Origin of the sequence: Paenibacillus sp. MZ04-78.2 (genome assembly GCF_024213375.1) — a bacterium.
Classification (GTDB): domain Bacteria; phylum Bacillota; class Bacilli; order Paenibacillales; family NBRC-103111; genus Paenibacillus_G.
In genome coordinates, this window is record NZ_JANAVJ010000044.1 from 1 (window position 1) to 40,374 (window position 40,374).

Consider the following 40,374-nt stretch of genomic DNA (forward strand, 5'->3'; position numbering starts at 1 on the left):
TAAGGCTTATTGATATTTTGGCTTCCTGGCAACAGGGCATAGCCGCGTTCCTTGGAAGTGATGAATTGTTGGGTTGCTGTATCCTGCTTGATCGCTTCGAACTGATCTTTGTTGACGTTTTTGTACAGGACATGCCATTCTCCATAGTCTTGAATCGTTTGCTTTTGCATTAACACCAAGTAAGAGGAACCAAGCGTTATAACCGCCGTCACCATGGCCACAGAAATTATAACTCCGATCACGGTCACAAGCGTTTGCTTCTTATTTTTCATTAAATGCCGGAGCGTTAGCTTATGGATAATGTTCATGGCCGAATGACCTCGTCTTTGGCAATCTTTCCATCTTCGATGGCGATAATTCTGTCGGCTTGCAAAGCAATTCGTTCATCATGGGTAATCATAATCAGCGTCTGATGCAAGCTTTTGTTGAACATTTTTAATAAGTCAATGATTTCGCTGCCGTTTTTACTGTCTAAATTACCGGTTGGTTCGTCTGCCAGGATGATAGCGGGCTGATTCATCAACGCTCTGCCGATCGAGACCCGCTGCTGTTGGCCGCCGGAAAGCTGATTGGGCAGATGATTCAAGCGGTTTTGTAAATTTAACGTCTTCACAATATCCTCAAACTGTTTCCGATCCACCTTATGCTGATCGAGCAAAAGCGGCAGCTGGATATTTTCTTCAACCGTCAAAATCGGAATAAGATTGTAGAACTGATAAATCAAACCGATCTGTCTCCGTCTAAAAATCGCCAGCTGCGTTTCATCCAGACTGTACATGTCCGTACGGTCCACAAACACTTTTCCGCTTGTCGGTCTATCTACGCCGCCTAGCATATGTAGAAGCGTTGATTTCCCCGAACCGGACGGACCGACGATGGCGACAAACTCCCCTTTGTCCACCGAGAAGGATACGTCATCAAGCGCTTTTACCGCCGTATCACCTTTTCCATACACTTTAGACAGATGTTCGATCCTTAGAATTTCCATGCTGAACCCTCCAACCGTTTGTCGATAGATTTAGTATATCTGCCCGAAGTGACTTTACCATGACTTGAATTGTGACAGTCTGGTCACTTGGCCCTTGTTAGACGAATTGCTTGTAGAAGCGAATCTGAAATTGGGTTCCCTTATCGAGTTCACTCTGCACCTCTATAGCTCCATTCTGCTTCGTTATAATGCTATGAGCCAGCGACAGACCGATGCCGCTGCTGCCCTCGCCGGCACTCTTTCCTTTATAAAAACGTTTAAAAATATGAGGGATCTCTTCCTTGGGGATGCCTTTGCCATTATCTTCAATCCGAATCTCTGTAAATAGCGGGTTCTCTGAAAAGGAAATCGCGATGGTTCCGCCTGCTTGCGTATGTTCCACGCCGTTTTTTAAAATATTGATGACGGCTTCGGTTGTCCAGTTCAGATCGCCCAGAAAGGAGACGCTATCATCGCCCGTTACCGAAACCGTCTGTTCTTTGATGTCGATCGGAATGAGAACGGGCTGTAACGCTTTTTCAATAAGCTTGGTCACCCTGACTTGATCTTTCTTGAACTGTACGGTGCCTGCGTCGATTTTCGATAGCTTTAATAACGAAGAAACAAGCCAATCCAACCGCTCGAGCTGGATACGAATATTGCGCGTAAATTCCGTTCTTTTCGCTTCAGGCAGTTTGGCGTCGTCTAATAAGTCCGCCATGACCATCATGGAGGTTAGAGGCGCTTTGAGCTGATGGGATATATCCGAAATCGCGTCGGTAAGATGGACTTTGTCTTTATGCAAAAGGGCGCTCTGCTCCGACAGCATGACGGTTACTTTATACATCGTATTTTTCAGAATGCTGAATTCCCCTTCCCGATTATCCCGGACGTCAAGGGAATAGTCGCCGCCGCTAATACGCCGCAAATAGCCGGACAACTTCTCAATCTCGCGATATCTCAATCTCGTAAACAGGAAGGTGCTGCCAATGAGCAAAATGGAAGTCATTAGAACAAGGACCACGGCAGCGAGCGAAAACAAAGCCGCGGCTGCAAGCATAACCAGACTTATCGTGAACATCAACAAAAGGACGAGGCGGATCTCGCGATTACGCAGCATGCTACTCACCGACCTTATATCCTAAACCGCGTACGGTTTTAATGAACGTTGGATCTTTCGGATCATCCTCTAGTTTTTCCCTCAGTCTTTTAATGTACACCGTTAGCGTATTGTCGTTGACGAAATCCCCGGCCACATCCCAAATTTGTTCCAAAAGCTGATTTCTGGAGAGGATCTGCCCGATATGGTTCGCGAAAATCAGCAATAAGCGGTACTCCAAAGCCGTCAGTGGAATTTCATCGCCATATTTATATACCTTGCCTTCCAGTGTATTGATCTGGATAGCATCTACTTCGATGATGGCTTTGGTCTGCGGCTGCTTCTGATATCTTCGCAGAACCGATTTTATCCGTGAGAGCAGCTCGCGAATTCGAAACGGCTTGGTAATATAATCGTCCGCTCCCATATCAAGCCCCATCACGACATTGACTTCATCATCAACGGCTGTCAGGAAAATAACAGGAATATCGCTTTGCTCCTTCACCATTTTACACAATTCGTACCCGCTTCCATCCGGCAGCGTCAAATCGAACAGACATAAAGCGAACTGATCCAACTGCTCGGCTATAACCTTTTTCGCAGATGCGACGTCATGGCACAGAACCGTAGAAAACTGGTCTTGCTGTAGAGAATACTCAAGGCCGGACGCGATAGTTTTATCATCTTCCACAAGCAAAATGTTCATTGGATCATCATCCTAGTTTGAATTTTAATAAAAGGACTATTAGCTTATTATTGTATCATACAAAAGAGGATGATTAGCAAAGAAACAGCCCCCCGCGCTGCAATCCTAGGAGCATCGAAATCTCGGCAAATATCGACATATAAACCAATTTAATTTAATACAGGTGGCCTATGAGAAAAAAATTATAAATCTTCATATCGTCTATGTATATATCCTCATTCTCGGAGGAATCTATGGAACAATGCTTCCCGATGAATCCAAGAGTTATACGCATTGGGAATATGATTATGCCGGAGAACTAGGTAAACCAAGAATTCGCTCTTGTTTTAACCGATGACAAAAGCCATACGACTTTGTAGTAATAGAAGACTATCAGAAGTACCAAGAGTTTAAGCAATCCACATTGAAAAAAGCCCCCATATTTCACATTGAAGAAGAATGGTACAAAAGTTATTGGAAGAGAATACTAAATTAAATGCTGAGTTAGAGAAATATAAAAGAGGTTCCAATCGACTAGTACCTTGACCGAAATAAATTTAAGGCTTTGCGTGAACTTCCTAACGCTACCTTACATCGTCTAACAGAAAAAGCAGTCCTCAGATTTGGCGGTCAAGGTACTAGTACGCCGTCAATACTAAAATAGTGGTCAGCCGCGGCTTCGATGTATGGAAATGCGTCGTTCACAACTCACAGATTAAGCGTTGAAGGCGTACTAGTACACCATCAATCCTTAATATTGTGGGTAAAGACGTTTTAATTTGATTCTTGCTTCGTCGGTGATAAACTGCCAGTCGATACCCTTTTGGTATCGCGATAACGAAGAATGCCATCCATAATCAAGAATTCTAGTATTTTTTTATGTAACTACTTGTAATTTATTTCTATAACATAGTATAATATAATTGTATTATCAATATTACCACAGGAGGGATTTTTTTGAAAAAGAAACTTGCATCGACTGTTGTAGCTATTGCTCTGGTTTGTTCCTTCTCTACTTCTGTTTTTGCCCATGATACAGCGGCTTCTAGCAAAGAAACGTCTAGTATTCAAGCTCAAACTGGTGCCAACAAATCTCCCAACATTATAATTGGTGCCGGTGTTAAGGGGAACATAAGCCAATCTTATTTAGAACAACTGAAAAAAGACTTCCCGGATGCTAAACAGATTACAATTCAGAGAATGGATTCTAATAATTCTCGTTTAAATCCCCACGAAATAACACCATATTTTGGTTTTGACTTGTGGACAAAAGATAAACTAGACCACTTTACACTAATCCAAAATGATAGCAAAAGGGATCCGTATATTCTCTACGCATCAGCAGCAAAGGGACAAACAATAAAAACTACAGAATCCATGGAAAGAACAACGCAAACCACTTTTACGACTGAAGTCTCGGGAGAGATTAAAAAACTCCTCAATGTAAAAGGAACTGGCTCATATCAGGGCACTGTTAAATCTACGGTTACTAATGAAACTACTTTAGTCGGGCCTCCTGAATCAAGCAAATCAAACAGTCGGTTTTTTTATATGCAAGCTTCCTATACTCTTTATGGATGGGGAGTCAAAACTTATGGTGTTCCGAGCGGCAATGAGGTAAGTGCAAAATTAGGCGGAATATACGTTCCCGTTTGGCTATACTTTTCTGTTGATAACTAATTGATATTTTTTTCTTTTTTGTTGACAATTAACTATTCTCCCTTACATAATGCATCATGAATACAATTACTGGGAGGAAGAATGAAAAAAGAAAATTATGCAGTCCTGTTATCTTTGTTAAGTTTGATTATAAGTAGCTGGTTAGTGGTTTCCAACATAACCCACGAGAAGAAAAATGAAACTCCTCCAGTTCCAGCTTCAACTTTGCGGGGGGACTTCTCTTTGAATCAAGGTGGAGTCTATACATCAGTGACACAAAATGGTGAAATGTGGATTTATATTTCCTATCAAGATAAGTTCTATTTTATCTCTAAGCCAGATGCCAATGGAAAGTTTAATGTTACTTCAGGTAATCTGCCACGCTAGACTGCGAAAAGGCCCGTATCTTCAGAGGAGGATACGGGCCTTTTCTCTATTTCTTTTGCTCAACACAATAATCAGTGCTTGACAGCTCGTATCAACGAGATTCAGCCCCCGAGCGTCCCATAAAACCCTGCTTTTTCATGAAAAGCAGGGCATAGCTTGAGTAGTAGTTTAAGTCAAGCACTGATTTCGATTTTGAGCCTTTCTTTTAAGAAAAAACAAAATTATCGCGATCTTACGGTTCCCCCTCTCAATCCAAAGAATCGTCCAGCATAGCGTTGATGACTTTTAATATCCTCTTTTGTTCATTTACACTTCTGCTTCGGAGCTTGTTCACAATTTCTTCGAGCGTGGACTCGCTTCCCTTTCCACTCACAGGCTGGATATAACTGAAGAACTCAACCATCGAGAGGTCGAGCGCACTCGTAATTTTATCCAGCACTTCAACGGAACAGACTTTTTCGGAACGCTCCAGCTTACCAATGTAAGTTTCGTGTACCTCAGCCTTATTTGCAAGTTCTTCTTGACTTAGTCCACGTAATTTTCGAAAGTGCCGGATGCCTTCCCCTACCCTTTTCATCAAATCGCTCACGGTAATCACCCTAAGCAAACCATAGACCAGCCAGTCAGTTACTCCAAGAGACTATAGAGCTTATTTCATTTAAAATATACCCCAAAGGGATATTTTTTAGTATAATAAGACTGATCCTTTTTTCCAAAGGGAGGCCATCGGTATTAATTCGCTTGAATCTAAACAAGCATTTTCTAAAAGAAAGGACTGAACACCATTAGAGTATTATGCATATACCCCGACGACACAGTGGCAGATATTTACGTTACCGACATTGGAGAATTTCTTCGTCTGACAAAACTGGTGAACGGAATCACCATGGAAGGAATTAATTACGCTGTAGTCCATACCGAGCTGATTGTAGAAAAAGATACCTTCTACATTTCAATGATATTGAAGCATAAGCATGCACGATAAACTCTTTTAAGTGGTAAATTTGAAACCATGTTCTCTTTCTATAACGCTGACATATAGCTGTCAGCTATTAACCTGTAAAATAGTATCTGGAAATAAAAAAACAATGAAGGAGTCTAAAAGCATGAAAAAAGAAATACTTGTGTTTATTTCGGAAAACTATGCAGACTGGGAAAGTGCTTTCGTTTGTTCAGAGCTGAATAAACCAGAAACCGGATTCATCATTAAAACATTGGCAGTTAATAAAAATCCAATAAAATCAATGGGTGGTTTCACGGTTGTTCCAGACTATTCAATTGCAGAAGTTCCAAAACATTTTCATATGCTTATCTTGGTGGGTGGAACTTCATGGCAGAAAAGTGAGAATGAAGCTGTTAAGCATGTTGTTGATTTATGCATTACAAAAGGTATTCCGATTGCAGCGATATGTGATGCGTGTACATTTTTGGCAGATAAAGGATATTTGGATGATAAAGAGCATACAGGCAATTCAGTAGCCTATTTAGAGAAGTTTGCACCAAGCTATAAAGGCTCGAAGCATTTTATTGAAAAGCAAGTTGTTTCAAAAGACGGATTGATTACAGCTAACGGCACATCAGCGGTTGAATTTGCTAAAGAAATTTTGAAATATTTGCAGGTAATGCCAGAAAACAAACTGGAAGATTGGTATCAAATGTTTAAAGTCGGCTTTTATAAGGAATAAGACAGCAAAAAAGCAGGGGAGCGTATGTCCCCTGCTTTTTCGTTATTCGTCCGCTCTATCGCCATGTTTATTTGTCGATCAGATTGGTGGTCTTGAGTAATCTTGCGATTAATGCCGTCACTTCGGCGCGTGTCATATTCGACTGTGGGCTCAGAAGCTGTGGCCCGTTGCCTTGCACGATTCCCGCCTCAATCATCAGAGCGATATCCTCTCTCGCCCAAGCAGATACCTTTTTCGCATCTTCATACTTCGCCAGCAGAGAATCGGTCTGCTCCTGACTCAGCGCGGCTTTTGGCTCGATCAGTTTGTAAGCCCGGGCAATCATCGCCATGCCCTGTTCTCTCGTGATTTGTCGATCACCGTAGAAGTTACCGTCCTCGTAGCCGCGGACGATATCGAATTCGTTCGCAATCGCTACGGCGCTGCGGTACCAAGCGGAATCCGAAACGTCAGGGAACTTGTTTTGCGGTGCATTTTGACGTTTCAAACCGAGACCGGCCACGACAATCTCCGAGAACTCGGAGCGCGTTACGTTGCGATCCGGCGAAAATGTATTGTTCCCGGTTCCAGCAAGGTCGAGTCTCGCCGCAATATTGTTCACGTCCGTTTTGCCCCAATGGCTCTTCACGTCATCGAAATCCTGCGGATTCCAGATGACCGAATAGGAACCTTGGCTGCGCAAGTCTTTAATTAATGCATAATAACGGCTGTTGATCTTCGTTACTACCGTTGGCACATGGAACACGCTGCCGTCCGGATTGACGATGACGCCTGTCGTAATGCGGTTCGGATCGATGCCTTCCGGTAGCGCGATGTATTTCTCCGCGTATCCGTTCAATTGCCCCACTCTTACCATCTTGCCGTCATGCGAGAAAGTCATATCCAGATCGACCGGAGTTACCAACAGTTCGTAGCCTTCCGCTGTCGCTTTGTTCTTGGCGTTATTAATCAACGTGTCCGAAGAACGGGCGATATCGATATGAACGGCAATATTGCCGAGCGCCGCGTTGCCCAACTGCTTCGACACCGCGCTCAAATCCATTTTTCCGCCCGGAACCGGATAGATGGCCAACGGGTTGCTGATTTCGAGGCTGGTTCCTTTGTCGGCAAGCTGCTTCACAGCTCCTGCCGTCAATCCGTCTACCTTCATATCTCCGTCTTTCGAAGAACGAATCGCAAGCTTCTGTCCGTTACCTTGCGACAAAGCTTTGTTCAGCTTGTCCAAATCCACCTGAACCGAAGTCACCTTGCGATCTCCCGAGGCGGATTCTTTCCCCGTTGCAAACGTATCGTCTTTGCCGTTCACCGAGGTTTCGATTCCCGAGCCATTCGGTGTTGTCGAAGCTCCGGACGAAGACGAACCTGTAGAGGTTGAAGTCGTTGTGGTGCTTCCGCCGCTGCTGCTATCCGAGTCTCCGCTGTCGCTAGATTCCCTTGTAATAGTCAACGTATATTCCGTTACATGGCCTTTGGCGTCCGTAACCTTTACAACAATCGTGTTCATTCCTACATTCAAAGGCAGATTACCGCTTGCCGCCCCGTTAGCAACTTGCTGCCAAGGGCCATTATTGACCGAGACTTCAATCTTAGCGCCCGGATCAAGCGCCGCCGGGTTTACCGTCACGCTGTAGACGTTATTCGTTACGGAAGCCGTATACTTGGTCGTGCTTCCATTGAAGGCCGGCGATAATCCGATCGGCGTTCCGTACCAGCTTTTGAGCTGCAGTCCCGTTAAGGAGGAATGATCTGCGGTGTTAACCGTCAGTCCTTTGCTTACGGTGCTGGACTTCCCGTCCTTCGTAGCCGTTACTTTCACCGTGTAGTTGCCATCGGCCAAATTGACTTCCGGTGTGTAGCTCCAGTTGCCATAGGTGTCGGCCGTAACCGTACCTGTAATCCCATCCGCAATGTTGACCGTCACCTTGGAGCCTGGCGTTGCTGTTCCCTTGAATGCAGGCTTAGATACCGTTACTGTCCCGCTGGCCGGCTCCGTGATTTCCAATGCCTGCTCTCCGACCGTAGTCCGAATCGTAGTGGCTTGGCTAACGGCAGATGCCATCTGCGTCGCTGTCGCTTTCACCCGGGTCACAAACGTATAGTCGGTGCTTGGTGTCAGTCCGTTAAAGGTTGGACTATCCTGCCAAGTTAACCCGCCGTCCATACTGTATTCTTGACCGCTGGCTGGTTGCAGTGTAATGCTCGTAGGCGTCACACTGCTTGTTACTGGCGCACTCGGTGCGGCCGGTCCATTCCCTTTCGTGACCACTGCCGTTGCCGGACTCGTTACACTGCCTACCGCATGCGTACCATCGGCGGTGACCGTCAGGGTGATGGTCGCGCCCAAGTCGTCTGCGGTTAACGTGTAGTTTGAACCCATCGCATTCGTGATGGCGACTCCGTTTCGGTACCACTGGTAGGTCGGTACGTTACCTGTCGTGTCCGGCGCATACGTGATTCCCGTTACGTTCGCCGTCAACGTTTGACCCGCCTTGGCAATGCCATCGATCGTTACGCTGCCTCCCATCACCGGAAGATCGATATCTTTTGTGGCAGTGATGATGTTGCTAATGACACCGGAATTATACTCGACAATAACTCCTGGATCTTTATGTGGGCTAGTGCCACCGTGTGTATTATTTACGCCTAAGTAGCCTACTGTAGTATTACTGGTGTTTAACAGTAGTGTAAGATGGTCGTAGGGTCCATTATCCACATAATTACCCGTTGACTCAAGACCTGTTGGCAGACCGTTTAATACATAATTTGTCACGATGGAACTAGAAGCGCTCCAGCTAGGTGCTGTAGTTCGAGTAGCGCCTATAAAGCTTAAAAAGTTCCAGTTTCCTGAGTAGGGACTCTTAAATTCTTTAAACAAACTCGCAATCGCAAGCATTTCTACAGCACCAGCATCACCTGCTGCTGGCTCTACAAGATGTCCGCTATTGTTCGTTGCAATAGTCACAGCATCGTAAAAAGTCATGGTACTCTGTCTTGCCACATATACGAAATGCCGTCCATTGTAGGTACGCACAGAGGTTTTTCCATCGGCCAATGGTGCCCCTGGCGTTACATTTACTATAACAGTTTGGGTTTGCCCCGAAACTTGTGTAAATGTCATATTTCGAATAACAGCTTGAATTTCTTCATACTTATTGCCACTTGAAAAATTGAACACTCTATTAGTAGGTGTAGATTTATCAGTCACAACGCCACTAATGTTTATGCCATTCGTTAACTCGGTAATACCGCTTGAAAGAGCTCCAACATCAATTGAGCCACTATTTACCGCCACAGTAAAGTATCCGCCATTTGCATCAACGACGCCTGTGCTTCCAAATGCGACATTTGGCAGCTGATAGGTTACCTCGGTTACTTTCACAGGATAACCAAGATCAAGTGTTGGTGTTGCCGCTGCTCTTGCTTCTAATGGATGAAAAGGGATCATCGTCAATACCATGATGATTGCCATTAGCAAAGATAACATTCTTCGATTTTTTAATTTCATCTTTTGTTCATTCCTGCTAACGAAAGCATATAGAAATTCTATATTCGCAGATTTCTTTCTGCTCAGCAGGCTTTCTCCCTTCCTTTTAAATAATTTGTGGACTACTTCTAATTCAAGCGCCTCTGCTTTCGCTTGAATTATTTTATTTCTTCATCGGCAATATGGAACGGATGTTGTTCCGTGCATGCATTTCAACAAGAAAAGCCATTTGCTGAATCTGCCTTTCGACTATAGTCTATTAATTACTCACCTCCAAACATGGTGCGGTGCATCTTGTCATTGCAAGTCACCTCATTGATTACTGGCGATCCTCGCCATTCGAGTACAATTTATCCTGACGTCTGCATCTAAAGGGTAATTAAACATGTAAGCGTTATTTCAAGAGCTATCTACTAGTTTACCAACCCGACCTAAACAAACCCTAGGCAACTCATCATAGGTCTGTTCAATATATTGGCATGAAAACCGATATAAGAATTACGAAAGCAACAACAAGAACCGACAGTCAAGGAGGATGCTCCTGTGAAAGCCATATTGGTTGACGATGAACATTTGGCATTAATAAGACTTAAAAAAGCGATTGAGCGTGAAGCAAGCGAAGTCGAGATCGTTGCTGCATATTCCGATTCGACCGAGGTACTGGCAGGCGTATTGGCTCATCGCCCCGATGTGGTGTTCCTTGAAATCCATATGCCGGATATTAACGGTCTAAATCTTGGGAAGCAGATCAAGGCGGTCGTTCCTGGTACCGAACTTGTATTTGTGACCAGTTACGACAAATATGCTGTGCAAGCTTTCGAGCTTTACGCCTTAGATTATATTGTGAAGCCGCTGCAAAAGGGGCGTCTGCGCCAAACGATTCCGCGGTTAGAAGAGAAATTGGCTATCAGAGGCATCAAGAACACACAGGACGCGAACTTCCCCATGATCTGCTGTTTTAATCAGATTCAGTTTAAGCTGCCCGGCATGGACGCCCAGAACGTGAAATGGCGTACAAACAAAGCGCAAGAGTTATTTGCCTATTTGCTCTATCATCGGGACCGGACCATCAATCGAAGCGTTTTGCTTGAACTGCTATGGCCGGAGCTGGAAGAGGCTAAGGCAGTGCAGCATCTCTATACAACGATTTATTATATACGTCGAACCTTGAAAAACTCCGGAATGGACACAATTCGCATAAATAGCGGCGATTTGGGGGCGGGGTACAAGCTTGACATCGGGGAGGCTCGGGTAGACACCGTGGAATGGGAATACGCCATGAGGCAATTGGGTGTCTTGGATGCAGGTACAGTTGACGCCTATGAGCATGTGTTGAATTTGTACATGGGGGACTATCTGGGAAAATACGATTACCTATGGGCCGAACATGAACGGGAACGGTTTCGATTGTTGTGGTTGTACCATATGCGAAAATTATGTGCATTCTACGAGCAGCAAGAAAACCCGAAAAAAGTCATTCAAGTCTATCTCCGTATTCAACAATTGCTTCCGGACGGGGAGGAAAGCTATTTCTCGCTGATGAAGCTCTACGATGCGATTGGTGAAAGGATCGGTGTAGAAGAACAATATTACCTCTTGAGAACGAAAATGGAACGGGATTTGGAGACGCCGATTAGCCCTGACATTTCGGATTGGTATGCATGTTGGAAGTCCGTTGGCCTTAGTTCCTAAATCAGCCACTTCGAAGTTCGTAAGAAAGCCCCCGGCACCGCGCAGGTTTCGGTCCGGTGGGCTTTGAATTTTAAGTCGCAGGAGCGAATGCCCCCAGCTTTTCCAGCAATTGCTCTATTGCCGTATCTGTGAATGCAAGGGCATCGTTGGTTCCGACAATCATGCCTTGCCGTATTCGATCGTCCATCCAGTCCGAGATAAAGCCGGGAGCATACCCACCCGTGCTAAACGACCCGCCAAAAGCAATGATTTTCTCATACGCCGTCAGATACTGTCCACGGCCTGTATGAGGGTAAGACTTGGTATACAGCCAAAATTGCAGGTCATACATCAACGTAGAAAGTTCGTCCGCATGGAAAGCAAAGTACCCTTTTTCCTCTACAATTCGGGTACAAATCGCACGGATGATCTCCTCCATGTTATCGACCTCGGTGACGCGGGCACACAGCTCCGAAAGCAGCGGGGAAAATTCCTCATGGGCTACTTTCCGCAAGTCCTCCTGCATATCCTCCTCGGAGGTGTCATAGAAATCCGCATGCACCAATCCCCGAATAAAGGCCTCGAAGTTTTCAGCCAAATACGTTATTTCGTAATCGCGTTCCTGATCAACATGGATTACCTCGGGCTCCCCATTCCTGCCGCATTTCCGATAATCCAGCATCACAACATCGTGACCGGCCGAAGGGCAATCGCAAATGACCACGCCAATGTCGGGATACCCCCATTCTTCAATCATAAACCGGCTGCCAAATTCTGCGCAGAGCGAATAAGGCTTTTCGCGCCCGATCCCCATGATTCCCTCAATCGCAATATGGTCTTCCGCCCAAGACGTTGCTTCCCCTGTAGGGAAGCGAGTGTTGATCGGCAAACCGCCGTTATGTAACTTCATCATCGCAATGTAAGAGGCCGGCAATGTATAACCCAGTTCCAGTTCGATTGAAGCAATAAGCTCGTCCGTAGGCGGCTCGCTGACGTAATTTTTTAAAGCGTAATCGCTATCTTTCCAAAAGTTCGTCAAGTCAAACCCTTCAAAGGGGACTTTTCCCGCTCCGTTCTTGCTGCTCTGCTCATTCCGCGCCTGCATGGCCATCGACCACTTGCGTTTACGATTCATTGCGATCAGCTCTTGACGGCTCCATGATAAAAACGACAACGTCGTCTCATCCTTAGGGTCCAGTTGATCCGCAGTTTCAAATTCTCTTACAGCATCCTCGTATTGTTCCAGATAGTAGTAGGCATAGCCCGCGCGGATATGCCACAGAGGGTCGTTCTCGCCTTGCTTCTCAATCGTCAAAAGCTGCTGCAGCGCTTCCTCATAACGTTCCAGATTGTTCATGGCTCTCGCCAAATGACTGATTACATCATAATCTCGGTCCTGTTCGGGAATTTCCAAAATCCGATCGATGATTTGTTTAAATTCATCTTCTTCATGCCAGAGGTTTAGCTGCTCCAATAGGTTTTTCTCCATACTCTGCCTCTTTTCGTTAGTAGTAAGGTACATGCTTCACTGGCGTCGATTAGAACACACTCACAGAAACGCGCCGAAGTAAAATTCCAGCGCTTCCCGAGAATACCCGTCACTTCCCTGCCAACCGGCTACGGAGTTAAAATCATTACCCCCTCCCCGGAGCTTGCGGGGCGTATCGCGCTGCACCAGCAATCCGGCATATCCCCATATTTCCATCGTCACATCCCGCTCCTGCTTGCTGGAAGGAAACGCGTCCTTCCAGCGCTTCTCCAACTGCCGGGCGCTTTCATGTTCAGCACAGTCCTGAATCGCTTCGGTCATCCTGTTGAGCATAGCAGCATCCTCACCGGTAACCTCGAATTCTTCTTCTTCCTCGCTGAACAATTCGAGATCCAACCAGCAGTAGAGAAGCCAGTTCAAGCGAACGCCTCCCCATTTGACCCGCTCGAAATTCAGCACGTTTAAATCCTCATTCACATCATCCCGCTTCGACATTAGACCAAGGAAATTGCAATCCCCGCAGCTGCTGTAATTCGGCCGCACGACACTCCGCTGTCCGTAGGTATGAAGAGGCAACTGGGAAGTCAGAGCCCAGCTCGAAAGGGCGCTCCGCAGATGAACTTTTCTCGTTGACAGACTGTGCAGGAACGCAGCGGCTACCCGTTCTTTGGTGATCGTTTGATGCAATTCATGCAGCCGTTCGACCAGTTAATCATGCGTAATCGTGATGGGATCGAACATTAGCCCTTTGCTTTTGGCATAAAGGAAATCCTCGCCGGCAAAGATATACGGTCTACCCTTCCAACCGCTGGAGGACCAGAAGGTGTTCATGAGTATTTTTTTCGCTTTTTTATCCACGTTTTTTCTCCAAAAAATTTCTCGTTGTAATACAAACAAGGGAAGTCCCCATGAGCTCTCCCATATCATAACACATTTTGGAAAGGCGTTAGCTACTCTTGCTTCAGGTTCAACCAGATGACCGAAACGACGATCATCACACTGCCTGCGATAAACTTAGCCGTAATCTCAATCGGGAAAAAGGGATAGGAGTATGCAAAAACAATGACAGGATTCAACGACCGGATCAGATTGGCGATCGAAAATTTGATATATTTTATGCTTTCGTAGAACAGGATAATCCCCAGGAAACCGCTGCAAAATGCCGCAATCATAATAAAAAACAAGCTTTCTCCAGCGAAAAAAACCGTGAAATCTCCCCGAGAGAACCAAATAAACGCGCCGATCAATAAGGTAGAAATGAGCTGGTTGTAAAATAAGATAATGGAGGAATCGATCCGATCCACCAGTTTCTTCGCCAGCAAATTGGTTAACGCAAACAAAAAGGTATACAGCAGCCCCAACAGAACCCCCATCATACTGTTGTTCGACGATCCCGTGTTCACGACCAGAAAGGAACCTAAGATACAAATAACGATCGGAAAATAACTCGACGATTTAATTTTTTCACGGAGGATGAATACGGCCAAGGCCAGCGAAAAAATAATATAAAACCGGCCGATTAAGCCAAACGCGATCGGTCCCAGCATAAATAAGCTGAAATATTGGCACACCACGCCAATGGAATTGGTAACCCCCAGCAGATAGATGCTTTTGTCATTGACGAGCACCAGGCTTTTTTTCCTGACCCATAAAAATAACAAACAGAATACGGCTGAAAATAAGCTGCTGTAAAAGCTGGCCACCATCGGATCGATCATGGATAGGGAGAACATATTGGTCAGCGGCGAGAGGCTCATCACCAGAACGGAAGCAACGCTGAGCAGAATGCCTTTAGCTTTCATAACCATGTCCCTTGATATGGCTAAAGATCGATTTGTAAATTCCATCTGTAAACGATAATTCCTCTTCGCTTGGTAGCGTTGTCGACAATCTGACCTCCGTCGTTTCGGAGAATGCGGGAATATCCTCAAAATACAAGACTTCCGCGGCAGAAATAATCACATTCTCACGGTTGACTAATGTATAGTAGCCTACAACCTGTATATTTTCGATGACGGCTCCGGCTTCTTCCCAAGCTTCTCTCTTGGCAACCTCCAGAATCGTTTCGCCGTCCTCCTTTTTCCCCCCTGTAAATTCCCACTTTCTTTTTTTATTTTTCACGAAGACAAATTGATCTTGATAATATAAAACAACCAAAACATACTGATAGCTCTCAGGACATTGATTGTAATGAATCTCCATATCGTCGATCATCATGACCTTCACCTTCTTATCGTTTTTAAGCGCGCGTTAGCCATTTCCTATTGCTTTTTCTTCAGGTGAAGAAACAGATATCTGCCGCTCTGCTTATTGAATTTGTGGATCACGTTATCCAGCAAGGTCCAGACGCCCTTATCTCCGACGCATGGAACGACTTTGCAGCACAACACATCAAATTTGCCGTCCAGGAATTTGTAGATTTCCTTTTGCGACATTTCTTTCTGAAAGCCATAGTTCCAGAGATTTAGCTTCTCATACAATTGACGCTGACACTTAAAAATAGAATTCGCATGAGACCACACCATGATAGCTTCCCCGGAGCTCTCCAAACGGTCGAACAACGTCTGTAAGCCTGTCTCATAATCTTGAACATGCTCCAACACGCTAAACGCCATAATAAAATCATGTTGTTCGGCATGATCTGTCATCGGAACGTTCAAGTCGTGCTGCTTAAAGCTGACATGGCTGTAATTCGCCAGATTTTCTTTGGACTTGAGCAACGCATCCTCCGAATAATCGTATAATTTTACGCTTTCAATACTGGGGTATCGGTGGATTAATTCCAGCGTCATATAGCCCCCGCCCGCCCCAAAATCTCCGACTTTTTTATATTTATGAAAGTTGACTCCCAAGCTCTCGTATATATTAAATTTTTGCAGCGCTTTGTTATTCCTTACTTTCTCCAACGCATAGTTATCTTTTTTCCATACGACATTCCACACCTTTTCCATCCTTGGAACACACCTCCAATTTTTTCCTATTTGCATTATATCTTTAGCAACAGGAGGTGTATATAGCAAATGAAGTTGATTTATGTCGTTTTATGTAATTTTATACTTATTTTAATTCAATAGTTAAAATATAGTTTATTTAGGTGAATTATTTTTAATAAAGCTCGATCTCAGAAAAAGAAAAAAGATGCCCCCTATGGGAAGCACCCCCGATCCAAACTCATATATTCACATCGTCTCATAATCAATCCAGCGTTCATCGTTAAAACCGCAATGAGAACAAGTGAGACTTATCGTAATCCATCCAAAGGCTTCAACCCAGTCATCCTCGCTGAATTCTTTACCGTCTCCGATATCATCGCCTAGATTGTCAACGTATTCCTCTTTACCCTCGGAAATGATAGTCAGCCGGATACGGTGAACATCCGAGCTGCATTTTTTGCAGGACCAAGGAAAAAGTTCATCATCGGGCACGGTAACTCCGTCATGACAGACAAATCCGTTCCAACCGTGCTTTGACAGATCGAATATAAGATGAGTTTTACGGCATTCCGTACATTCTGCTTTAATCATCAACGCAGAGTCATTGTTATACTCGCCTACATAAATGTCTTGGCCTTCTTTATCGCCGTAAACCGAAACCGAAAAGGTTTCGCATCCGCATAGGCATCGAACAACCCCATCTACACGATTCTCGTCATTGTCCGTACCCGTCGGTATGAGAATGTCTTTCAAGTGTTTTGGAATCGGATAACCCGCCTCTGGTTTATTTTTATCGCTTTCTTCAATAAGGACCGCTTTGTTTCTTGGGAAAAGATATAATTGGGCATATCTTTCTTCAAGCACTATGATTTCATCCTTTTTTCCAAGCGAATCATTCTTCAACATTTTTACTTTTATGAATTTAGCCATGGTACCCTCCATATTCGTACTTCAATCTCCATATCGTAGCATAAGCATACTCTTAAAGTCTTTTCTGCTACTGTAAAAATTGCCCTTCAACTTTCAAAGTACCTATCTTAGCTATATAATAAGCTTATTACATGCATTGGTCACACATTGCGGAGGAGGGAGAACGATGTATCATTTTATTGCCCCGCCAGTAGTACCTCAACAGTAGAATCTACTGTCAAGGTACTTCCATGAGGTTTGTGGTCCTTTCCGTAGATTCTACTGTATGCATGCGTAGACGACACCTTGGTCGCCCCATCATATGAGTAGAAAGCGGGAAAAGAAAGTGAGAGAAAAAATTTATTTCATTTTGTCGATGGTCATCTTCGGTGCTGTCGGCGTTTTTGCCAAGTATATTGATCTGGCTGCAAGCGAAATCGCTTTATTCATGAGCTTGATCGGCAGCTTGTTTTTGTTCATCATCTGCATCTCTACCAAGCGGAGCATTTCGTGGAAAAACATAAAAAAGAATGCTCCTGTCCTACTGCTCTCCAGCATCGCCTTGAGTGGCAATTGGATCTTTCTTTTTCAGTCCTATAAGGAAACCACCATCGCGAATGCGGCTTTAAGCTATTATTTTGCTCCCGTCTTGGTCATTGTCATGTCGCCTATTGTACTGAAAGAAAAGCTCTCGCTCAAAAAAATGATATGCGTCGGCGCGGCCCTTCTCGGACTGCTCTTCATTGTGCAGAGCGGCGGAAATGAAGGAACCGGGCATCATCTGCTCGGGATCGTCTATGGCCTAATCGCGGCAGCTTTCTATGCCATCCTGACGTTGACCAACAAATTTATCCGCAGCATGGACGGACTGGAGAGCACGCTCTCCCAGCTTTTATTATCGGCGGTATTGCTTATCCCTTACGTTCTGATGACAGAGGGATTCGATCTATTTCGGATATCGGGGAATTCCTTGATCCTCATTTTTATATTGGGGGTACTGCATACAGGGGTGGGATTTTACCTGTTTTTTTCCGGAATGAGAGGGCTGGAAGGCCAAAGTATCGCGGTATTAAGCTATATAGATCCTCTTGCTTCCTTAGTGATATCCGCATTTGTTATCGGCGAAAAGATGACCTTATTTCAAATGCTGGGCGCTGTCCTGTTACTGGGGTCGACATTTATAAGCGAAGCAGGCAGGAAGAAAAAGCCTGTCTAGAGCAGACAGAGGAAATTGCCCCTTATAGCGCATAAATCCGTAAAGGAGAACGACTTTAAGATCGTTCTCCTTGTTTTGTCGTTCATTAAAATACGGGCCTTATCAAGTCTTTATCCAATCTTGTATTAATTCCGGGAGCAAGCTTTCCTGATAACACTTGTATCCCCGGTCGGCCACATGCTGTCCGAGCAGTGGCTCCCAAGCGGGCTGCAGTTGCCTTAATCTTGCTTTTTCCTTTTCGCTGAAGGACGCCTTCGGGCGGACATACTGGTCATACGTCCCCCGGTCCATGCGCCAAGGCGAGAATCGTCCCGCATACCTCGCCGCTATGCCGTGCGCAATGGCAAGGCCGTTGACGTCATAATCCCCAGAATAATAAAATCGACACGCCGGAGCCAACCTTTTATGAAGGCGATCCAGAAGCAGCACGGCCGCTGCGCTCGGCTGGCCGCTCAAGCAAACCAGCAGCCGCATAGTACGCATGGAATTTCTGTGTTCCTCCTTGCACTTCAAAGCCGATGAAACATCAATCAAACTGCTGAAGACGGAAGGATTCTCGACCAGATATACCGATGCAGCCATCGGCCAGACCGTCCATGCCTCCACTTGCTGAAGCGTCAAGGAAGCTGCCCGCTCCTCCGCGAACGGCGCTCCCCATACCAGCGCTTGTGACGAGACATCATCATCCCGTATGCCGGCTCTGCGGTAAACGGAGCGAATATCCAATGTATGCCGGTCCTGCCATTCGATCTCTTCCGGCTGGCGGTCGGAGGTTTGTCCGGCCGCAGGTTCTATCGCGTCGCCGGAGATGGCTGCGAGCCATTCCAGCTCCTGCTCCAGGGCTGTCCGTTTCATGGTGTCGTCAATATCCGGACCGCTTTCACGCTCCTTCAACCCTTCGGACGGTTCACTTCCTCCGCCCCAAATCTCCAGAAGTCCATAATAGAGAAGCCGACCTCTTCTTTCTTTCCAGTCAAAGCCATGAGGATCGCCGGTATATTCATTCGCCAGAACAGGCAGCCGAATTCCGGCGTCGCTGTAACCCATGCTTGCTGCACCCGCTTGCTCCGCATCCAACGCAGCCAGCGCGTCCGCGCATTCCTTCAACGCCGTGCGAGCGATGTCAGGCTTTGTTCGCAGCATATCTTTCAGTGTGCGATAACCCGCCGCCTGCCCATCCCGCAGACGAATCAGCCATGCGCGAACGGCTTCCGGATAAAACAATTGATCCCCCGCCGTCTCCGGCGTAACTCTGTCCGACGCGTTCCTCACGAATGAGAACAGTTCTTCCCATGTCCGGTCCGCCTGTTCCTCCTGTTCCCTTCGTGTCAACAACGGTTCGCCATCCAGCAGCCGGAACCATTCCCGGAAGCTCGGAATGTAATAAGGATGCTTGGCCAGTTCCTGCTCCAGTTCCAGAAGCAACACATTGAGCTGGCCCCCGGGTTTGATCTGCCTGTAATGCTCCGGCAGCAGCGTGAGCAGCTTCTCGCATTCCTCCTTGCGAAGCTTTTCCAGCTTGACGGTTACTCTTTTGCCAACGCCGCCTGCGCTTTGGTACTTCCTGCGCGCTTCCTTCCACAAGCGATCGTAAGCCGGGTCCGCCAATTCACGAAGCTCCTCCGGCAGATGGCGCTGTTGACTCATAGCGGATTCGCCTCATTGCTTGCGGAAGAGCCGCTTCCTTCCTGCGTTCCATCCTGTTCTTCCATCCCGGCAGCAGCCTCAAGCTCCGGCTCTCCCAGCTTCAAATCCTTGCCGTCCCAGCGATAGTGGAAGGCTGTCACATAGTCGGCGTCTTTGGGGCGATAGATCTCGTAGATGGCCAATCTGGGCACTGTGTTGTAACAGCCCCACAGCACTTGGGAGGTCATCATATAGTCGAACTCCATATCCGTCAACAGTTGGAACATATCCTTCATGTTCTCCTCGTCTACGCCCGCGAAGGCTTCGTCAAGAGAAATCAGCCGCGGCGCATCGTCGGCGGCATCCGAATAACGGGAGTAGGTAGCAGCCAGCAGCGGAATGTACATGGCCATCGCCTTCTCCCCGCCGCTCAGCACGTTGAAGCGGGAGTCCGTCAGCTCTTTGTAGCCGGTCTGGCCGCCTTTTTGGTAATAGAGCTTAAATGCGAACCACTCCCGATAATCCAGCAATTTCTGAATATGCTTGCGCAGCGACTCCTTTTCTTCCTGAGCATTTGCCTTGGCCTGAACAATATGACTGCGGAAATGACGAATAATGCTCTCCATGTCCTCGTCGTCCAGACGGTGAGCTTCCCGCATAAGGAGCCTGACCAACTTCTCCGTATCCAGCTGCTGATCGTTCGAGGCAGGGCTCGGCTCCCACTCAAGGGACAAACGAAGACCGCTCGATGTATTGCGCTCACCCATTAGCTGCCGCATCCGCTCGACCCATTCCGTCGCGCGGACAATTTTTTGACGGATGGACTTGCCGACGCTTCGTAAAATGATTTCCTCATATAATTCCCGGTCCTTCTGCGTCAGCATATGGCGCTGTTCTTCCTCGTGCGCCTTGATCTCTTCCGCTACCATCCATAGCGGCTGCGGATTCAGCTTGTCGCGCATCGATACGATCAGAAGACGCCCGCCCGCCTCCGAGACGCCTTCCAAATTCAACACATACTCGCTTAGCGTATGCCGCACATCATTGAACGTCGCGATCAACTTGTCGGACATGGGGTCCCGTTCCTTGTTTTCATAAGCGGTTTTATATCTTTTATCTATTTCCCGGGCCAGACGAATCAGGTCTTTCTCATCTCGATCTGCGCGCTTGCCAACGTCTTTATACTCTTGCCAGTCTTCCAGCAGTCCGAACGCAAGTTCGAGCTTCCATGCGCCGTATGCGCTCAGCCAGCGCTGCGAGACCTCGGCCAATACCGTTTCCGTCTGCTGCAATTCAGCCCTCAAGCTGGCGAAAACATCATAGGTCTCTCGGCGCTTCTGCTCGCCAAGCTCCATTTCGCGGCGAAGCCCGGCCTGCTCCTCCTTCAACTGTCGGATCTGCTCGTAAATATCGGCCACGCCCAGCTCCTCAATCATCTGCCGCAGACGGGAGATCTGGGCCTTCAGCTTCCGCTGCGTATCGATATGCTCCGCTTCCGTCAGCTCGTCCTGTTCGATCAGCTCCTCCGTCTCGCGCCCTTCCTGCTCTGCGCGCGAGCGGGCTGCTTCCGTCTCTATCCAGGAGCGCCAGGCGGCGTGCAGCTCTAACAATTGACCTTCATAAACGGCGCAATCTTTTACAGCCTCGGCAAGATCGGACTCCCGCTTGAGCCGCGACCACGCGGCGGTCAGGGAAGCAAGCCGCCCCTGAAGCTCCCGCAGCGCGCCCATTTGCTCCGCCAAACGATTCAGCAGCCGCTGCTCCAGCTTGACGGCAGCCTCTAGCTGATGCCTGCTTTCCGCCAGCTGCCGGAAAGTCGCCTGAAGCCCGTCATGCCCCGGCAAGCTGGCCAGCTCTTCCCTGAGACCGGCTGCCTCGGCCGCCAGATTCGCCAACGCCTCTTCCGTTTGTTCCATCTCCCGCTCACATACTTCCAATTGCTCTTGCAGTTGCCGAATCATCAGCTCCCGGGTGCGTCTGCGCGTCTCCTTGCCGATATACTCCGCGCGGGGCTTGGTAGCCGCGACGCCGGCGAGCGGTCCCAGCCGATAGCCGCCGGACGAGGTCAACGCCGCGCCGGACGACTCGCTTCCATGGTCCATATCCCCCCATACGAAGCTGCGCAGCACATCTTCTATTACAGCATAGGAGAGGCCGCTGGACTCCGATGGCACTGGCTCCAGCAGCTCTGCCAGCGTATAGCCGAACGAGAGAGGATTGGGCACCAGCCAGCTGTCCTCCTGCCCCTCGTCCAACTGAAGCTGACCGTCCGGGGCGATCCAGGCATCCAGTAGTCCCGCGCGCTCCAACTGCTCCTCCAACAGCGCGCGCTCGCCATCGCCGATACCGCCGCGAAACTCACAAACCTCGAAGAACGGCGCTCCCGTTCCGGTCGCCCGCACCGCTCGCGCCTCTTTTCTCGCGGCTGTGCGCGGCGGTTCCGGCTCTCGACTGCGCTGCCATTCCGTCTTCTCCTGTTCCAGCTGACGCTTCTTCTCCCGCAACAGCTCCAAACGCTGACGCAGCTCCGCTTGGTTGGCAAGCAGCATTTCCTGCCGCTCTGCAAAAGCGGCGGCCGCGGGCTCCCGCAGCTTGTCATACGCAGGACTGTCCGCATCCAGCGCCGTCACTGCCCGCAACATCTCGCTCAGCCGCCCCTCGCTGAGAGGAAGCAGCTTCAAGCCACGGCTCCATGCAAGATATGCCTCCTTGAGCTTTTCACGCTGTTCTTCTGTCTCCCGCTCAGCCGTCTGTCGGTTCATTTCCGCCTCATCCCGCTCCCTGCGGGCGTCTCCGACCTGACGTTCCAGCTCCTCGGCCAACTGGCGCGCGGCCCGTTCCTCACGGGCTGTGCCAAGCGCTTCCTCCAGCGAACGCCGATGCTCGGAAAGATCGCGCCTCCACGGCTGCCGCCAACTATCCTGTTCCGGAATGTGCCGGGACCACTGCAAAGAATAGGCATCATGCTGCGCAAATTCGATTACCCGGGCCACGCTTTCCAGATCCTCCAGCAAATCCCGCTGCTCACGCTCCAGCCTCGCCAGAGAAGCTTCGGCTTCGGCGGCAGACCGCTTCTGGCGCTCCAGCCGTTCCCGCTGCAGTTGCAGTCTTTTGCCCGTGGCCTCCAGATGCTGATTCGTCTCCTTGAGATGACTTTCGGAGGTTTCCAGCTCTCTCTGCACACTTAGCGCTTCGTGATTCTCCAGCACATCCAGCTCCGCCTGCGATTCCTGCAGACGATCGCGAGCCTCTTCCATCCGCCGCTCGATCTCCTTCAGCAGAAGCTCCTGCTCTTCCCGACGCTTACTCAACTGATCGGCATGCTGATGGTGCTTGTCCCGCAGCGACCGGCTGTGCAGCATTTCCTGGGAACGACGAAGCAACACAAATTCATTGTACGAGCGGTAGTCGTCCATCAAGCGTTGGATTTCCTTCAGATGCTGTTGCAGCTCCTCCAGCCGGTCGCCGATTTCGTCCATATCCTCCAGAACCTCGGACAGTGGACTTAGCTCATCCTCCAGCAGCGGAGGGAGAGCCGCTTGCAAAATGTCATAAATCGCGGTCGGCTTAAAATCCTTGGACAGCTTCGGGCTCCGCAACTGGACCAGCAATTGGAGCAAATCCTGATATGAATCGGCATCCGGAAAGCGGAACAACGCTTTATTGACCATATCCCGATACGAGGACTGATCCTGCACAACCTCGCCACCTTCGCCGATCGCTTCCTCCAATTGCTTGCGCGTCAGCGGGATGAGACTGCCGCTCTCGCTCTTCTGGCGTTCATCGAACAACCAGAAATCCCGGTTGATCCGGCGTCCGTCCTCCAGCAGAAATCCCCAAAACGCAACCTGAGAACCGCCGCGTTTGGCTTTCAGCCCAATGCCAACGGTCCGGAATCTGCCTGTAGACGGATTGGCAAACTCCATCCACAAATAACCGGTCCGCTCCGGATAGCCGCTGTCCGTATCCAGCAGCAGATAATAGTCAATGCGCCGGTCGCGCGAGCCGAACGGGTCAAGCCGGTGCGGGCGCTTGTCCCCGTCCAGCACGAGCGGCAGAAAACTTTGCATGGTGACCGACTTGCCCGAGCCGTTAGCCCCCCGCAGAATAAGCCGGCCCTGCTCCAACTCAAACTCCTGATTATCGTAATACCAGAAGTTGACCAGCCCGGCCCTGTTCATTTGCCAGCGTTCGGCGATACGTTCCCTTTCATCAGCGGCTTCCGTCAGAACCGACTCCGTGAACGCCGTTTCCGTCATTCTTCTTCCCCCTTGCCTTTATCTAATTCATGACATCCGTCATATATTTGCCTCTCCATCGGCCCAGCACCGGGCAAATGCCGATTCTGGCACTGCCAGGCTCTGTCTTTGCCAACCCCCAATGGAGCAAGAAGCTCGTAACCATCTCGGCCAGCTTGCCGACAGGCCCTGAGCGAAGCTCCTGCGCCCACTTCGACTTATGCTCTTCGCTAATTTCCAGCAGCAGATGCTCCAGCCCGCTTCGCTCCAGCCAGACGATGCCGTCCGTATCCAGGTACAAAGCCGCATCTCCGGCATCGAGGCGATCCCGGACAATGCCGCCAAGAAGCAGCGCGATATCCGATAAGCCCGACTGGGTCGGGAACAGCTCCTCCTCGCCGGTGAGTTCCGGGTAGAAGAAGAGCAACCCTTCCTTATAGCGCCTCCCGACAAAACCGAACATACGATCCATATTGTCGATAATCGTATGACGCTGCGTCCCTACATAATACCTATCCTCATCGCTCCAGTCGCAATCGGCGACAGCCGGCTCCAGCAGCAAGCGGCGATAGACGCGATGGCGGCGGCGAACCGATTCTCCCGCTTCCGTCTCGGGGTACAACATCGGATCGGACAGACTCTCCAACGTATCGTACGCGAACAACTCCCGCGGCAGCTGGCGCAGGATATAACGTGCATACGGGGAGCTTTCATACAAAATATTGTAGTTGTCCGCTCCCTCCTTGTAGCGAGCCGCCCAGCTGTCCTCCTCGCCGTCCAGCGACCGCAGCACGCCCAGTTCCTTCAGCTTTTTCAACGCCCGAGCAAGCGATAACCGATTTCGATATTCGGTCCAGTCGACCGCAATGTCATTCGCCTTCAACTGCTCCGTCATCTCGTCGATCAGATTGGTCAACAGAAACTGGTCATGCTCCGTCTTGCTTTCCAGGAACCATAGCCCGTAAGTAAAAAACATATAGTCCCGCGGCTCGCCAAACTCGCGAAATCCCATCCAGCTCTGGGGAATAACCGGCGTCTTGTCCAGCTTGGCCATTGTCCGCGTGACGATCAGCGGGAAGCCAGTAAAGTCGAGAAACCAGATGCGCAGCTCCTCCTGCATATCCTTGATCCAATAATACAGCTCGGGGTCCTTTTCCTTCTCAACCCAAGGCCGATTTAGCAGCGCGTGCGAGCAAGCATGCCGCTTCTCCCTTAATTGCTCTTCATTTGCAGAATCCGCCCGACGGCGTCTTCTGGTTGCAAATCCTCGATTTCTCAACGGCCTCCTCCTCTCCGCGAAGCGGCTTCGCCGCGATCGACCCCCGTCCAGCTTACCCTGAGCTGATAATCCGGCATTTCCAGTTGGCCGTCTGTACATTGCAGAACTACCCGGTTGCGAACCCCGGGGTTTATCAGTTTGACCTCGATGCCTTCCGGAGTGCGGAAAGCATGTCCCCGCCCCGCCTGGAGACAACGTCCGATCCAGTACAGCAGCCGGAGACGGGTCGTTCCGTTGACAATGCCCAGTTCGCTCATCTTCACAACAGGCCGGTCCGTCAACCGCATCAACAGTTCCAGCTCTTCCTGCCGCTGCCTGAACAGCTTGAGCTTGGCTTCTTTTTTCTGCCGGTCATGGTTGACAATCTCGGTCGGCGCGTCATCCCGCTCCAGACGCTGCCGGCTTCTGGAACGAAGCGGCCGAACCGTAGGCTGCTCCTGCCACATCGATTGAGTGGTACTTTCGGTTGTCCGTTCATCCTGCCCTTGCAACTTGCGAGCCGGGAATAGGCCGAACACCGCTGCAGCTAACCGGTGCGCCTCTTCCGGCGTCTGACAGCGATAAAACCAGCGGGCCAGATAATCCAGCTCGCGGCGGCGGCTCAAGCCGGAGCGGCGGCGCTCCTGAATGCGCAACACGCTGCGAACCACGCGGGCAATCGTCTCCTTGGTCGATATTTCCAGCAGCATCAATTCACTCTCGCCGTAAGCTTCCCCTACAAACCAGCGGTGCAAGCCGTCCCAGCTTTCCTGCATATCGGCGAGCAACTGTTCGCCCGTGAATTCCTCCTCCAACGTGGGTCGAGCCAGCTCCTCGGCAACAACCTTTTCCCAAAACTGCTGCAGCAATCCGGGCCTCATCTGCTGCAGCTGCGCTTCGATCCGATAAGCTTTGCGCTGCAGCGCTTGTACGAAGTTACGCAAATATTCCGTCAACGTCTCCTTGTAGGCCAGGAAAGCCTCCGTCGCCATCAATTCCTCGGCTCTCGAAGTTTGCAGGCTGGCAATATAGTCGACGGAGGTTTTCTGCAAACGGGTAAAGGCAGCGATTAACTCGCTCCAGAGCTGGTGAGCCTCCGCAGCCGTCAACGTATCATCCGAACCTTCGCTTGTACCCAAGCGGATCTTATTCAGACACTCCGCAATCGTATCGAAGAGAGTGGGCTCCAGTGAACCGCCGTATCCGCGAATTTTCTCCAATCCTTCCAGCATGCGTTCAATTTCGATGGAATAAGGGGTAAGGAAATATTGAAACTTTTTGCGCAGATACTCCTCCACCGTGGCCACCCGCCCGCCGTCATGCCTAGGAGAAAGATTCTTCCATTGAACGAGTTGTTCCAAGTCACTCTGACACATGTCAAGCGTATAGTTCTCCAGAAGGTTCCACTCTTGCACGCCCGCATATATCTCTTCCGGCTTCAACCAGTATCGCATTCGCTGGTATTCCTGATAAATATAACGCATAATAACCCGGTACCGCAGGGAATTGTGGTCGGCATTAACGTACTTTAATTCAGATATGTTTTGAAAAGTATGGGGGACTGGCTTTTTGGACATGATTTATCTCTCCTTCGGCTTATACACCGGCTTCATTGCGAACGAGGGCCAGTCCGTTTAACCATTGGCGAAGCTGAATGCGCGCCTGATACGGTCGGTCCAGATTGCAAGTTATAACGCCCCTTAGGTCTGTAGCTGCTTTTACGTTGCCGGACACAGCAATTACCGTACGCTCCGGACCGATTTGCCCGGCAAAAATGCCAAATTCAATAAATACATTGTCCCGTGGCTGATAAACCATATCGTTCCGATACCACACTTTATCGTCCTCTCCAAATACGAACAGTGCGCCGTCCACTGTCCTGCTAATTTTGATTAACTGCTCCAAAGTATATCCACCAAGCGGAAACAGACCCGGCTTATCCCAAGGGACCGGTTCTTCGCCTTCCGCCTCTATGATTCTCGCGAGCTCCATGACCCTTTCTCCCGATTCCAGCGAGCCGCCGATAAAGATTTTCCGCATCGCGCACTTCCCCCATTCTCCTAAATTGACAATTAAGAAAATCGTACCCTATTTCTATTACATTGACCAGTCCAAAGCTATTTTGCTATCATAATTTACATGATCAATAGCCGACTCCCGTTTGGATGCTTCTCCATTGGCATCCTTATAATAGAAGAAAGGGTGATAATATATGACTGAAACTTGCCCGCGTTGTGACTCCAAACAAACTGTAAAAGACGGCAAAAGGTACTCAAGAGTATGGGACTTCGCACAAGAAACCTCAAAAAAGACCCCTATTATTCAACAACACTTCTGCCATCATTGCAAAAAGCACTTTAATAAGCCTATCGGAGTCCGGTTTCGCAGCCAAAAGTCGATGGAACTCCAACTTAAATTTTTTCAGCTTCACTTTATTGAAAAATCAAGTGCCCGCCAATGCGCTTCAATTCTTGGGATCGGTAAAGCTACCGCACAACGCTGGAGAAAGCAGTGGCTGGCTGAATTAAAGGCGCTGGAATCATATCCGAACCCTCATTTAATCGTTATTTCGACATCTTTCAGCAAAACCGCCTCTCCTTCGCCGTCGAAAAACTAAATTTTTAGTAAAAAAGTGAAAAAGATGCTTATCATGCTCTTTATGATATAGAATATTTTGTGGGGACATCCCCTTGTCTGAGGAGAACGTTCCCTTTTTTAACTTCCTCGACGATTTCTTCAGGCGATTGCCTGTTCGTTCCTTTCCTCTCATCATATCCGAATCTATACGCAAAAAAGCCCCTAAAATAGGGGCCTTTCTGGGTATACGCAAAATGTATTAATTTCGAATGAGATAATCGAATGCGCCTAAGGCTGCATTTGCACCTGATCCCATGGAAATAATAATCTGCTTGTAGGGACTATTGGTGCAATCGCCTGCAGCAAACACACCGGGGACATTCGTAGCACCATGACGGTCTACGGCAATCTCGCCGAAGCGCGTGCGTTCAACCGTGTCGGCTAACCAATCCGTATTAGGAACAAGTCCGATCTGAACAAACACGCCCTGCAATTCGACATGATGCTCCGCTCCCGAATCACGATCGATGTAGGATATCCCGTTGACTTTGTCCGTGCCGGTAATCTCTTTCGTTTGAACGTTCTTGAAGACCGTCACGTTCGGGAGACTGTAAAGCCGCTTTTGCAGGACAGCATCGGCTTTCAGCTCGGGCATGAACTCCAGCACCGTCACGTGCTTCACGATGCCTGCAAGATCAATCGCCGCCTCGATGCCGGAATTGCCGCCGCCGATCACGGCTACGTGTTTCCCTGTAAACAAGGGACCGTCACAGTGAGGGCAGTAGGCTACGCCTTTGTTCTTGAATTCCGCTTCGCCGGGAACGCCAACATTACGCCAACGCGCACCGGTGGAGACAATAACGGTCTTGCTTCGTAACACAGCCCCGTTTTCAAGCTCGACTTCGACGAGGTCTTTCTTTTCCAAGCGCTTGGCGCGCTGGAGCTTCATCACGTCAATGCCGTATTCTTTGACATGCTCCTCAAGGCTTGCCACGAGCTTGGGGCCTTCGGTATATTTGACGCTGATGAAGTTTTCGATGCCCAGAGTATCCATGACCTGACCGCCGAAGCGTTCGGCGACAATCCCGGTACGAATGCCTTTGCGTGCCGCATAGATCGCGGCGCTGGCGCCGGCGGGGCCTCCCCCGACGACAAGTACGTCGTACGGCTCCTTGTTCGCAAATTCAGATGCGTCGGGAGCCGTCCCCAGCTTGGCGAGAATCTCTTCAATCGACATTCGACCGCCGCCGAAGAATTCGCCATTGAGGTACACGGAAGGCACGGCCATGACGTTTTTGCTCTCGACCTCAGCTTTGTATGCCGCACCGTCGATCATCGTATGCGAGATGCCAGGGTTCAGGACGCTCATGACGTTCAGCGCCTGTACGACGTCGGGACAATTGTGACAGCTCAAGCTAACGTAGGTCTCGAAGCGATATTCGCCGCGGATGTTCTTGATCTGATCGATGAGATGCTGTTCCACCTTGGGTGGCCTTCCGCTTGCTTGCAGCAGTGCAAGCACCAAGGAAGTGAACTCATGTCCTAAAGGAATACCGGCAAAAACAACTCCCGTATCTATCCCCGCACGGTTCACACCGAAACTCGGCGTTCGGGACAATTCGGTTCTCTCCACCGTGATTTTGGAGGAAAAGCTGGCGATTTCATCCACCAGCTCCAGCATTTCATGCGATACGGCATCGGACCCTGCACTCACTTGAATCTGCACATCGCCTTCCATGAGCTGCAGGTATTGACTTAGTTGTGCTCTAATATCTGCGTCCAGTGCCATAAGTTTTCACTCCTTAGATCTTTCCGACAAGATCGAGGCTCGGCTTCAGCGTTGCGGAACCTTCTTGCCACTTCGCAGGGCACACTTCGCCCGGATTGTTCCGAACATATTGGGCAGCTTTGATCTTGTTCACCAGAATGCTTGCATCGCGGCCGATGCCGCCTGCATTGATCTCAACAGCTTGAATCACGCCGTCCGGATCGATAATGAACGTACCACGATCCGCCAGACCGTCGGCTTCGATCAATACGTCGAAATTGCGGGAGATCGTATGCGAAGGATCGCCGATCATGATATACGTGATTTTGCCGATCGTCTCGGAGCTGTCGTGCCATGCTTTATGCGTAAAGTGAGTATCCGTAGAAACGGAATATACTTCAACGCCGAGGCCTTTCAACGTTTCATATTGGTTTTGCAGATCCTCAAGCTCCGTCGGGCATACGAACGTGAAGTCCGCCGGGTAGAAGCAAACGACGCTCCATTTCCCTTTGAAGTCAGCTTCCGTAACATCGATAAACTTGCCGTTGTGATAAGCCGATGCTTTGAATGGTTTTACTTCTGTTCCGATAAGAGACATACTGATTTTCCTCCTTAGATATGGGGTTTAGATTTTGCATATGTATAATAATAAGGCAGACTGGCGTTTGGATCATGAAGCTATGATGAGGATATTATGAAGGTATGATGAAGATGGTGGAGCTAGTCCAAATTCCTTTGGTAATGTCACCCAGTCCAACCCAAGCGTAGCACTTTTTTAAACCCGCTGCAAGTTTTCCCGCAATAACCTGCCGTTATTCATGGCAATTCAGTTACGAAAAGATTGCAGGCAAAGCAAGAGGCCTTATCCCATGGAAATCAGGACGAAGGCCGCTTAATTCATTTTTATTTTTGTGTGCCGTCTACATGGCAGGTTGCAGTTCTTTGCTTAGACCAAGCGTCCGCGCGGTCGAAGTATGAATTTCCTGGATCAGCTCCGGGTTTTTCAATAACGACTCGCCATAAGAAGGGATCATTTCTTTAAATTTCGGCTCCCACGCTTTTAATTGCTGCGGAAAGCATTTTTTTATTAACTCAAGCATCACGGAAACGGCGGTCGAAGCTCCCGGAGAAGCGCCGAGCAATGCGGCGATCGAGCCATCGGCGGCACTAATGACTTCCGTACCGAATTGAAGCGTTCCTTTGCCGGCAGCCGTATCCTTGATCACTTGCACACGCTGGCCCGCTACCACGATATCCCAATCCTCGTTTTTGGCGTTCGGGATAAACTCGCGCAGCTCTTCCATACGCTGTTCTTTCGATAACATCACTTGCTGGATCAGGTATTTTGTCAATGGGACGTTTTTGGCGCCCGCCGCCAACATCGTTAAGACGTTATTCGGTTTTACGGAACCTAACAAATCAAACATGGAACCGGTTTTTAAAAATTTGGGCGAGAAGCCGGCAAACGGTCCAAAGAGCAGCGATTTTTTGTTGTCGATAAATCTTGTGTCCAGATGCGGAACCGACATGGGAGGAGCGCCGACTTTAGCTTTACCGTATACTTTGGCATGATGCTGCTCGACAACATCCTGATTATTACACACCATAAATAGTCCGCTTACCGGGAATCCACCAATATTATTTCCTTCGGGAATACCGGATTTTTGCAATAAAGGCAGGCTTCCTCCGCCACCGCCGATAAAGACGAATTTTGCCGTATGGTGTTCGACTGTACCGTTATCGACATTCCGCACTTTCAATTCCCACGAGCCGTCGCTAGCACGTTTAATATCATCCACACTATGCTTGAATCTGATATCGACATTCTTATTCTTTAAGTGGTCAAACAACATACGCGTTAAAGCGCCAAAGTTGACATCCGTTCCGGATTCGATTCTCGTGGCCGCCATAGGTCCATTTAAGGTCCGGCCTTTCATAATCAGCGGAATCCATTCCATCAGTTTTTCCGGGTCATCGGAAAATTCCATCCCTTCAAACAAAGGATTGTCACACAGCGCTTCAAAACGTTTTTTTAGAAACGCTACATTTTGCTCCCCTTCTACCAAGCTCAAATGAGGCAATGGCATGATAAAGTCCTGCGGATTACGTATCAGATTGTTGTTGACAAGATAAGACCAAAACTGTCTTGAAACCTGATACTCTTCATTAATTTTTATAGCTTTGCTAATATCTATGGACCCGTCCGGTTTTTCGACGGTGTAGTTCAGCTCGCACAGTGCAGCATGCCCCGTTCCCGCATTATTCCATTCGTTAGAGCTTTCCTCTCCTGCGGTTGCGAGCTTCTCAAAGACTGTAATTTTCCAGTCCGGTACCAATTCCTTCAGCAGCGTTCCCAGAGTCGCACTCATGATTCCGGCACCAATTAAGATAACGTCTGTTGTGGTTTGTCTGTTACTCATTTTTACCGTCCTTACGCGCTATTATTTGAAGAAAAGTTGTGGGCTCTCTTGCTTTGAGCTCCATAGCAAGTCAGGGTGCGACCTGCTAGTCACACCCTTCGTCGGGATCAATATTAACTTGTCAGTCTTAAATCTAGATTCATATATCTACTATTATATGATAGTTGTCTGCTATTTAAAAGCCGGAAAATTTCAGTGATTGCAGTTAAGAAGTGAGAAATCCCCCATGAAACCCTAATACACAAAAAAACAAGGCCTTGACCCCGCCGCTTACTGGGGTTGTGGCTTTGGTTTGGTTTTGTCTGAAAAGCTTGCCGTCCCTTAGAGCTATTTCTTAGCGGTCTTTCAGAGCTTGCTCGATTCGCTTATCCGGCACGAACCAGATGACGGCAACGAGTACGAAAAAGAAGCAGGAGATCCAAGGACTGACATAGGCGGTCAAGACCGCGATCAAGTAGAGAAAAGGCGATAATTTCACCTTCCAGTCTCTGCCCATCGCTACGACGAAGGAGGAATCGCCGGAATGCTGTTTAATAATCGCGCGCTGAAGCATCCGGTACGAGAACGCAGATAGCAGTAGAATAATGCCGTACAGCGCCGTTGGAGTAGGTGCGAAATGGCTTTCCCCCATCCAAGCTGTCGTGAACGGTACAAGGGATAGCCAGAAGAGAAGCAGCAAGTTCAGCCACATCAACCGCCCGTGCACCGTTCGAACCATGTGCAGCAGATGATGATGATTGTTCCAGTAAATGCCGATATATACGAAACTGAAGATGTAGCTAACAATTTTCGGGCCAAGTTCGATTAGCGCATACCAGTCATAGCCTTTCGGCACTTTAAATTCCAGCACCATGATCGTAATGATAATCGCCAGCACGCCATCGCTGAACGCTTCCATCCGATTTGCTTTCATCGTGTCTCACCTTTTCTCGCTTCTCGCGCTCTTTTAGCCTTTTCGACACCAGTAACTTTGCATAACCCCCTTCATCTTGTCAAGCTAAACTTTCACACTTTCAATCCGCTCCAAGCTTATATTTGACAGGTCAGTACAAAATTATTACTATGGTTTTATTAGAGCGTGCAGGAAGGGAGTTGAATAAGGTGAGTAAGAGCGGAAGACCACGAGAGTTTAAAGATACCGCCGTGATTGATGCGGCGATGGAATTGTTCTGGGAAAATGGCTACGAAGCTTGCTCGACGGAGGATCTGTGCAAGCAAACGGGGCTTGGAAGAGGAAGCTTATACAATGCATACGGCAGTAAGCACGAGCTTTATGAACAAGCCCTCTTGCGTTACCATGAAACCGGCATCCAAGCCCAGATTGAGATTCTCCACCGGCAAGGACCGATAAAAGACCGGCTTCGTGCTTTGTTGGATTGGGCTATAGAAGAGGACTTTTCAAACAAGAATCGAAGAGGCTGCCTGTTGATCAATGCTGCAATGGAGCGCGCACAAAGAGATCCGGCGGTCGAACGCCTATTCAAACAACACGTCGATTTGCTGGAGCAGGCTCTGCAACAGACGATTGAGACGGGGCAGATATCAGGAGAGATCTCGCGGACACATCCGGCCTCGGATTTAGCCCGCCTTTTTCTAAGTAATTATTATGGACTCCGAGTGCTCAATGCCGCTGCTCAGAATCGTGAAAGGGCCGTTCAAATGGCCAACGCAACGTTGGAAGTCTTGTTCTAGCGTTGCGCTTTTTTTACGTCTGAACGGAGCCCAATTCATCTCGTCACGCCTAATTTTGTACTATTCATTACAATTTATTCGGGACCTGGAGGTCATTACTATGCCGTTTGCTATTTATGTACTGGGAATGATGATTTTTTCTATGACCACTGCCGAATTCACGGTCGCCGGAATCATGACTTCGTTATCGAAGGAATTTGACGTATCCATTGCTTCCGTCGGCTACCTTATATCCGCTTATGCTGCGGGGATGATTGTGGGGGGTCCTTTGTTAGCGATTGGTTTGTCCAATGTGTCGAAGAAAAGGGCTTTCTTATTGATTTCGGCCGTATTCCTCTTCGGTCAGACGCTTGGCGCGCTAGCCATCGGATATGAGATGATGATGGTTGCTCGGATCATTACCGGCGTTTCCTCCGCCGCTTGCTTCGGCGTTTCGCTTGGCATTTGCTTTGACCTCGTCAGTCCTCAGGCTCGCGGTCGTGCCGCTTCCATCGTTCTTGGCGGTTTAATGGTTGCTACCGCGCTCGGATTGCCTGTGGCGATACTCTTCAACCAATACTTCGGCTGGCGCTCCAGCTTTTGGGTGGTTGTCGTACTCGTTTTGCTGTCTGGACTTTTGAGTATGAAAGCGATCCCCGCCGCATCCAAGTCGGAGTCCGTTAGTTTGCGTAGTGAACTGGCGAGTTTCAAAAACCGAAATCTATGGGCCGCCTATGCGACCAGCCTTCTCATTATCGGCGCAACGTTTGCCGCATTCAGTTATTTCGCGCCTATCCTGACCGACCTCTCCGGCTTCGACACAACGACGGTTCCGCTTCTATTAGGGGTCTACGGCATGGCGACCGTCGCAGGAAATCTTGTTACCGGCCGACTTGCCGATCGATATATGATGCCAATCCTAACCATAGGATTGATGCTCTTGACTGCGTCGCTGATGATGTTCGGAATCTATGCCCACAGTCCGTACGTCGCTGTCATTGCCGTCATTATGATTGGACTAACGGGAGTGACCCTGAATCCCGCGATGTCGACCCGCATCACCCGCGTTGCAGGGACTGGCACGCTGGTTGCGACCGTTCACGCATCCGTTATTAGCCTTGGCATCGTCATAGGCTCTTCCATCGGAGGGCTGACCATCGACGCTGGATACGGGCTCCGTTCTCCGCTATGGGTCGGTTTTATTTTGGCGATGCTGGGCTTGGTTTCATTGCTGCCTTACTTCAAGAAAGCTGGAGCGCTAAACATCACAGTGAAGAGCAAGTCTTAATTTCTAAACTTCGCCTTATTGTTGATACGATTCAGCTTAACGGGTCTATCGGCAAAAAGTAAGAAGGAGCTTGTCGCGGCGCGACAGCTCCTGCAGCTCTATATTGTAAATGTGCTAAGTAAAGACGGCCATACAGACATTCTCTCTCGGCAGGACGGACATAAGGTCTCCCCCGCTAAATAAGGCAGATGCCCGGCCAATGTTTGCTCTCCGATCGCTTCTACCCGCTTCGCTAATGTTCGTATTTCTTCATCTGCAAATGACGTTGCCGGAACGATATCATGTGATTCCTGGCCAGTGTGAGAGACGGGATCGTGTTCATAAGCTTGAAGGATTTGAGGATTTCTGCATTCTCTTCATTAGGCCATATAAATACATCTTCTTCACAGGCCGGACACACGGCTACATACTCATCACCGTGAATAAACGTCATCAGCATGTTGGCAAGGATAGACGACCCCCGATACGCAGCATCCGCAACAAGAATATAACGTTTCTCCGTCTCATCAATGGAATGATGGGCTGCATAGGCGAACACTTCCTTTGTAAGCGCCTTAAGCTTGCCAATGGCCTCTATATATTCGCGATACAATTCTGTACAAACGGAGCTGCCCGCATCTTGGGCCAGTTCCGCCCAAGCCTCTGGAAATGGCGCCTCATCGCGTCCATCACGGCTTGCTTCGATTATACCGCAATTGATAAACAGCTCTTTACGCACTTCGGCATCAGATGTAGAGCATGCGATTTGTGCCAAAAACGGCATCGCCGCGTATGTAGCCGTATAGATCGTATTTTGATGGAACAAATGCTCCTGAAAGAGTTCGTCAAAAATCTCCTGGCTATATTGCCCCATTAGCTGCTGCAATAACACAGGCACGTTCTCCGCAGTTCCATATGGTCCTGTAAGCTTTCCCCATATATCGCTATTCCATTTAAGCAAGCTTCTCCCTCCATTATCCGCATTGTCTGGTTATGTGTAGTGGAAATTATTCTTTGTCAAAATAATCATCTGGCAAATTTAATTCTTTCAAACAACCTATAAATTCTTCCCTGAAATTATTATTGCTTTTATATTCCGGCCATGCAGCCTTATAATAAGGCAACAACTTCTCATGAGGGATAACGCCCCAAAATAGAATAGAGTTTTTCATAACCTCCTTGTCGCCACCCATTAACACCTGTTCGATGATCTCCCAACCTTCCGATTTGTCATTGCAACTGCGTGTGGCATAGATTGCGGCGGTTTGGATATTCGAGTCGGCTTGGCATAAAAAGGGCGCAAAGTTTTGGAGTGAAATCACGCCGGAAGGTTCCAAAACATACCCCACATGACTTAACGTTTCCGGGTCACGTACCCTGTCGAGACTTTGCATTATCACTTTTATAAATTCCGATAAATCAACAGATTTACCGTACCAGTTCAGAATCTGTAAAGCGTGTAATAAATCCTCATTTCTATCCGAATGCAACAGCTCCAGAAGATAGCCTCTTCCCGCGTCAACAGAGGTTTTGCAGATTAGCTGAATGGCTGTGATGCGATCTTTTTGTCCTTGATCAGCAACGTTTTTTAAAAAATCAACGGTTGGCTGCGAGATTTTCTTAAACTTGAACATTCCATCAAGCGCTTTTGATTTGATTTCTTCGTTTGGGGCGTTTTGATAAACCTGTATTAACGCATTTTCATCGCCCGGCATCTTGCTGCCAAACCACGCGATATCATAATCCAGAATAATTTCGTCCAGCCAGCGCTCATACCAGTCCAGAAAATTGTCTTCATAAACAAAGAAAAAGGGATGATCAGGATAAAAATCTGAAGTGTAAACGATTTCCCCCCTGTGTTCCCCTTCAAGTACGAGATACATATCGTATTCGCAGCCTTGTGTGCCAATGCACAACATGCCGCCCATCACCATATTACGGGCAGCGTCGTATTCCGGGTCGGAGATGTCCTCATCATTGATCAAGGGTTCGGTCAGATGGTTCCATTCCTCTTTTGTCATTCTGGGGTGCAGAACGCATTTTGCAGCGAGTGCATTTGTATCGGTATAGGAAGTGGCCTTTTCAATCGAATAAATCCCGTAATACGGCCCGGCGCCTCCATTTCCGACTTCCGTTAAAAACTGCGTATAAGGCTCCGGGAGTGTGACCTGATTTTTTGCTTGCCAGTCCGCAAGCTCTTTTGTTGTAAGCTTTTCATAAACCCTGTATTTGTGTGAGGATGCTCCAAACACCAAAAAATCCGTATCTTTGCGCATGGCCTCTTCGAGTTTGTTTTTTATTCGATCAAGTTGCGTTTCTTTCTTCCAAAACAACCTATTGACCCCCTTGTTGATTATAGCCGAGCTTCCTTCGCTTGCTTATCCAGCAATTTCCAGCAGATGCGGAAATCGGTATTCTCCGTACATACTCTGTATGCGCTCGTGGCGGGGGCTTCGGCAACGAAATGTAAAAAAGCATGGGCAAATCTCCTTCAAGGGACTTTCAACAAACGCACCGGAAGTATGCCACGGATTTTCTGATATAATCCTGTTACTCTGCCTTCTCGTAGCGATTATTCTGCATCGCCTGCTCGATCCATTCCTCAATTTGATGCTTAGGTAGCAGGATGTTGCCTCCAAAAGCATTATTCTTATGAAAGCCCCAATCCCCATATACTAACATATGGTACTGGCTATCCATTTGTTTTATGAGTCCCCATACGCCAAGATCCCCCTCTGCGCCCGCACTGATAAATAGCCACTTCCGGTAATGGTATATGTACGGGTTCCCAAACATCCTAAAATCATCCAAATACCCTATTTCGGGCCGGGAAACGATTATCCACCCATGCCTCATCATACCACACTATGGAAAATAGCGGGCAATCCTAAACACCCAATTTTCGCTGTCACTTATTACGATTCACCATATCGGTTTTTAGGGTAAACTCGGACGAATCCCATAGTCCGTTACTTTAACACACAACTGTTCATGCACAGGCAAGCGAATCCACATTTTGCGTGTCTACTTCCTGTGTCTAAGAACCTGTAAGCATGATATTCTTATAATGAATGGAATTGATTGCAGATGAACGAACTGCTTGGTGAATTGGTTACTTTTCTTGAAAGGTGTCGATAAATCCAATTGGGAGGTGCTTACTATGAACGAGCCTGTGTTGAAAAAAGCGATGGACACATTGGAATTTCTTAGTCAGGATGCCGAGGCCCGCCGATTGTATGAAGATAGACAGAAGTATCTGCATGATGAAGCTTCCATGATTGAAGGAGCGTTAGCTGAGGGAGAGAAAAAGAAAGCAGTTCAGATGACCTTGGAGCTTCTCAAGCTTGGGGTCGATACATCGATTATATCCAAAGCGTCTGGGCTGTCTGAGGCTGAAATCATTGCTTTGAGAAAGCAAAACTAAACCTTCTGGTTGAAGAGTCAGTCCGATGGAGATGGATATCTACAAAGGCAAAAAGCCGCAACTGATTGAACAAAGCAGTTGCGGCTTTATCTAAATTAGACCGCAGACCATGTGATCGTATATTGTGTAATGCCTGCTTCTGCATCAATGATCTTACCTTCAATAACCGTAGACTCTTTGCTTTTGGTAGCGGTAATGCCGATTGTTTTGTCAGTGGAGGAGTCAACCGTACGGTCATAACCGCGGTTTTTCAAATATTCGTTATAGGTCTTAACCAGATCTTTCAAGCTTAGCGTTTTGGTTTTCATCTATTATTCTATTTCTTTTCTGGAAGAACAAGGATATAACGTACTAGTAGAACATACCTAAAAGGTGAGAAATTCACATTGATAGCCTAAAGTTGGTCGATTCGAAGTCAAAATTATTTTATAATCATGATGTAGAGCAATTAGATCGGGGTGAACAATTTATGAAGAGTGAACTAAGAAATATTACCATCGACCGACAGGCATTTGTTTATTGGTATTCAGGTGGGAGCAGGTTCACATTACATATTTCTCCAAAAGAAAACAAAAATATAAAAATCACACTTATTTTCGAATCAAATCCACCAGATGAAGATCCTCGTACATTCTGGGCTTTTTACAAAATTACAGCGCGTAAAAATGATTTAGAAACAACAATAGACCTAGGCAAGCCAAAACATATAGCTGAGATTATTTCATATCTAATGAAACAAAGAAAAGAATTATTTACAAAAGGACAGCCTCATATTTTAAATAATGCATGGGATTTACTAATGGAAATGGGATATTCAAATTTTAATCCGGTTTGGGTTGGCGAATGGTAGTACATCGTCAGGACGATGGTTTTCAGCAACGGGGGGTAACGACTTAATACAACCTTAAATTGGAAACCTACGAACCTATGACACTAATTCAGAGTCGTAGGTTTCACGATTGTTCATCTTCAACTCGTTTTTTGATAACTTGAAGTATAGGCAGCATTCTCAATTAATGTTTTAAATTGCTCTAAACTATTTAAAACAAAACTATGCAGTTCTTCATATATTCCCTCAGTAATTTCAATTAACTCACCATGCGCGATTTCGTTTCTATGTTTGAGTAATTTGGTATCAATTTGTTGTATCTTCTTCTCCCAAGTATCGTCAAAATCTAGTCCTATGGTGTACATAATATTTTTAAGCACAGTTGATGACAAATTCGATTCGGTATCAATTGCATCAATTGGATTAAACGATATATTTTTGTTTAAATTGTCAAAAATAAAATTTATTAATTCCCCATGAACCTCTGTTTTTTGGGATTTCGCAGTACTTAAAATCTTTTCACGCAAAGCAACAGCCATAAAATTATTTCTTAAGTTATTCAGTACCGGGCTCCTTCTTGAAATAAAGTCCAGATAAGCAATTGAAGAATTTTTAATAAAACCTTCCCAGTGAGCATAGATAAGTGGTACTGCCGCTCTTAAAAGTGGTCCTTTTTCATGGGTTCTAGCGCTATTTATAAAGAATTTATACCTTTAATCCAAGAGCTACGGCTCAAGCTTGTATCTTGCACAGAAAGCGTCGAAGTAATCAACGGCCTTTTTGCTGGTGATTCAACTATCGTGTTCCACTAGAATAACTACTTCTCAACCTGAATACTGTTATTAAAATCGCAAGGTAGGTGTAGGGCTTGATTATAGAGACGAATCGATTAATTTTACGCGAATTTATTCCTGGGGATTTACAGGAAGTTCACAAATATGCTTCTGATGTGGAGGTTTGTAGATACTCCGACTGGGGACCAAACAGACTCGAGGACACAAAAGCATTCATCGAAGAATTTATTAAAGGACAAAGCACGCCTGTTGATTAACCAAAATAAGGTATTCAAAAATTGAAAAAAGGCCACTCTTTCGATAAAATCGATTCTACCA

At 47.8% G+C, this 40,374-nt stretch carries 35 protein-coding genes and 4 pseudogenes; 12 read left to right on the forward strand and 27 right to left on the reverse strand.

Going from position 1 to position 40,374, the window contains the following annotated elements:
- The 5 genes and pseudogenes from NLX71_RS22275 to NLX71_RS22290 form a co-directional block, all read right to left on the reverse strand.
- Window positions 1-308: ABC transporter permease (locus tag NLX71_RS22275; RefSeq protein ID WP_254365952.1), on the reverse strand; the 308-nt coding region annotated here is incomplete at its 3' end.
- The gene (locus NLX71_RS22280; protein ID WP_254365953.1) at window positions 305-988 is read right to left on the reverse strand and encodes an ABC transporter ATP-binding protein; all 684 of its coding nucleotides are present in this window, start codon (window positions 986-988) and stop codon (window positions 305-307) included. The genes NLX71_RS22280 and NLX71_RS22275, both read right to left, overlap by 4 nt.
- Window positions 989-1,085: 97 nt before the next feature.
- Window positions 1,086-1,484: a sensor histidine kinase gene (locus tag NLX71_RS27125; protein WP_375377949.1), complete on the reverse strand. Its 399-nt coding sequence runs from the start codon at window positions 1,482-1,484 to the stop codon at window positions 1,086-1,088.
- A gap of 81 nt (window positions 1,485-1,565) precedes the next feature.
- Window positions 1,566-2,087, reverse strand: a pseudogene (locus NLX71_RS27130) (histidine kinase dimerization/phospho-acceptor domain-containing protein); the annotation flags it as partial.
- Between the two features lies 1 nt (window position 2,088).
- On the reverse strand, window positions 2,089-2,772 hold the full coding sequence (locus tag NLX71_RS22290; protein WP_254365954.1) for a response regulator transcription factor: 684 nt from the start codon (window positions 2,770-2,772) through the stop codon (window positions 2,089-2,091).
- Between the two features lie 205 nt (window positions 2,773-2,977).
- Between NLX71_RS22290 and NLX71_RS22295 the strand changes: the two are divergent.
- From NLX71_RS22295 to NLX71_RS22305, 3 genes and pseudogenes are all read left to right on the forward strand, one after another.
- Window positions 2,978-3,297, forward strand: a pseudogene (locus NLX71_RS22295) (DUF4062 domain-containing protein); the annotation flags it as partial.
- 411 nt (window positions 3,298-3,708) lie between these two features.
- The gene (locus tag NLX71_RS22300) at window positions 3,709-4,431 is read left to right on the forward strand and encodes a hypothetical protein (RefSeq protein ID WP_254365955.1); all 723 of its coding nucleotides are present in this window, start codon (window positions 3,709-3,711) and stop codon (window positions 4,429-4,431) included.
- An 81-nt stretch (window positions 4,432-4,512) separates the two neighbouring features.
- A complete protein-coding gene (locus NLX71_RS22305) occupies window positions 4,513-4,797 on the forward strand; it encodes a hypothetical protein (RefSeq protein WP_254365956.1) in 285 nt (94 codons plus the stop codon).
- Between the two features lie 247 nt (window positions 4,798-5,044).
- Here the strand turns inward: NLX71_RS22305 and NLX71_RS22310 are convergent, their stop codons facing one another.
- The gene (locus tag NLX71_RS22310) at window positions 5,045-5,386 is read right to left on the reverse strand and encodes a helix-turn-helix domain-containing protein (RefSeq protein ID WP_254365957.1); all 342 of its coding nucleotides are present in this window, start codon (window positions 5,384-5,386) and stop codon (window positions 5,045-5,047) included.
- Between the two features lie 517 nt (window positions 5,387-5,903).
- Between NLX71_RS22310 and NLX71_RS22315 the strand changes: the two genes are divergently transcribed.
- Entirely contained in the window at window positions 5,904-6,482 is a 579-nt protein-coding gene (locus NLX71_RS22315; RefSeq protein ID WP_254365958.1) for a type 1 glutamine amidotransferase family protein, read from the forward strand.
- A 67-nt stretch (window positions 6,483-6,549) separates the two neighbouring features.
- Here NLX71_RS22315 and NLX71_RS22320 read toward each other — a convergent pair whose 3' ends face one another.
- Window positions 6,550-8,958 carry an S-layer homology domain-containing protein gene (locus NLX71_RS22320; RefSeq protein ID WP_254365959.1) on the reverse strand — a complete coding sequence of 803 codons (2,409 nt, stop codon included), beginning with the start codon at window positions 8,956-8,958 and terminating at the stop codon, window positions 6,550-6,552.
- Between the two features lie 1,551 nt (window positions 8,959-10,509).
- Here NLX71_RS22320 and NLX71_RS22325 point away from each other — a divergent pair.
- Window positions 10,510-11,658 (forward strand): response regulator, encoded by a 1,149-nt coding sequence (locus NLX71_RS22325; RefSeq protein ID WP_254365960.1) that lies wholly within the window; start codon window positions 10,510-10,512, stop codon window positions 11,656-11,658.
- A gap of 70 nt (window positions 11,659-11,728) precedes the next feature.
- Here the strand turns inward: NLX71_RS22325 and NLX71_RS22330 are convergent, their stop codons facing one another.
- The 6 genes and pseudogenes from NLX71_RS22330 to NLX71_RS22355 form a co-directional block, all read right to left on the reverse strand.
- Window positions 11,729-13,126: an SMI1/KNR4 family protein gene (locus NLX71_RS22330; RefSeq protein WP_254365961.1), complete on the reverse strand. Its 1,398-nt coding sequence runs from the start codon at window positions 13,124-13,126 to the stop codon at window positions 11,729-11,731.
- Window positions 13,127-13,186: 60 nt separating this feature from the next.
- A pseudogene (locus NLX71_RS22335) lies at window positions 13,187-13,984 on the reverse strand (hypothetical protein).
- Window positions 13,985-14,076: 92 nt separating this feature from the next.
- Window positions 14,077-14,928, reverse strand: a complete 852-nt coding sequence (locus NLX71_RS22340; protein ID WP_254365962.1) for a DMT family transporter — start codon at window positions 14,926-14,928, stop codon at window positions 14,077-14,079.
- Window positions 14,918-15,343 carry an NUDIX domain-containing protein gene (locus NLX71_RS22345; protein WP_254365963.1) on the reverse strand — a complete coding sequence of 142 codons (426 nt, stop codon included), beginning with the start codon at window positions 15,341-15,343 and terminating at the stop codon, window positions 14,918-14,920. Before NLX71_RS22345 ends, NLX71_RS22340 begins: the two co-directional genes overlap by 11 nt.
- Before the next feature lie 44 nt (window positions 15,344-15,387).
- Window positions 15,388-16,077, reverse strand: coding sequence for a class I SAM-dependent methyltransferase (locus NLX71_RS22350; protein ID WP_254365964.1), 690 nt, complete (start codon window positions 16,075-16,077; stop codon window positions 15,388-15,390).
- A 228-nt stretch (window positions 16,078-16,305) separates the two neighbouring features.
- The gene (locus tag NLX71_RS22355; RefSeq protein ID WP_254365965.1) at window positions 16,306-16,989 is read right to left on the reverse strand and encodes a bL9 family ribosomal protein; all 684 of its coding nucleotides are present in this window, start codon (window positions 16,987-16,989) and stop codon (window positions 16,306-16,308) included.
- Window positions 16,990-17,314: 325 nt separating this feature from the next.
- On the opposite strand from NLX71_RS22355, the gene NLX71_RS22360 reads away from it, so the two are divergent.
- The gene (locus NLX71_RS22360) at window positions 17,315-18,184 is read left to right on the forward strand and encodes a DMT family transporter (RefSeq protein WP_254365966.1); all 870 of its coding nucleotides are present in this window, start codon (window positions 17,315-17,317) and stop codon (window positions 18,182-18,184) included.
- A gap of 102 nt (window positions 18,185-18,286) precedes the next feature.
- On the opposite strand, the gene NLX71_RS22365 is transcribed toward NLX71_RS22360, so the two are convergent.
- From NLX71_RS22365 to NLX71_RS22385, 5 genes are read right to left on the reverse strand one after another with little or no spacing between them, the layout of a single operon-like run.
- Window positions 18,287-19,831, reverse strand: a complete 1,545-nt coding sequence (locus NLX71_RS22365) for a TIGR02679 domain-containing protein (protein WP_254365967.1) — start codon at window positions 19,829-19,831, stop codon at window positions 18,287-18,289.
- Entirely contained in the window at window positions 19,828-24,069 is a 4,242-nt protein-coding gene (locus NLX71_RS22370; protein ID WP_254365968.1) for a TIGR02680 family protein, read from the reverse strand. The genes NLX71_RS22365 and NLX71_RS22370 overlap by 4 nt, the downstream gene beginning before the upstream one ends.
- A gap of 22 nt (window positions 24,070-24,091) precedes the next feature.
- Window positions 24,092-25,327 carry a TIGR02678 family protein gene (locus tag NLX71_RS22375; protein WP_254365969.1) on the reverse strand — a complete coding sequence of 412 codons (1,236 nt, stop codon included), beginning with the start codon at window positions 25,325-25,327 and terminating at the stop codon, window positions 24,092-24,094.
- Window positions 25,324-26,883, reverse strand: a complete 1,560-nt coding sequence (locus NLX71_RS22380; RefSeq protein WP_254365970.1) for a TIGR02677 family protein — start codon at window positions 26,881-26,883, stop codon at window positions 25,324-25,326. Before NLX71_RS22380 ends, NLX71_RS22375 begins: the two co-directional genes overlap by 4 nt.
- Window positions 26,884-26,902: 19 nt before the next feature.
- Window positions 26,903-27,346 carry a nucleotide-binding protein gene (locus tag NLX71_RS22385; RefSeq protein ID WP_254365971.1) on the reverse strand — a complete coding sequence of 148 codons (444 nt, stop codon included), beginning with the start codon at window positions 27,344-27,346 and terminating at the stop codon, window positions 26,903-26,905.
- Window positions 27,347-27,518: 172 nt separating this feature from the next.
- On the opposite strand from NLX71_RS22385, the gene NLX71_RS22390 reads away from it, so the two are divergent.
- Window positions 27,519-27,923 (forward strand): hypothetical protein, encoded by a 405-nt coding sequence (locus tag NLX71_RS22390; RefSeq protein WP_254365972.1) that lies wholly within the window; start codon window positions 27,519-27,521, stop codon window positions 27,921-27,923.
- Window positions 27,924-28,142: 219 nt separating this feature from the next.
- On the opposite strand, the gene ahpF is transcribed toward NLX71_RS22390, so the two are convergent.
- The 4 genes from ahpF to NLX71_RS22410 all read right to left on the reverse strand — a co-directional run bounded on the left by ahpF (window position 28,143) and on the right by NLX71_RS22410 (window position 32,984).
- Window positions 28,143-29,672 carry an alkyl hydroperoxide reductase subunit F gene (gene ahpF / locus NLX71_RS22395; RefSeq protein ID WP_254365973.1) on the reverse strand — a complete coding sequence of 510 codons (1,530 nt, stop codon included), beginning with the start codon at window positions 29,670-29,672 and terminating at the stop codon, window positions 28,143-28,145.
- 13 nt (window positions 29,673-29,685) lie between these two features.
- On the reverse strand, window positions 29,686-30,249 hold the full coding sequence (gene ahpC / locus NLX71_RS22400; protein WP_036692003.1) for an alkyl hydroperoxide reductase subunit C: 564 nt from the start codon (window positions 30,247-30,249) through the stop codon (window positions 29,686-29,688).
- 322 nt (window positions 30,250-30,571) lie between these two features.
- Window positions 30,572-32,071, reverse strand: a complete 1,500-nt coding sequence (locus NLX71_RS22405) for a malate:quinone oxidoreductase (protein ID WP_254365974.1) — start codon at window positions 32,069-32,071, stop codon at window positions 30,572-30,574.
- 334 nt (window positions 32,072-32,405) lie between these two features.
- Window positions 32,406-32,984 (reverse strand): TMEM175 family protein, encoded by a 579-nt coding sequence (locus NLX71_RS22410; RefSeq protein ID WP_254365975.1) that lies wholly within the window; start codon window positions 32,982-32,984, stop codon window positions 32,406-32,408.
- A gap of 188 nt (window positions 32,985-33,172) precedes the next feature.
- Between NLX71_RS22410 and NLX71_RS22415 the strand changes: the two genes are divergently transcribed.
- A complete protein-coding gene (locus tag NLX71_RS22415; RefSeq protein WP_254365976.1) occupies window positions 33,173-33,763 on the forward strand; it encodes a TetR/AcrR family transcriptional regulator in 591 nt (196 codons plus the stop codon).
- A 100-nt stretch (window positions 33,764-33,863) separates the two neighbouring features.
- The gene (locus NLX71_RS22420) at window positions 33,864-35,030 is read left to right on the forward strand and encodes an MFS transporter (RefSeq protein WP_254365977.1); all 1,167 of its coding nucleotides are present in this window, start codon (window positions 33,864-33,866) and stop codon (window positions 35,028-35,030) included.
- Window positions 35,031-35,262: 232 nt separating this feature from the next.
- Here the strand turns inward: NLX71_RS22420 and NLX71_RS22425 are convergent, their stop codons facing one another.
- The 3 genes from NLX71_RS22425 to NLX71_RS22435 all read right to left on the reverse strand — a co-directional run bounded on the left by NLX71_RS22425 (window position 35,263) and on the right by NLX71_RS22435 (window position 37,805).
- Window positions 35,263-35,970 carry a hypothetical protein gene (locus NLX71_RS22425; RefSeq protein WP_254365978.1) on the reverse strand — a complete coding sequence of 236 codons (708 nt, stop codon included), beginning with the start codon at window positions 35,968-35,970 and terminating at the stop codon, window positions 35,263-35,265.
- Between the two features lie 46 nt (window positions 35,971-36,016).
- The gene (locus NLX71_RS22430) at window positions 36,017-37,285 is read right to left on the reverse strand and encodes an SMI1/KNR4 family protein (RefSeq protein WP_309248977.1); all 1,269 of its coding nucleotides are present in this window, start codon (window positions 37,283-37,285) and stop codon (window positions 36,017-36,019) included.
- A 274-nt stretch (window positions 37,286-37,559) separates the two neighbouring features.
- Window positions 37,560-37,805 carry a hypothetical protein gene (locus tag NLX71_RS22435; protein ID WP_254365980.1) on the reverse strand — a complete coding sequence of 82 codons (246 nt, stop codon included), beginning with the start codon at window positions 37,803-37,805 and terminating at the stop codon, window positions 37,560-37,562.
- Between the two features lie 304 nt (window positions 37,806-38,109).
- On the opposite strand from NLX71_RS22435, the pseudogene NLX71_RS22440 reads away from it, so the two are divergent.
- Window positions 38,110-38,433 (forward strand): annotated as a pseudogene (locus NLX71_RS22440) (PD-(D/E)XK nuclease family transposase); the annotation flags it as partial.
- 95 nt (window positions 38,434-38,528) lie between these two features.
- On the opposite strand, the gene NLX71_RS22445 reads toward NLX71_RS22440, so the two are convergent.
- Window positions 38,529-38,741, reverse strand: coding sequence for a hypothetical protein (locus NLX71_RS22445; RefSeq protein ID WP_254365981.1), 213 nt, complete (start codon window positions 38,739-38,741; stop codon window positions 38,529-38,531).
- Between the two features lie 161 nt (window positions 38,742-38,902).
- Between NLX71_RS22445 and NLX71_RS22450 the strand changes: the two genes are divergently transcribed.
- Window positions 38,903-39,283 (forward strand): hypothetical protein, encoded by a 381-nt coding sequence (locus tag NLX71_RS22450; RefSeq protein WP_254365982.1) that lies wholly within the window; start codon window positions 38,903-38,905, stop codon window positions 39,281-39,283.
- Between the two features lie 119 nt (window positions 39,284-39,402).
- On the opposite strand, the gene NLX71_RS22455 is transcribed toward NLX71_RS22450, so the two are convergent.
- Entirely contained in the window at window positions 39,403-39,960 is a 558-nt protein-coding gene (locus tag NLX71_RS22455; RefSeq protein ID WP_309248979.1) for an MAE_28990/MAE_18760 family HEPN-like nuclease, read from the reverse strand.
- 170 nt (window positions 39,961-40,130) lie between these two features.
- Between NLX71_RS22455 and NLX71_RS27340 the strand changes: the two genes are divergently transcribed.
- Window positions 40,131-40,313 carry a GNAT family N-acetyltransferase gene (locus NLX71_RS27340; protein WP_483874631.1) on the forward strand — a complete coding sequence of 61 codons (183 nt, stop codon included), beginning with the start codon at window positions 40,131-40,133 and terminating at the stop codon, window positions 40,311-40,313.
- Window positions 40,314-40,374 lie beyond the last annotated feature (61 nt).

Coding starts and splice junctions, on each gene's coding strand:
- NLX71_RS22305 (WP_254365956.1), top strand. CDS start 4,513: ATGAAAAAAGAAAATTATGCAGTCCTGTTATCTTTGTTAAGTTTGATT.
- NLX71_RS22450 (WP_254365982.1), top strand. CDS start 38,903: ATGAAGAGTGAACTAAGAAATATTACCATCGACCGACAGGCATTTGTT.
- NLX71_RS22385 (WP_254365971.1), bottom strand. CDS start 27,346: ATGCGGAAAATCTTTATCGGCGGCTCGCTGGAATCGGGAGAAAGGGTC.
- NLX71_RS22365 (WP_254365967.1), bottom strand. CDS start 19,831: ATGAGTCAACAGCGCCATCTGCCGGAGGAGCTTCGTGAATTGGCGGAC.
- NLX71_RS22355 (WP_254365965.1), bottom strand. CDS start 16,989: ATGGCTAAATTCATAAAAGTAAAAATGTTGAAGAATGATTCGCTTGGA.
- NLX71_RS22315 (WP_254365958.1), top strand. CDS start 5,904: ATGAAAAAAGAAATACTTGTGTTTATTTCGGAAAACTATGCAGACTGG.
- NLX71_RS22330 (WP_254365961.1), bottom strand. CDS start 13,126: ATGGAGAAAAACCTATTGGAGCAGCTAAACCTCTGGCATGAAGAAGAT.
- NLX71_RS22380 (WP_254365970.1), bottom strand. CDS start 26,883: ATGTCCAAAAAGCCAGTCCCCCATACTTTTCAAAACATATCTGAATTA.
- NLX71_RS22280 (WP_254365953.1), bottom strand. CDS start 988: ATGGAAATTCTAAGGATCGAACATCTGTCTAAAGTGTATGGAAAAGGT.
- ahpC (WP_036692003.1), bottom strand. CDS start 30,249: ATGTCTCTTATCGGAACAGAAGTAAAACCATTCAAAGCATCGGCTTAT.
- NLX71_RS22370 (WP_254365968.1), bottom strand. CDS start 24,069: ATGACGGAAACGGCGTTCACGGAGTCGGTTCTGACGGAAGCCGCTGAT.
- NLX71_RS22435 (WP_254365980.1), bottom strand. CDS start 37,805: ATGTTTGGGAACCCGTACATATACCATTACCGGAAGTGGCTATTTATC.
- NLX71_RS22410 (WP_254365975.1), bottom strand. CDS start 32,984: ATGAAAGCAAATCGGATGGAAGCGTTCAGCGATGGCGTGCTGGCGATT.
- NLX71_RS22445 (WP_254365981.1), bottom strand. CDS start 38,741: ATGAAAACCAAAACGCTAAGCTTGAAAGATCTGGTTAAGACCTATAAC.
- NLX71_RS22345 (WP_254365963.1), bottom strand. CDS start 15,343: ATGATGATCGACGATATGGAGATTCATTACAATCAATGTCCTGAGAGC.
- NLX71_RS22340 (WP_254365962.1), bottom strand. CDS start 14,928: ATGAAAGCTAAAGGCATTCTGCTCAGCGTTGCTTCCGTTCTGGTGATG.
- NLX71_RS22390 (WP_254365972.1), top strand. CDS start 27,519: ATGACTGAAACTTGCCCGCGTTGTGACTCCAAACAAACTGTAAAAGAC.
- NLX71_RS22290 (WP_254365954.1), bottom strand. CDS start 2,772: ATGAACATTTTGCTTGTGGAAGATGATAAAACTATCGCGTCCGGCCTT.
- NLX71_RS22430 (WP_309248977.1), bottom strand. CDS start 37,285: ATGCGCAAAGATACGGATTTTTTGGTGTTTGGAGCATCCTCACACAAA.
- NLX71_RS22350 (WP_254365964.1), bottom strand. CDS start 16,077: ATGGAAAAGGTGTGGAATGTCGTATGGAAAAAAGATAACTATGCGTTG.
- NLX71_RS22420 (WP_254365977.1), top strand. CDS start 33,864: ATGCCGTTTGCTATTTATGTACTGGGAATGATGATTTTTTCTATGACC.
- NLX71_RS22405 (WP_254365974.1), bottom strand. CDS start 32,071: ATGAGTAACAGACAAACCACAACAGACGTTATCTTAATTGGTGCCGGA.
- ahpF (WP_254365973.1), bottom strand. CDS start 29,672: ATGGCACTGGACGCAGATATTAGAGCACAACTAAGTCAATACCTGCAG.